Here is a 55,594-nt window from a genome sequence, read left to right on the forward strand (position 1 = left end):
TTACGCGGCCCTCACCGATATCTTGGGTGCGGAAGACGCGTTCGGTGATATGGACTTCAAGGTCGCCGGCACCCGTGACTTTGTGACCGCGATCCAGCTGGATACCAAGCTCGACGGCATTCCGGCTTCGGTTCTGGCCGCTGCGCTCAAGCAGGCCCGCGAGGCCCGGCTGCACATCCTCGATGTGATCGACGCGGCGATCGACGAGCCTGATGAGATGAGCGAGTTCGCGCCGCGCGTTATCGCGGTCAAGATCCCGGTGGACAAGATCGGCGAGGTCATCGGCCCCAAGGGCAAGATGATCAACCAGATCCAGGAAGACACCGGTGCCGACATCTCGATCGAGGACGATGGCACGGTCTACATCGGCGCCGTGGACGGCCCCTCGGCTGATGCTGCGCGTTCGGCGGTCAACGCCATCGCCAACCCGCAGGTTCCTGAGGTCGGGGAGCGCTACCTGGGCACCGTGGTGAAGACCACGACCTTCGGCGCGTTCATCTCCCTGACTCCGGGTAAGGACGGCTTGCTGCATGTCACCGAGCTGCGCAAGATCAACGACGGCAAGCGCGTGGACAACGTCGATGACGTGGTTTCCGTGGGCCAGAAGATCCAGGTGGAGATCACCAAGATCGACGACCGCGGCAAGCTCTCGCTCGCCCCGGTGATCGCCGAGGGTGAAGAAGTCGGTGTCACCGAAGGCTGAGCCTGCAGGTTCGGAGCGGAGCTCTGAGAACGCGAAATGCGGAGGACCCCACGCTACGGCGTGGGGTCCTCCGCATTTTAGTCGAAAGTGGGTGTTCTGTGCACAGGGGAATAGAATCGACATCTATGCCTGCCATCAAGCTTTCGCACCTTTCTCATCAGCCCACCGGATTGGATCTCAGCACCGGGGACCCCACGCTCATCGCGGGGGTGCCCGGAGGGTCCATCGTCCGGCGTTCAGTGCTGCCCGGAGGTGTGCGGGTGCTGACGGAAGCGATGCCCGGTCAGCGTAGCGCGACGATCGGCTTCTGGGTCGGCGTGGGCTCCCGGGATGAAGGCGAGGGGCAGCACGGCGCGACTCACTTCCTGGAGCATCTGCTCTTCAAGGGCACCGCGCAGCGAAGCGCCCTGGACATCGCGGCAGCCTTCGATGAAGTGGGCGGTGAGTCCAATGCGGCTACCGCCAAGGAGAGCACCTGCTACTACGCCCGGGTGCTGGACCGGGATCTCGCCCTGGCGATCGACGTGATCGCGGATATGGTGACCTCGGCATCGCTGAACCCGGCAGAGCTCGAATCCGAGCGCGAAGTGATCCTCGAAGAGATCGCCATGGACGCCGATGACCCCACAGATGTGGCACATGAGAAGTTCGCTCGTGCGGTGCTCGGCGATCACCCACTGGGCCGGCCGATCGGGGGGACGCCAGAAGCTATTCGTGGGGTCTCCCGTGAGGCTGTGTACGATCATTACCAGCGTTATTACCGCCCGGATGAGCTGGTGGTGACGGCTGCCGGAAGCCTCGATCATGATCTGGTCTGCCAGCAGGTCGAGGCTGCTCTACAGCGAAGTGGCTGGGTGCTTGAGCCAGAGGCACATCCTGCTCCGCGCCGTACCGCTCTACCTGTGGAGATCATGGGGGAGACCGGGGTTCAGGTGATTCCGCGTGCGGTCGAGCAGGCGAATATCATCATGGGCTGTCCGGCCCTCGTGGCCACGGATGAACGCCGCTTCGTCATGAGTGTTCTCAACGCCGCTTTGGGCGGGGGCATGTCCTCCCGACTTTTCCAGGAGATCAGGGAGAAGCGCGGGCTAGCTTATGCCACGTATTCGTTCTCCACCAGTTATGCCGACACCGGTTATTTCGGTATGTACGCGGGCTGCGCCCCACAGAAGGTGGCGCAGGTGCTCGGGTTGATGGATGCCGAGCTAGCACGTCTGGCTGCGGAGAAGCTGAGCCCGGTGGAGCTTGAGAAAGCTATCGGGCAGCTCTCCGGTGGTATCGTGCTGGCTCTTGAAGACACCGGTTCACGGATGTCGCGTCTAGGTAGGGCGGAACTGGTGACTGGGGAATTCCTGGATATCGACGAGACCCTGGCCCGTATCCGTGCGGTGACGGCACGGGAGGTCCGCGAGCTCGCGGTGGAGCTGATGGAGGCCCCGCGCACCACGCTGATAGTCGGACCTTTTTCTGAGGGAGAGCTCTTCAACTTTTGAGCAGAACCCTTTTGATCACAGGTTTATGAGCCAGTCGATTTCAGTTCGCGAAATTTTAAATGCTTAACTATTTTTCGCCAGGTGAAAAGTGTTCAAGGCTGCCAGTAAGCAACTCTCGATTTGGTTACCCATGGGTAGCTTTGACAACCTCCGTTAATCCGAGTAACTATTGAGCTTCCCCCCAATTAAATACATCGAGGCGAAAGCGTAGGTCATGTTTAGACCAAAATCTAAAACCAAATTTTGGGCCTGGGGGGGCGATGAAAAAGCTAGGGGAAGACGGAGGCGCTTACTGTTTCCGTTACTAGCAATATTCGCCTTGCTGATAACGGGAGCTGCTATTCCTGCATCAGCTGCTGAGGCCCGGATCACGAATCTGAGTTCTGAGCTGGTAAGTCCGGAGGACGGTTCGACCATTTCCCCGACCAGCACGATTCTTTCCAACTGGTCGTTCGTGATTCCTGAAGGTTCAGGAAACCCCGGTGATACGGTTACCTTTACGGTGCCGGACCACCTCGAAGGCAATGTTCAGGACATTCAGATCACTACTCCGGATGGAACCGTGATCGGTACTGTCAGCGGATCCGGTCAGACTTTTGTGCTGACTTTTTCCTCATCGGTTGAATCTATGGGTGAATTTTCCGCGAGTTTCCGCGTTCCGCTAAGCCCTGTTATCAGGAATTGGCCACGCCTCACCACTCAATCCATTGATGTTTCTTCTTCAAATCAAACGTCCTCCGCTGGGAGGCTGACCATGGATTACTCAGAAAATCCGTGGTTCAGTGAGTTAACAACGATATTCCAGAGAAATGTCTCGCCGAAATATGGGATGGCATATCATTATTCCTCCCCAGCTTTTGACAGTGCAGATATCGGTGTTCTTCAGACCACCACGTTCACGATTGACCCGAGCGTCCGTGAATACGCGAAATTCAACTGCGAAGCCGTGACTTCTGCGGATTCGGGGGCTGGTATGCGATACCGTTACGGGCCCAGTAAACAGCAAACGGTCCCTTATTCCGTGAACGATGCAAACAACCCTCTGGGCATGCGGATCCTCAGCTGTACTGACACAACTGTCACGATGAGCTACACCCCGATCCAAGGCGATGGATACGGGTTCACGCTTTCAGTGGGTGGAGAGACCGCGGGGCTCCGTGACACTGGTGACGGCATCCTACTGAAGCGCAGGGCTGAAGAACGTCAGTTCACCGGCCCCTACCCGGTGCAGACCGTACGCACTCCGGCTGAGGGGAAACCGGCAGTGACCACTGAATCGGATGCCCCCTATGTGTGGCCAGGTGGCGAGGGAGATAGCGTATACGGTCGGGTTTTGGTGACTAAAGAGGTCACCGGCCCGCGGGCAGCTGAAGCAGTAGGACCCTATCGGATCGAACTCAACTGTGTTGCAGACGGTTCATCGTTGCCGACGTTCCCCCGTGAACTGGTCTTCGACGAAGCCACGGAGGCGAATTCGCAGACTCTTGCTTCGATAGTCCGAGCGGGTAGTGTCTGCTCTGCCACGGAGAAGGAAGCGGGAGGGGCGGATCGCAGTACTGTCGGTTCCGCTGTGACCATTACCGCGGGCAGAAGTGCCGGGATCACGGTGGAAAACTACTTCGGCACGGTTACTCCGCCGACTACGGTGCCCCCGACTACGGTGCCCCCGACTACGGTGCCCCCGACTACGGTGCCTCCGACTACGGTGCCTCCGACTGGAGAGCCAGAGACGACGGCTACCGGTGATCCGGTCGTGACTACGGGAACGAACGGTGATGACGATCTAGCCGTAACCGGTGTTGGGATGGCGTCATCGGCCCTTGTGGTTGGAGGCATTGTCCTGCTCGCCGGAGCAGCTCTGCTCCTGACGATGCGCAGGCGTAAGCACTAATCTGTCGCTAGGAAACGCAAGTGGTGGCCCTCAGCACATGAAGAGGGCCACCACTTGCGCTTCCCGGGCGGTGGGGCAGAAGCGCAGGAAAGCCTCTGAACAGATGAGAGTCGCGATAGGGCGAAGTATCGGAAACCGGCTTGGAAATCTAGTCACCATTCATCGAAACCTTGTGTTAGCGTTCTCACTTATATCTAGTAACGACAATCGTCAGTGTTGACGAGAGGCGAGGGCCTGTATGGATCAGTTATTGCCGATACTCACAGCGATCAACGGCATTGTCTGGGGCCCTTTCGTGTTGATACCTCTCCTGCTGGGCACGGGCATCTACCTCACGGTGCGTTTCGGCGGTATTCAGTTGCTGCGTCTAGGGGTCGCGCTGCGACTCGGCCTGCTACGGCGCAAAGACGATGATGCAGAGGGAGACATCTCTCAGTTCCAAGCGCTAACCACGGCTCTCGCCGCCACGGTGGGGGTCGGCAATATCGTCGGTGTGGCCGGGGCGATCAGTATGGGCGGCCCCGGTGCAGTGTTCTGGATGTGGGTCACAGGCCTCGTCGGAATGGCCACTAAATACGCCGAGGCTTTTCTCGGCGTCCGCTTCCGGCGTACGGATGTGGCGGGGGAGAAGACCGGTGGGCCGCAGTACTACTTGCAGCTGGGCATCAGGGGCCCGTTGGGCACCATCCTCGCGGTCAGCTTCGCTTTGATGGCAATGTTGGCTTCCTTCGGGGCGGGAAATATGGCGCAGGCGAATGCCATCTCAACGAATCTGGAAAGCTCAGCTGGAGTCTCGGCATTGCTGACCGGCCTCATCCTCTCCGGTGTGGCTCTCGTCGTCTTGATCGGCGGCGTCCGCTCGATCGGACGGGTGACCGCGTCGCTCGTGCCGATCATGATCGTCGCCTATGTCGTTGCCTCGCTTTACATCCTGACGGTCAATATCGCCGAGATCCCGGCTGCTTTCGCCCAGATCTTCATGGGCGCGTTCACCGGAGCCGGTGTCAACCCTGAAGCAGTCGCCGGTGGTCTGTGGGGCGCTGCGGTCATGTACGCGATCCAGTTCGGAGTCGCCCGGGGCATCTTCTCGAACGAATCAGGCTTGGGCTCGGCGGGAATCGCCGCTGCAGCCGCGCAGACCACGCACCCGGTGCGGCAGGGGCTGGTGTCGATGACCCAGACCTTCATCGACACCATCATCGTCGTCACCCTGACCGCCTTGGTCCTGATCAGCACAGGGGTCTGGACCAGCAGGGAGCCCGGGACCATGACCGGTGAAGCGTTCAGCACCGGCTTGCCCGGGGAGTGGGGTCACTGGGTCGTCACCTTGGCCCTAGTGCTCTTCGCTTTCTCCACAATGCTCGGCTGGGCCTACTACGGGGAGCGGAATGTCGAAAGACTCTTCGGGCGCAAGCTCGTCACCCCGTAGCGCCTGGTCTACGTCGTGGTCATTCTGATCGGTGCCACCATCCAGCTCGAAGTCGTATGGAGTTTCTCGGGTCTCATGAATGGGCTCATGGCCCTGCCCAATCTCATCGGGCTGATCATCCTTGCCGGCCTTGTCGCCAGGGAGACCAGACACTACCTCCGGAACGATCCGAAACTCATGGCGAACAAGGAGCAGATCGAGACCTTCATGGTTGGTGAGCCCGGCGGGACGGACTGGAAGGCCGGTAACCAGAGAGGTTCATCCTGGCAGCGCAGCTCATCCCGGGCTCCGTCCAAGACGCCGTGAGGTTTAGCGCTGAGAGCCGCTCAGCCGCCCGCAAAAGGCGGCAGGACATCAACGGTGTCGCCGAGGCTCATGCTGGTTCCGTCGTCACGCAGCGCCGTGCTGTTATGCAGAAAAGAACAGCGCGGCAGCAGCTCGGACAAGGGCGGAGCGCTGGCTGAAGCGGACTCCGGATATCGGGTTGTGAGCTCGGCGATCAGCTCGCCCAGATTTCCCGCGAAGGATTCCAGTACTTCTTCATCCACCCCGGTGGCAGCGCGCGCCGCAGCGAAGTAACGGACTTTCATCTCAGCCGCCGATCGTACTCATACTGCGCCCCGGGCGGACGTAATCCGGTGAATCGAGCCCGGTGTGCCCCATGCCGTGCGCCCGAGGTTTACCCCACATGGCTTCGCGCCAGCGCTCCGCGATCGCTTCATCGGAAGCATCGGAGCGCAGCAGATCAGCCAGATCGGTTTCCTCACGCGAGAACAGACAACTCATCACCTTGCCCTCCGCGGTGATCCGGGTACGCCGGCAGTCAGCGCAGAAAGGCTCGGTAACAGAGGCGATCACGCCAACGACTCCCAGCACCGCAGACTCCGGGCCGGAGCCGTGTGCGCGGACCTCGAAACGCTCAGCGGGCGCGCCGTCGCGCAGCCGAGGATCCGGATCCAGCCGGAAACTCTTACGGAGCAGCTCCCTCGTCTGCGCTGCGCTGACCATACCCTCTCGGCTCCAGCTCTGATCAGCGTCCAAGGGCATCTGTTCGATGAACCGCAGCTCGATATCCCGCTGCAGCGCCCAGTCCAGGAGTTCCGGAGCCTCGGCGTCATTGATGCCCTGCTGAAGCACGGCGTTGACCTTCAGCGGAGCCAGACCGGCATCAAGTGCGGCATCGATACCGCTGAGCACCCGGTCCAGGAAGGGCCGCCGGGTCAGTTGCTCGAAGGTGCCGTGGTGCAGAGAGTCGAGGGAGATGTTGATCCTGGTCAGGCCAGCGGCCTTGAGCGCCTCCGCTTTGCGGTCGAGCCCCACTCCGTTACTGGTCAGTGAAACCGGCAGCGTCGGGTGGTCTTCGCGGATCGCTGCGATGATATCCGTCAGATCCGCTCGGACGAGAGGTTCACCTCCAGTGAGCCGAAGTTCCCGAACGCCGAGATCATCGACCCCGATGCGCACGAGCCGCCGGATCTCCTCCGGGGTCATCAGCAACTGGCGCGGCAGCCATTCGAGGCCGTCGGCAGGCATGCAATAAGTGCATCGAAGATTGCACTTATCGATGAGCGAGATCCGCAGGTCAGTGGCCTGTCGGCCGAACCGGTCAAGCAGCCCCGTCTTGGAATCACCGGGGTTATGCCAACCCTGCTCTGCCCGCCGCGGGATGATTTCCATGCCCTTAACGCTACATCTTGTCTCGTTCTCCTGCAGATTTCCGAGTTGCGAAAAACTTTTAAGCTGCGCTGATCACAGTGAACGCTTAGGCTCAGGGTATGAAGACCGCTCGCATCGGCCGTGCCGGCATAGGCCTGGCAACCGCACTCATCCTGATCACCGGGCTCTCCGCGTGCAATAGCGACTCCCAGCCCACTGCGCAGAGAACCGGGATCACGGTTCTGGCAGCGGCCTCCCTTACCGACGTGATGCCCCAGCTGGTCGCTGCATACGCCCAGGAACAACCTGATGTCGACGTCACCACGAGTTTCGGCGGAAGCCAGGTTTTTGTCGAACAGCTGAAGTCCGGTGCACCAGGTGATGTGCTAGTAGCGGCCGACGAGCAATCTCTAGTGAACCTGGACGGAAGCGGGCGCGACCTCTCGGAGTACCAGGTAGTGGCAACCAACCAGATCGTCCTGGCGGTGGCGCCCGGCAATCCGGCGAACATCAGCAACCTCGCCGATGCTGCAGCCAACCAGCGCCTTGCTATCTGCGCTCCTGCCGTGCCTTGCGGTCGTGCTACGCAGCGAGTGCTGGACGCAGCCGGACTCCAGGTGCAGGGAGCGAGCCAGGAAAACGATGTTCGCTCAGTGCTGAGCAAGGTCAGCGCGGGGCAGGTCGACGCCGGATTCGTCTACGCCACCGATGCGGTGGCGGCCCAGTCTCAGGGCGTGACCAGCATTCCCCTCGACGACCCGGCTCCGAACCGCTACCCGGCCCTGGTGACGACTAACTCCGACCAGGCAGAGATCCGGCAAGCTGCCACGGCGTTTCAGCAGTGGCTGAGCGGAGCGCAAGCGCAGCAGATCTTCGCGGAAGCCGGTGTCGGGCCCTGCCTGCCGGGTAACACCCCTGCGCCGACGCCATCCGCTAGCGCCGCCGCCCAGGGCGGGCAATGACCTGTCTGCTCCGTCGGACCCTCATTCCGGGGTGGCTCTGGCTACCAGCGGGTATCGGGCTCTTCCTCTGCGCGGGGCCGCTGCTGGCCCTCATCATCAATGTCCCCTGGGCCCAGCTGCCCCGGCTCCTGAGCGCCCCGGAGGTCCTGCAATCGTTAGGCCTCTCCCTGACGACCGCCGGTATCTCCACCGTGATCTGCTTCGTCATTGGCACCCCGCTGGCCGTTCTCTTCGCCCGGTTGCACGGGCCCTGGTTGACTTCCGCCCGTGGCATCCTCCTGCTGCCGCTCGTCCTGTCCCCAGTGGTCTCCGGTATCGCCCTGCTGTATTTCTGGGGGCGCAGAGGCCTGGCCGGGCAGCCGCTCGGGGCGCTAGGCATCGAGACCGGGTTCAGCCCGCTGGCAGTCATCCTGGTGCAGGTATTCGTCTCCTTGCCCTTCTTCGTGGTCGCCGGGCTCTCCGCGATCACCGCGGTGGAACCCGAAATGGAGCTCACCGCGGCGACGAGCGGTGCAGGCCCCACGCAGATCCTGCGGCATATCACCCTGCCGCTGGCGCTGCCCGGCTTGCTGGCAGGAGGGCTGCTGGCCTTCGCCAGGTCTCTGGGCGAGTACGGGGCCACCATCACCTTCGCGGGGTCCGTGGCCGGGCGCACCAGGACCCTGCCGCTGCAGATCGAATTGAGCCTTAACTCGAATCAGCCGGAAGCGGCTCTGGGCCTTTCCCTGATGCTGATCTGCATCTATCTCATCGTGCTGATTCTGGCCCGCAGCGGGGCGCTGCGTCTTGTTCCGACGCGCTGAACCGGATACGCCGTTCCGCACTCGATGCCCCGACAAGCCCCGTGTGCTGAGAAGATGAAGGTGTGCGCAGCATCGCGGATCATCAGCAAGCAGTAGCGGAACTTCTTTCACCTACGCTCCAGGGCCTCGGTGAGGAGACGATTCCTCTCGACCTCGCGCGGGGACGTGTGCTCGCTGAGGACCTGCTAGCCCCGGTGGACCTGCCCGGTTTCGATAACTCGCAGATGGACGGTTACGCGGCCGGCCCACCAGGAGACCTCGCGAACACCTACACCGTACTGTCAGCGATTCCTGCGGGCAGTACGGAAACCAGGCAGCTCGGACCCGGAGAAGCCGCGCCGATTATGACCGGCGCTCCGGTGCCTTCAAACGCGGATGCGGTCGCACCCGTAGAGCAAACCCGCCCGAGCGCTTTCCTGAATCCGGGGGAGTCCGTGGAACTGCCGCCAATGGAGCCCGGAAACTTCATCCGCAGGCGCGGCAGCGATATTCACATCGGTCAGCTCGCACTGCGTCAAGGCACCCAGCTCACGCCGCCGCAGCTGGGACTCATCGCAGCTCTCGGCCTGAACCGGGTGACGGTCCTGCGACAGCTGCGGGTTGGAGTGCTCAGCACGGGGGATGAGCTGCTTCCGGCGAACCGGGAATCGGGGGAGGCCTCGACGAGTCCCGGGGCTATTCACGATGCGAATACTCCTATGCTCTGCGCGGCTCTCGAATCAGCCGGTGCACTCGCGATTGCGTTGCCTGCTGCCTCCGATGACCCTGATGCGCTGCGCGAATCCCTCGCGGAGATACCCGACCTCGACGTACTGATCACCACGGGAGGGGTCAGCCAGGGAGCCTTCGAAGTGGTCCGCCAGGCTTTTCCCGAAGTGGAATTCGGCCCGGTGGCGATGCAGCCCGGCGGCCCTCAGGGGCTGGGGCGGCTGACCGGGCAACGGTCTGGGGAGCAAAATAGCGTCCCGGCCCTGCCGTTATTGGCTTTTCCCGGCAACCCGGTGAGCGCGATGGTGTCCTTCGAAGTCTTCTTGCGACCCCTGCTGGCCGGCGACCGCCCGATACTGCGGTTACCACTGCTCGAGGACGTGCGCAGCCCTGAGACGAAACATCAGATCCGCCGTGCCAGGCTGCGCCCGGAAGGGGTAGAGTTACTCGGCGGCCCGAGTTCGCACCTGCTGCACGCCCTGGCCGAGTCGGATGCTCTAGTGCACCTTCCGGTCGGCCTGACAGATGCTGCTGCCGGCACAGAAGTAGAGGTATGGCCGCTATGACCTGGACTCCACTGAGTTGCAAGGTTTCAGCGGGTCCGGGTCTCGCTAGAATCCCCCTAGATTTTCGCTACATGGTTCGGAAAGCCGGTGAATGAATGATGTCCAACCCTTTGAGTCACGTGGATGAGAACGGCACGGCCACGATGGTCGATGTCTCGGCGAAGCAGACGACCCTGCGCTTGGCAGCTGCTGAGGCAGTGCTGAAGACCACGCAGCAGGTCACCGAACTGATCGCCGAGGGCGGTCTGCCCAAAGGGGATGCGCTCGCCGTGGCCAGGATCGCGGGGATCATGGCGGCCAAGCGCACCTCGGAGCTGATCCCGCTGTGTCACCAGCTTCCGCTGAGCAAAGTTGCGGTCGACTTCGAAATCCTCCCCGGGCGGGTGCAGATCCGCACCGAGGCGAAGACCACCGCCGGCACGGGGGTGGAGATGGAGGCCCTCACCGCGGCGTCAGTCGCCGCGCTCACGCTGTACGACATGATCAAGGCCGTGGATAAGAGCGCCACGATCTCAGATATCCGGCTGTTCTCGAAATCCGGCGGGGCATCAGGGGATTACCAGCTGCCCGATGACCGAACCGAGGCAGCACAATGACGGGGCAGGGAATCGACCCCAAGGCCATGCAGCGTGCCGCCAGGATCCTGGTGATCTCCAGCCGTGCTGCACGAGGTGAAAGGCCGGATCAGAGCGCGCCTCTGCTTGCCGCCTGGTTGCACGAGCAGAGGTTCTGGGTACGCGAGGCGCGGATCGTCGCCGACGGCGATCCAGTGCGCGAGGCACTGGTCGACCTGCTTGCAGAAAGCCCGGCGCTCATCCTGACCACAGGGGGCACTGGCCTCACCCCCGATGACCTCACCCCGGAACAGACCCGGACCGTCCTGGATCGCGAGATCCCCGGAATTCCGGAAGCTATCCGGGCCGCCGGCCGGAAGCATACGCCGATGGCTGATCTGAGTCGCGGCTGCGCCGGTATCGCGGGCAGCACGCTGATTGTGAACCTTCCCGGATCAGCCGGGGGCATCAAGGATGCGCTGAAGATCCTCGAACCGATGCTCGATCATGCTCTGGCCCAGATCGGGGGAAGCCATGAGCACTGAAAGCCCGCTCGTCCACGCGGCCCTGACCGCAACGCCGATCGACTTGCCAGCAGCCCTCAGCGCGGTGGACGGCCCGGAGTTCGGCGGCGTCGTCGGTTTCTCCGGCGTCGTCCGGGATCACGACGGCGACCGGAAGGTGGATTCCCTGTCTTATTCGGCTCATCCCAGTGCGGATCAGGTTCTGCAGCGGATAGCTGCCGAGGTAGCGCAGAAGTACGACGCTGCACCTCAGGGTGTCCGGATCTGGGTGGCGCATCGGACCGGCGCGCTCGCCATCGGTGATCCGGCTTTAGTCTGCGCCGTTGCCTCAGCGCACCGCGCGGCTGCTTTTAGCGCCTGCACCGAGCTGGTCGACCGAATCAAGGCCGAGGTGCCGATCTGGAAAGAGCAGTTCTTCACGGACGGCACTGCAGAGTGGGTCGCTGCGGGCGCCATGCCGGAAGACCCGGGCGCGGATCGTCTCGGAGCGGCCGATAGGCTGGGGGCATGACACCACCGGATGCGCCCGCGAACGCTGCGCTGCCCCGGGTCGCCGTGCTCGGCGCAGGCGGCAGAATGGGCAGAGCCGCTGTTGAAGCCATCCAGGCCGCGCCGGATCTGGAACTCGTCGCGGAACTCGGCCGGCATGATCCGCTGGTGCGCCTGCTCGAGGCCAGGGCGGAGATCATCGTCGATCTCACCGTCCCTGCGGCGAGTGAGCAGAACGTCCGCTTCGCCGTACAGCACGATCTTCATGCTGTGGTGGGCACTACCGGCTGGGATGAAGGGCAGCGCGATCGGCTGCGCGGTCTGCTCGCGGAGCACCCGGGGGTGGGCGTCCTGATCGCACCGAACTTTGCCCTCGGCTCAGTACTGGCCACCCGGTTCGCGGCCCAGGCGGCGAAGTACTTCAGTTCGGTGGAGATCATCGAACTGCATCACCCGCAGAAGATCGATGCGCCCTCAGGAACCGCCATGCGGACCGCGGAACTGATCGCTGAGGCGCGCCAGGGCGTGGCCCCCGCCCTTGACGCCACCGAAAGCGCTCAAGCTGGCGCTCGCGGTGCTGATGTTTCAGGCGTCCCGGTGCATTCCGTGCGGCTGGCCGGCCTCACCGCGCACCAGGAAGTGCTGCTCGGTTCGCCGGGCGAGCAGCTCAGCCTGCGCCACGATTCTTTCGGCCGGGAATCGTTCATGCCCGGCATTCTGCTCGCCCTGCGCGCCGTGACCGACAGGCCCGGTTTGAGTTACGGGCTAGATAGCTACTTGGATCTGGAAGGCTGATCGAGTGCGAACTAAAATCTGGGTCGGTTTGATCTGCGTACTGCTGGTGTTCTATCTGGTGGTGCTCACTCAGCGCGCGGTACTCTTGATCGCTGATCCGCAGTGGCAGGCCAAGCTTCTCGGAGCTGCGCTTCTGGTCTTGCCTCCTATCGGCGCCTGGGCGATGATCCGTGAGCTGACGTTCGGGGCCAGAACGGAGAAACTCGCCGGGATACTGGCCGAAGAAGGCGGCCTGCCGGTGGATGATCTGCCGCGCAGCCCCGGCGGCCGGATCGACCGGGAAGCAGCCGATGCCGAGTTCCGCAAATACCAGCTGGAAGCCGAAGCCGCTCCCGATGACTGGCGCTCCTGGTTCCGGCTTTCCTGCGCTTACGATGCTGCCCAGGATCGCAAACGCGCCAGATCCGCTATGCGCTACGCGATCCACCTCTACCGCTCGGGACCAGCACTATCCGGCCCTCAAAGTGCAGGCGGCTGAACTTCCGGGGCCGATAACTGCCGAAGCAGCACCGGGAGCATAGCTTTTGCGGTGCGCCGGTATCCGGTGCTGGAGGGGTGGAAACGGTCGATGGAGAACATCGCCTCCGGCTCGTCCCGGAACATCGGCCCGACGATCCGCCCCAGCATCACGTACTCAGCTCCGCAGCGGCGAGCAGTCTGCGCCTGCAATGCAGCCATGCGACGCGAGGCCAGGGAAGCAACCGACCGCAGCGGTTGCGGTACCGGGCGCAGCGTGCCCAAGTCGGGGCAGGTGCCGATAACCACCGAGGCGCCGAGCTTCTGCAGGGCCTCAACAGCCGCAGCCAGCCGGCTGCATGCCTGCCCCGGCGGAATCCGGTGCGTCACATCGTTACCGCCCACGACGATCACCGCCAGGTCCGGCCGATAGTCCTCCGGCAGGTTAGAGAGCTGCTGGGCGAGCGCGCTGGATTCGCTGCCGACGACCGCCGCAGTGTGCAACCGAACGGCGCGCTCGGAACGCTTGGCCAGGCCGCGCGCCAGGCGTGCCCCCAGAGTGTCTTTGGGACGCTCCGCCCCGAGGCCGGCCGCGATCGAATCGCCCAGCACCAGAAGCTGGAGCGGATCGCCTAGCTTTTTCTTATATGTTCTATCCGCCTGGGGGGGGCCAGTTCGCCGAGAGGTTTGCCGATCCGCTTCCTGGCTAGCCTGCCTTGAGCCCGGAACAGCATGATGGCGGCGGCACCGAGACCGGCAGCAGTGCCGGCGGTGGTGCACAGGGCGGTCAGGGCACGTCCTCGGCCGGCTAGCCGGCCGAGCCGGAAACAAGCCGGGGAGGCAGGCCGCTGATGCGACCGGGCTGAGGACACGGCGCCATTGTAGCCTTCGCCGGTAACCACCGGGTTAGCCGGATGAGTAGTTCTGCTGAACCTGAAGCATCAGGAGGATATTTCTGTGGCCGCCCGATTCCGGAAACCCCTGAATACCGGTCTTCTCTGTAAACGCTGAGAGATTAGATAAGAAAATCTCTTGTACTTTCGGGTGATAGGAGCAATCCTGAAGTTATCACTGTGTTTTAGATGTGTATCCGGGTTGGCAGTGCGCGGAAGCGACTGTCGAAGATAGCAAGGGATTCTCGATGGAGCTGAAGACCTCGAGCGCACCGAAGAAAATATGGCGAAGCAGAGGCAGAGGATACCGAGGTTTCGGCCCCCCGATACTAGCCCTGGGACTGGCCAGCGCCTTGGCGATCGGTTCTTTCTCCGCGAGCACCGCGCTGTCCCTGACGCCATCGCAGGATCACGTACAGGCCAAGGGACAGCCTCCGGCGGCACAGTCCGAAGGCGCCGTGGTATGGCGTGCCGCTCAGGCCTCCGTGGTCGTTTCCGGAGGCCTGGCAGGAGACGATCTGGCGAAAATCGGGGTCAGCTCCAGCTGGATCAATGTCAGCTCAGCCAGCCAGGGGCTGACCGAACCCGATCCGGCCTGGCTCGCCGAAACCTCCAGAATCACCGGGATTCCCGCTCGTCCTCTGAGAGCTTATTGGGGAGCAGCGGCGACCCTGGCCAGGACTCAGCCTGGTTGTCAGCTGGGCTGGCCGACCCTCGCGGGAATCGGTCTGGTGGAATCGAATCACAGCCGCTTCCAGGGCTCGGCGCTGGATGAGAACGGTGTAGCGCAGCCCGCGATTCTGGGCCCGGTGCTCAATGGAGAAGGATTTGCGGGGATTCGCGATACCGACGGCGGGCGTCTTGACGGCGATCGGGACTGGGATCGGGCTATGGGCCCGATGCAGTTCATCCCTTCTACCTGGGCCCGCTGGGGGACGGATGCCAATGCCGATGGCAAAGCTGATCCGCAGAACATCGACGATGCGGTGATCAGCGCTGCCCGCTATCTCTGCGCGAGCGGGATGTCGATGGCAAGCTCAGAGGGCTGGATGCAAGCAGTGCTCTCCTACAACCACTCGGTCGAGTACACTCGCTCGGTCCGCTCCGCGGCAGACAGGTACGCGAGCCTCACCGGTGAACCGAACGCCCCGGCCGAACCGCCGTTGAGCAGCGAGGACACCAGAGAGGGAGGTCGCGGGGAATCTCCGGATCCTGCTGAAAAAGATCAGCCGCAGCCGGAATCGCCGCAGCCCGATTCACCCAAGCCTGAGTCACCCAAGCCTGAGTCGCCCAAGCCTGCGGAACCAGAGCCGACGGCTCCCGCGCCGGAGCCCTCATCTCCTCCGGCTTCATCAGCACCCCCGAAGCTCTCGGTGTCACCCACGCCTTCGGCATCGATGACGCCCTCGAACGTCCCGGAGCTGTGATCAGGGGCTTGTAATCATGTAACAGAGTCTGCGCTCAGTTGCCGGGCTGCCCAGTCTTCAAGCGGCAGAGGGTAGGCTGAGCTTATGGATACTCCATCACGCGATCAGCCCTTCGGCAGTCTCTCGGTCGCGATGGTCACTCCTTTCGCTTCTGACGGCACGGTTGATCCAGAACGCGCCGCGGCGCTCGCGGTTCATCTGGTCGATTCCGGATGTGACGGACTCGTGGTCACGGGTACTACCGGGGAGACCTCCACACTGACCGATGAAGAGAACGTCACAATGTTCCGCGCCGTGGTGGAGGCCGTCGGTGGCCGGGCCCGGATCGTCGCCGGAACCGGAAGCAATGACACCGCGCACAGCATCTCGCTATCGAAACGCGCGCAGCAGGCCGGGGCGGATGGGCTGCTGCTCGTCACGCCGTATTACAACAAACCAAGCCAAGCAGGTCTGCAGGCGCACTTCACCGCCATCGCGGATGCCACGGAACTGCCGATCATGCTCTATGACATCCCTGGCAGATCCGGCGTGCCGATCGCCACGGAAACGATTCTCCGGCTCGCGGAGCACCCCCGAATTCTGGCGCTCAAGGATGCCAAAGCCGACTACACCGCGACGACGCGGGTGCTTTCCGCGACTGATCTCGCCGTCTATTCCGGTGACGACGGACTGACTCTGCCGCTGATGGCCGCCGGCGCTGTCGGAGTTGTCAGCGTTACCGCGCAGATCGCGCCCCGCCGTTTCCGAGAGCTCGTCGATGCGGCATTCGCCGGGGACTTCAGCACGGCGCGGCAGGCGCATTTCGACCTGGACCCGCTCATCCGCGCGGTCATGACTCATCTGCAGGGTGCGGTTGCAGCGAAGCAGATCCTGCACTGGCAAGGCCTGCTTCCGGAACCGGGAGTCCGTTTACCGCTGGTCACGCCGACCGCTCAGGAGCTCGAGCCCGTGCTTGCGGACCTTGCCGAGGCGGCTCGTTCACTTGACCTTGACTTTGATCTGAAAGATCTGAAACAGGAGGTTCTGCCATGACCCAGACTGCTCAACCCGGATTGCATACGCCACCGTCACTGGAGCCCGGGACTCTGCGCGTAGTCCCACTTGGTGGCCTCGGCGAGGTTGGCCGCAATATGACGGTCTTCGAGATCGACGGCAAGATCCTGATCGTTGACGCCGGTGTGCTCTTCCCGGACGAGACCCAGCCCGGCGTCGACCTGATCCTTCCCGATTTCTCTTATCTGGAGGGGCGGTTCGATGACATCGTGGCCATCGTGCTCACTCACGGTCACGAAGACCATATCGGTGCCGTGCCCTATCTGCTCCGGAGGCGCCAGGATATTCCCCTGATCGGTTCTCAGCTGACTCTGGCACTCATCGAAGCGAAGCTCGCGGAGCACCGGATCAAGCCTTTCAGTATGACCGTCGAAGAAGGCCGGATAGAGCAGCTGGGGCCCTTCGAGTGCGAATTCGTGGCGGTGAACCACTCCATTCCGGACGCCCTGGCGGTTTTCCTCCGCACCGCGGGCGGCACGGTACTGCACACCGGCGACTTCAAGATGGATCAGCTGCCGCTGGACGGTCGGATCACCGATTTGCGGGCTTTCGCCAGACTCGGCGAAGAAGGCATCGACCTTTTCATGGTGGATTCCACCAACGCCGATGTGCCCGGTTTCACCACCGCCGAACGGGAGATCGGCCCCACCCTGGACAGGCTCTTCGGCCAGGCGGAGAAGCGCATCATCGTCGCATCGTTCTCCTCGCATGTGCACCGGGTCCAGCAGGTTCTCGATGCCGCTGCGGCTCACGGGCGCAAAGTCGCCTTCGTCGGCCGCTCCATGGTGCGCAATATGGGCATCGCCGCGGAACTGGGTTACCTACACGTACCGGATAACACCCTGGTGGACCTCAAGAACATCGAAAAGCTCCCCGACTCCGAGGTGGTGCTGATGTCCACCGGATCCCAGGGCGAGCCGATGGCTGCGCTCTCCCGGATGGCCAATGGCGATCACCGGGTCCAGGTGGGCACGGGGGACACCGTGATCCTGGCGTCCTCGCTCATCCCCGGAAACGAGAACGCGGTGTTCCGCGTGATCAACGGGTTGCTCAAGCTCGGCGCCGATGTGATCCACAAGGGCAATGCCAAGGTACACGTCTCCGGCCACGCTGCGGCAGGGGAGCTGCTGTACTGCTACAACATCCTGAAACCGCGCAATGTGATGCCGGTGCACGGGGAGACTCGGCATCTGATCGCCAATGGCAAGCTCGCAGAGCTGGCCGGGGTGCCTCCGCAGCACATCATCCTCGCGGATGACGGCACCGTGGTGGACCTCAAAGACCATGACGCCAAGATCGTCGGCCAAGTGGAATGCGGTCTGGTCTACGTGGACGGCTCGAGCGTGGGCGAAGTGACCGAAACCGATCTCAAGGACCGCAGGATCCTGAGCGAAGAAGGCTTCATCTCCATCGTGACCGTGGTCAACCAGACCACGGGGAAGATCGTCTCCGGCCCGGAGATCCAGGCGCGCGGCGTCGCCGAGGACCCCAGCGTCTTCGAGGAGATCGTGCCGAAGATCGCCGAGACCCTCGAAGAAGCTGTCACCACCTCGAAAGAGCATACGAACTACCAGCTGCAGCAGGTGGTCCGCCGGGTAGTGGGCACCTGGGCGAGTCGGAAGCTGCGCCGCCGCCCGATGATCATCCCCCTGGTGCTAGAGGTCTAGCTCAAACCCATCACTTGGGAGCAGTTGAGCACGGTATTGGCTTGCTGCACTGTGCCTAACTGCTCCCAAGTGCAACATGTTCTTGGCGCTGACGCCTCGGTTCAACTGCCAAATCCCCGGTTTCGCAGCTTTCCGGCGGTACCGTAGGAATATGGCGACTCGAACTTCCCCCGTGCGCCCTTCCTCCGGCCGCGCCCAGAACTCCCCGGGTAAATCACCCTCCGGGAAATCAACGGGCAAAGCCAAGGGCAAGGCAGCAGTTCCTCCGGCAGAGCCCCAACTGGCCTGGCCGTTGCGGGCTATTTCCGGTGCCTGGCAGTCCCTGGCCCATCTGGTTGGCGGTGGTGTCCGCAGAATCGGTCACGATGTCTCCGAGATCGAGCCCGAGGACCGTCGGGATGGCAGCGCGCTGTTCCTCCTTCTCCTGAGTATCGGCATCGCGACCTTCGAGTGGTGGGGTCTGCAGGGCTGGTTCGCCGATACCGTGCACGGCGTGGTCGACGGTACCCTGGGCTGGATGGGCCTGGTGATCCCGGTGATGCTGCTGATCTGCGCGATCCGTCAGTTCCGCGCACCGCAGCGCGTCCGCGACAACAACCGGGTGGCCATCGGATTCTCCGTGATGACGGTCGCCGGCTGCGGTATCGCCCATATCGTCGGCGGCCAGCCGAATCTGGCCAGCGGATTCGAAGGTGTCAGCCAGGCGGGTGGAACCATCGGCTTCCTCGTGGCGACCCCGCTTGCCGTACTCACGCCCTGGCTGGCGGTTCTGGTCTATTCCGTGCTGCTGTTCCTGAGCGTTCTGATCGTCACAGCGACCCCGGTACACGCCATTCCTTCCCGGCTGGGGGGCCTCTACGAGCATCTCACCGGCCAGGATTCCTTCTCGGGGCAGGAATCCGGCTCCGGGCACGACCAGAGCTACCTTTATGACCGCGATGACGCAGCTGCGGCTAAACCCAAGCGCAGAAGCTTCTTCCGAGGTAAGGGCCGCTCCACGGAGCAGTCCCCGGATGCAGAGAGCTTCACCGGCGATGAAGCCTATGAGCATGCCATCATCAGCGGCGAGGAGAACGACCCCGCGCAGACCGCTCCGACGCTAGCGCTTAATCCGAGTGCCGCCGTGCCGCCGGGAGTGCGCCGACCGACTAAAGCGGAGCTCGAAGCAGAGAAGCTCAAGGCAGCCCAAGGCCTCTCCGCAGCCGGGAGCCCGGCTGACCTCGTGACCGAGGCCATTGGCATGGTGACCGCCAACCCGGTGGCCCCGCAGCCCCCGGTGGATTTTGAGCCCCTGCCGCAGCGCTCTGAGCAGCTTTCGCTCGCGGGCGATGTGACCTACACGCTCCCGACCTCGGAACTGCTCACCGCGGGCACGCCGCCCAAGGACCGCTCCGAGGCCAATGACGCGGTTGTCGCAGCGTTGACCGAAGTGCTCAACCAGTTCAAGGTCGATGCCCAGGTCACCGGGTTCTCCCGGGGGCCGACGGTCACCCGGTACGAGATCGAACTCGGCCCCGGAACCAAGGTGGAGCGGGTCACCGCGCTCAGCAAGAACATCGCCTATGCGGTGGCCAGTGCCGATGTGCGGATCCTCTCGCCGATCCCGGGCAAATCGGCGATCGGCATCGAGATCCCGAATGCTGATAAGGAGATCGTCTCCTTGGGCGACGTGCTCCGCTCGCAGAACGCCCGGCGCACCGAGCACCCCATGGTGATGGGCGTGGGCAAAGACGTCGAAGGCGGCTTCGTCGTGGCGAATCTGGCCAAGATGCCGCATATGCTCGTCGCGGGTGCTACCGGTGCCGGTAAGTCCTCCTTTGTGAACTCGATGATCACCTCGATCCTGATGCGGTCCACCCCGGATGAGGTGCGCATGGTCATGGTGGACCCCAAGCGCGTCGAGCTGACCGCTTACGAAGGGGTTCCGCATCTGATCACCCCGATCATCACCAACCCCAAAAAGGCCGCAGAGGCGCTGCAGTGGGTAGTGCGGGAGATGGATACCCGGTACGACGACCTGTCCAATTTCGGGTACAAGCACATCGACGATTTCAACAAGGCCGTGCGCGCCGGGAAAGTCCAGCTTCCGCCCGACTCCAAGCGAGTGCTCAAGCCGTACCCGTATTTGCTGGTGATCGTCGATGAACTCGCGGACCTCATGATGGTCGCTCCGCGGGACGTCGAGGATTCGATCGTCCGGATCACCCAGCTGGCCCGTGCCGCAGGTATCCACCTGGTGCTCGCGACGCAGCGTCCCTCGGTAGATGTTGTCACCGGCCTGATCAAGGCCAACGTCCCTTCCCGGATGGCTTTTGCGACCTCATCGGTTACCGATTCTCGGGTGGTCTTGGATCAGCCCGGCGCGGAGAAGCTGCTCGGTCAGGGCGATGCGCTCTTCCTGCCGATGGGTGCCTCCAAACCGTTGCGCGTTCAGGGTGCTTGGGTCAACGAATCCGAGATCCGTCAGGTCGTCGATCATGTCAAGGGCCAGCTCCAGGCGGTATACCGCGAAGACGTCGCGGTTGAAGCGCCCAAGAAGCAGATCGATGAGGAGATCGGCGATGACATGGACGTGCTGCTGCAGGCGACGGAGCTGGTGATCACCACTCAGTTCGGCTCGACCTCGATGCTGCAGCGTAAGCTCCGGGTGGGGTTCGCCAAGGCGGGCCGGCTCATGGACCTGCTGGAATCCCGCGGTGTCGTCGGGCCCTCCGAGGGTTCCAAAGCCCGGGATGTGTTGGTCAAGCCCGATGACCTCGCCGCGACACTGGCCGCGATCCGCGGGGATGCTCCGCCTGTTGCGCCGGATGCTACTACCGCGGCTCTGGCCGATAACGCGAATGTCAATCAGGGCTTCGCTGAGCAGAGCCAGTACAGTCCGTCAGTTCAGGCTGTAGCTGCTATCACCGCGGATGAGCCAGTGACCCAGGCCATTCCGATCACTGGCTATCCGCAGGACGCGGTAGCAGCTGATCTGGCGTCCCGACAGCAGGCTGTGGATTATGGCGATTCCGACGAAGGAGAGGGAGAGGACGCCTGGCAGCTCACCGGACGCTAGTCGTGCTCGCCCCTTCTTCCTAACGCCTTATCGCTGCGCTTTATCGCGCTGTCCGCTGACCGCTGACCGCTGTCGGCATCTGGGGTTCCTTGCGCCCCACGAAGGAATCCATGGTGTTGTAGATACCGAAGACCCGGTCTGCCAGGAAATCCCATGCGCGTACCGGCAGCACCCCTTTGAGGGCTTTGCCCAGCTGAGTAGTCCACGGCATGATCACATAAGGCTTACCGGCTTTCATGGCCGTCCAGACGGTATTCGTCACCTCTTCCGGGGTCAGCAGCCGGGTGAGCAGGATTTTGCCGACTCCCTTGAACATGCCGGTGGAAATATAGTTGGGGCACACCGTGGTGGTCTTGATGCGACCGTTGCCGGTCTTCTCCAGTTCCAGGCGCAAGGAGTCGCTCCAGCCCACGACGGCCCACTTCGACGAGGAGTAGACGCTCATCCGAGGGTTGGAGACCAGGCCGCCGGCGGAGGCGATGTTCACAATGCGTCGGTCGTCCGGGGACTCCAGCATCGCGGGCAAGAAGGCTCTGGTGATATGCATCGGAGCGAGCGCGTTGATGCGCATGATCAGCTCGATATCGAGGTCGTGGGCGTGCTCCCAGAAGTATTTTCCCCGCGCGATACCCGCGTTGTTGATCAGTAGATGCGGCGGGCCGGCCTCGGCCAGGACTGATGCCGCAGCTTTTTTTGATCTCTTCCATCGAGCTCACATCGACGACCTGCTGGATGACCCGTCGTGCCCCGGCAGCCTTGAGTTCGGTCGCGGCCTGCTCGAGCAGCCCGGCGTTGATATCCCAGAGGACGATGGTTCCGGCCCCCTCACGCGCCGCGAGCTGGGCGTAGATCCGGCCCATTCCCATGGCAGCTCCGGTGATCAGAACGACAGCGTCTTGTATCTTCACGGGTCCTCCTCCTTCGCAGGTGCTTCCAGGTTACTGTTCGGTAGCTTCTAAGGGAACCGTTTTCTTCAGCGGTTCCGAAAAGTCTGCTCGGCCGAAGGAAGCTAGGCTAGAAGATGTGAGCGAACAGCAGACCGGCCCTGCGGGTACCAGCAGCAGTGGCGAGGGTGAGACGGGCGGTGGTCTGGCCTGCGCCAAAGTGCCTGCACTGAATATCGCCAACGCGCTGACCGTACTGCGAGTCGTGTTGGTGCCTGTTTTCATCTTATTCTTCCTGGCGGACGAGGGGGAAGGCGGTGGCTGGCGGTGGGCTGCGGTTCTGGTTTTCGCAGTGGCGATATATACGGACAAACTCGATGGGGACCTGGCTCGTAGCCGGGGGCTCATCACCGATTTCGGTAAAATCGCAGATCCGATAGCGGATAAGCTGCTGATCGGCTCAGCGCTTATCGCGCTGAGCCTGCTGGGTGAAGTCCCCTGGTGGATGACTGTGGTCATTCTGGTGCGCGAAGTGGGAATCACTGCCATGCGCTTCGTGGTGATCCGGAAGCAGGTGATCCCCGCATCCCGCGGAGGCAAGATCAAGACCGTGATCCAGACCGCAGCGATCATGCTCGCCTTACTTCCCCTGACCACCCTCTGGCCTGCGTGGTCAGTGCTGGTCTTCTTCGTGATGCTCGCCGCCACCGTAATCACGGTCATTACGGGGTTCGATTATTTTCTTCAGTTTTTCCGGGCTCGTCCTACTGGACGCGAAGGCCGATGACTCGCAGGACAGAGGCTCAGTCGGATTCCGCCGCTGACCTCATTACCGAACTGATCGCGCAGGAGCTGACCGTCGCCACCGCTGAATCCCTCACCGGTGGGGGGCTCGCCGCGAGATTGGTCGATGTTCCCGGGGCGTCGGTAGCCTATCTGGGGTCGGTGGTGGCTTATCAGAATCGGCTCAAGACCGCTCTGCTCGGCGTGCCGGCAGAACTTCTGGAGCGTCACGGTTCAGTGAGCGCTCAGACCGCGGCTGCCATGGCTCAGGGGGTTCAGCGAAGCACCGGTGCCTGCTCGGCCATCGCCACGACGGGAGCCGCCGGGCCGCAGGCCCATGACGGACGTCCACCGGGGACGGTTTTTATAGCGGTGCTGCTGGACGGCTGGGCCTCGGTTTGCGAGTATCGGTTCTCGGGGGATAGGTCCGAGGTCAGAGCGGCTAGCGTTGAAGCGGCATTGGCCCTCGCCCTGGACTCGATCCGATCCGGCCGGCCCGGGCGATGAAGGTCTCACAGCTTCTTCTCGGAAAGCGTCGGGAACAAAGCTGTATGGCTATGAGTTATTGACTATGTCAACCGCAGTGAGTGTGCCATCTGTAGGATGGGGACAGCACAGACCTCGAATGAGGTTAGGAATAAGGAGTAACGATAGCGATGACTAAGCAGCCCGTATCCATCAACGGCGTGGTCCGCTGGCGGGATGTGGGTTTGGCAGACGAGGCCAAAGTGGCTCCCGGAGCGCAGAAGAAGATGGTGGTGCTTCGCCACGAAATTGGGGACGTTTTGCGAGACCTGCGCCAACGCCAGGGCCGTACGCTGCGTGAAGTTTCACATAATGCTCGGGTGTCTCTCGGCTATCTGAGCGAAGTCGAACGTGGTCAGAAAGAAGCATCCTCAGAGCTGCTCTCCTCGATCTGCTCCGCGTTGGACGTTCCGCTTTCACTGATGCTGCGCGAAGTCAGCGACCGGCTGGCGGTAGCCGAAGGGCTGGCGATCCCAGATACTCTTCCGCAGGATTTCGCCGCACGGTATGGCCGTAGCCTCAGCACTGATCTGGAAGACGGGTTGGGCCAGGGGTTCCCGGCACCCGCGTATAACTGAGTACTTTCTGCACTGAACTAACCAGAAACTAGCCAGAAGGGCCTTGTAATCAGGGCCCTTCTGCTTTGGGCGGGACGAAGCTGTCATTGAAAACGGTCAGAAGTCGGGCGAACTCCTGCACGTCGGCTGCCGGCCACGCTTCGAGCCTGGCGTCCAGGACTTTCTTGCGCGCGGCTTGCACTTTGCGGATCTGACGCCTGCCTTTGGCGCTGAGTATGATCAGCTGGGCCCGACGGTCCGCAGGGTCGATGGTTTTCGTCACCAGCTCGATGCTTTCTAGGACACTGATCTGCCGGCTGAGCGACGGCTTTCCGACGCCGATACTGCCAGCGAGGTCGGTCAAGCGGAGCGGCCCCTCCCGGTCGAGGAGCACCAGCAGGCCGTAGGCCGCCGACTCCAGGTCCGGATGCACCGATTGAGCGAGTTGCTGGGAAACGGCCCTGGCGCGTCGCCAGAGCAGACTGAGCTGGGCTTCTGCGGCTTCCACCGCGGCGTGGTCAACCGGATCGCCGAGTTGGCTCGGTGCGGTTTCGAGGTTTTTTGAGCGCTGACTCTGTCCGCGAGCGGGTCGGGACTTCTGACGGCCTCGAAGCGGATTAGTCATTGGACCATTCTAGTGGCTACCAGCGCTGCGTGCTGCTGCAGGTAAGGATTCTGGGTGGTCTGCGGCAGGGGATTGAGATAATGATAGAAGCAAGCCCGAGCAGGGCTGGATGGGATGGGTGACAGGGATGCGGCATAGCGAATTCTGGCGTTTGATGAACGAGGAGTTCGGCGTCAGCTATGCCCGTTCCGTCGGGTCCGATATCGTACTCTCCGCCCTTGACGGGCATACTGCGGTGCAGGCGCTGGAAGCCGGTTACTCACCGCGTATCGTGTGGAACGCGGTCTGCGATGTGCAGGGGATACCCGCGGGCCGCCGGCTGGGGCGAGACGTCAAACCTGGTCCCAGTCGGGGTTCTGCTGGCTAAAATCCTGAGCTATCTCAAGGCTGTCTAAAGACTGAAGACACGCCGCAGCGTCATTCGAATATTTGTTCGGTTGTCGATACACTCGTAGCAGAGAACATAGCCGGAAGAGCCCTGCCAGACACACTGCCGAAGGCTTTGGAGAAGATCCGAAAATCACGGAGTGCATCCACATCGACAAGGGGTGTCGTGAAAATGTCGGTGGCGGCATCTAGTGTCATGACTCAGCGGCTGATACTAGTGCTAGTACCAGCTGTTCTGAGAATTATCCGATCGAATTCGTCGAGGAGTCAGTAATGCCAGCAGCACCGGACCGGGAGAAAGCGCTCGAAGCAGCTCTTGCCCAGATCGATAAGCAGTTCGGCAAAGGCTCGGTGATGCGCTTGGGGGATGATATCCGGGCGCCTATCGAGACCATTCCCACAGGATCCATCGCGTTGGATGTGGCCCTCGGCATCGGAGGCTTGCCCCGCGGCAGGGTCGTCGAGATCTATGGGCCGGAATCCTCCGGTAAAACCACTGTCGCCCTGCATGCGGTGGCCGGCGCTCAGCGCAATGGCGGCATAGCCGCCTTCATTGACGCCGAGCACGCTCTTGACCCCGATTACGCTGCGAAGCTCGGCGTCGATGTTGACGCCTTGCTGGTGTCTCAGCCGGATACCGGTGAGCAGGCGCTGGAGATCATGGACATGCTCGTGGGCTCGGGATCGCTCGACATCATCGTGATCGACTCGGTGGCCGCACTTGTGCCGCGTGCCGAAATTGAAGGGGAGATGGGCGACAGCCACGTCGGGCTCCAGGCTCGACTCATGAGCCAGGCCCTGCGGAAGATCACGGGCCGGTTGAACCAGACGAAGACCACGGCGATCTTCATCAACCAGCTCCGGGAGAAGATCGGCGTCTTCTTCGGCAGCCCGGAGACGACTACGGGTGGTAAAGCCCTCAAGTTCTATGCCTCCGTCCGTATCGACGTCCGTCGGATCCAGACGCTCAAGGAGGGCGCTGATTCGGTAGGCAACCGGACCAAGGCGAAAATCGTCAAGAACAAGATGGCCCCGCCTTTCAAGCAGGCGGAGTTCGATATCCTTTACGGGCAGGGTATCTCCCGAGAGGGTGGCATCATCGACCTGGGCGTTGAGCAGGGGATCATCAAGAAATCGGGTTCCTGGTTCACTTACGACGGTGATCAGCTGGGCCAGGGCATGGAGAACTCCCGGCGTTTCCTCAAGGATAATCCGGAGCTCGCAGCTGAGCTGGAGCGTCTGATCAAAGAGAAGCTCGGTGTGGGTGTGAAGCCGCTCGCCGAGACCGATGATGAAGCGCCCGAAACAGCTTTGCGAGCGGTCGAAGGCGGCTGAGTCGATGGGCCAGCAGGAAGCCAATTCTGAGCAGGATCCGGAATCCGCTGCCCGGGCGATTCTGCTCCGTCAGCTGACTGACGGGCCTAAAACCAGGGCCCAACTGGAACGAAATCTTGCGGCCAAGAAGATCCCGGAAGCGGTCGCTGAAAAAGTGCTCGACCGTTTCGAAGAAGTTCAGCTTGTCGATGACGCCCAGTTCGCCCGTGACTGGGTTCGTTCGCGGGCTCAGCATCGAGGTTTGGCCCGTCACGCTCTGCGCAGGGAGCTGATGCAGAAGGGTGTACCGGAGCAGGATGCTGAGGCTGCTCTCGCGGAGGTCGATGGTGCAGCCGAACGGGAGCGCGGAGTGCTTTTGGTGCAGCGGAAGCTGCGGCCCGGAATCGATTGGGCTGATACTGCAGAACGTGAGAAGCAGCTTCGCCGGCTGACTTCCATGCTGGTGCGCAAAGGCTATAACCCCGGCTCCGCTTTCGGGATCGTTCAAGAAGTACTGCAGGAACAGCAGAACGCTGACGCATAACTGAAAACCGCACTATTGCAGGGCAGTCTCTCCTATCGTATGGTCTCCTCTGGGCACGTGACCAAATGTGGGTTACTCTATGACGGTCATGTTCAAGTTGTTAACTGGTGTGAAAATTGTGACCCCTGTGGCATTGGTGACAGGGATCCTCGTGGTACCCGGTTTAGTTGGCATCCCTGCCTATGCCGAGGACGTACCCCCTAGCGGATTCCCCAGCTGGGCAGAGGTGCAGGCGGCAAAAGACAATGAGGCGGATACCGCTGCTCAAGTCCAGAAGATCACGGGTCTGCTGGGCGAACTCTCTTCCCGTTCCGAACAGCTAGGTACCGCGGCGGTGAATGCCGGTGAGACGTATGCCGCTAATCAACAGGCCTTGGATCAAGCTGTTTCCCGCAGCGAGGTGCTTGCGGAACAGGAGCAGCGTGCCGCCGAAGAAGCGGTTAAGCTCCGCTCGGAGGCCGGAGCCCTCGCCGCGCAGATGTACAAGAACGGCGGCAGCGGCCTGGGCGTCATGGCCTCACTCGCGGATCTGCAGCAACCCGATGCTTTGCAGCAGGCAGGTCTAATGGGGGTCGTGAGTGATAATGCCGCGAAACTGCTAGGGCGCTCCGAAGTGGCGGAGAAGTACCTCACCTCGCTCAAGGACCAGCAGCAGCAGAGTATGGCAGAGCGAGAACGGCTTACCGCTGAAACCAAGGACTCCCTCGACAGCGTCTCCGCAGCACAGCGTGCTGCCGAAGCAGAGGTCTCCCAGCAGCAGCAGAACAGCGATACGCTCAAAGCGCAGCTCGCCTCTCTCACCAACACCACTGTCGATACTGAGAACAAGTACCAGCAAGGCGTTGAAGCGCAGCGCGCCTATCAGGCAGTGCAGCAGGCCAAAGAGGCTGCCGCGGCCCAGGCCAGGGCTACTGCCGCCGAGAACGCGCGGCAGGCAGCGCAGCGAGAGGCGCAGAACAACCGCGGCAGCGGAAACGTCGTCGCGCCGCTCGCACCCCAGCCGCCGGGGCCGCAACCACCGCCCGTAGTGGTTCCTCCCGTGACTCCGCCATCGGGTGGTGCTGTCAATGACCCTGCGGGAGCGCAAGCTTACGCCTCGGCCAGCCTGGGTTCCTTTGGCTGGGGCCAGGATCAGTTCTCTTGTCTCGTCTCTCTCTGGACTCGGGAGTCCAATTGGCTGACGACCGCGACCAATCCTTCAAGCGGCGCTTACGGGATTCCGCAGTCGCTTCCCGCCGGAAAAATGGCTGATGCCGGTGCGGACTGGCTGACCAATTACCGGACGCAGGTCAACTGGGGTCTGAACTACATCAAAGGCCGTTACGGCTCCCCTTGTGCGGCTTGGGGGCATTCCCAGTCTGTCGGTTGGTACTGACGGTATCGATTCAAGCCCCTTCCCGGTTGATGGCTTCCGTGCGGCAAGTGCATCCGTCCGGCTGGCCCCGCGGTGACTTAAGCCAGGCTTTCGCCTAAAATTATCCGGTGATAGATCGCACTGCCTCCGCCGAAACCCTGACCGCGGCCCCTGTTTCCGCAAGCGACGCCGAGCAGCCGCGCACTTACCAGGTGCGCACCTTCGGTTGCCAGATGAATGTGCACGATTCGGAGCGCATGGCAGGTCTGCTCGAATCAGCGGGCTTGACCCGTTCCGATGAGGAACTCGCGGATGTGGTCGTTTTCAACACCTGCGCGGTGCGCGAGAACGCGGATAACAAGCTCTACGGAACTCTTGGCCATCTGGCGCCGATCAAGAAGAAGCGACCCGGGATGCAGATCGCCGTCGGCGGCTGCCTGGCCCAGAAAGATCGGGAAACGATTCTGGAGCGCGCTCCATGGGTCGATGTCGTCTTCGGCACCCATAACGTCGGCTCGCTGCCGGTCCTTCTGGAACGCGCCCGCCATAATCGCAAGGCCCAGGCGGAGATCCTGGAGTCCTTGGAGGTCTTCCCCTCGACCCTGCCGAGCAAACGCGATTCCGTGTACGCCGGCTGGGTGTCCATCTCGGTCGGCTGCAATAACACCTGCACGTTCTGCATCGTCCCTTCCCTGCGCGGCAAGGAGCGCGACCGCCGCCCGGGGGACATCCTGGCGGAGATCCAGGCGCTCGTGGACGATGGCGTGATCGAAGTGACGCTGTTGGGGCAGAACGTCAACTCCTACGGAGTCGAGTTCGGCGATCGGCAGGCCTTTTCCAAGCTGCTGCGCGCGTGCGGGCAGATCCGAGGCCTGGAGCGGGTGCGTTTCACCAGCCCGCACCCCGCGGCTTTCACCGATGATGTGATCGAAGCCATGGCAGAGACCAGCAATGCGATGCCGCAGCTGCATATGCCCTTGCAGTCCGGATCTGACGCCATTCTCAAGGCGATGCGGCGCTCCTACCGTTCCAGCCGCTTCCTGGGGATCCTCGATCGGGTCCGGGAGAGGATCCCGCACGCCGCTATTTCCACGGATATTATTGTCGGTTTCCCGGGTGAGACCGAAGCCGATTTCCAGGCGACGCTGGACGTCGTTGAGCGCTCCCGCTTCGCGAACGCCTTCACCTTCCAGTACTCTCAACGTCCCGGCACCCCGGCGGCGGAGCTGCCCGATCAGCTCCCCAAGGAGGTGGTGCAGGAGCGCTTCGAACGGCTCACCGCTCTTCAGGACCGGATCAGCAAAGAGCAGAACACGGATCAGATTGGTCGTGACGTCAACGTGCTCGTCTCCGCGGAACCCGGTAAGAAATCGAGTCAGACGCAACGGCTCTCCGGCAGAGCCGAGGATTACCGACTGGTGCACTTCTCGATCCCGGACGGTGCAGAGCGCCCCAGGCCGGGAGACGTCGTGACGGTGCCGATCACGGGGGCCGCAGGGTTCCATCTGACCGCCGACCCGGCTGCCGAACAGTACTCTCTGCGACGGACCCGGGCTGGGGATGCCTGGGATAGGGCCCAGGCGGATTCCTGCGGAGCTCCCAGCACTGGAACCGCCGAGGCCGGCGGTTCCGCGCCCGGACGCCGGCCGGTCTCCCTCGGGATGCCCCGCATTTCGGTGCGCTGAACGTATGAACTACGCCCCGGGATGCGATGCGCAGACGCTTCCGGTGATCGCCGTCGTGGGGGCTACCGGAACCGGTAAGTCCGAGCTCGGTCTCCGGCTCGCCGAAGAGCTGGGCGGGGAGATCATCAATGCGGACTCGATGCAGTTCTACCGCGGCATGGATATCGGCACCGCCAAGCTCAGTCTCGTGGAACGCCGGGGCATCAGCCATCATCTGCTGGATATCCTCGAGGTTCGTGAAGAAGCCAGCGTCGCGGCATTCCAGGAGCAGGCCCGGCAGGCGATAGAAACTATTCGCGCCCGGGGGAGGCTGCCGATTCTCGTCGGCGGATCCGGGCTTTACCTCAGGGCGGTGCTCGACGTGCTGGAGCTACCGCCGACAGACCCTCTGATCCGGGCCAGATGGGAAGCCGAGTTAAGCGTCCAAGGGCTTCCGGCGCTCCGGGAACGCCTCCGTGCTGTCGACCCGAAATCGGCGCAGCGTCTGGGGGATGCCCGCCGGGTAGTCCGCGCGCTAGAAGTCCACGAGCTCACCGGCAGGCCCTTCTCCGCATACCTGCCGCGCCGGGAGTACTACCAGCCGGCTGTGCAGATCGGTCTCGACGGCTCCCGTGAGCACCTGCACAGGCGACTGGCGGAGCGCGTGCACCGGATGGCCGCCGCCGGACTACTGCAGGAAGTCTCAGCGTTGGCGGATCACGGCCTTCGGGAGGGCAAAACCGCCCCCCACGCGCTCGGCTACCGGCAGTTCCTCAGGGTGCTCGACGAGGGGCCTGAACAGTATTCTGAGGAGACCGCGATCGCCGATACTGTCATCGCGACACGGCAGTTCGCCCGAAGGCAGATCACCTGGTTCACGGCGGACTCCCGGGTGCGCTGGCTGGACTTCGATGACCCCGAGCACAGCGCACAGGCACTGCATGAGGTACGGCAGTTCCTGTCCGCGAGACCATAGCGATAGCCTGAAGAGATGACGAATAGCGCACAGTACGGCGAGCAGCACACTTCCCCGGCAGATCAGGAGGCTGATGCCCTGAGCAGGCTGAGCGGAGTGAAATTCGCCAAAGGGCACGGCATCGGCAACGACTTCGTGCTCTTCGAAGATGCCGAGGAGAAGCGCCCGGTTGACGCTGCGCTCGCCGCCGCCGTCTGCGACCGCCATCGGGGGCTGGGTGCCGATGGGCTGATCCGGGCGGTGCGCTCCCAGGAACTGCCCGAAGGGCGGGAACTCCTGGCGCAGGAGCCACGAGCGGAGTGGTTCATGGATTACCGCAATGCCGATGGTTCCCTGGCTCAGATGTGCGGTAACGGGGTGCGCGTCTTCGTCGACTTCCTCGTGCACCGCGGTCTGGTCTGGTTGGAGCCGGGGGAAGTGCTCCCGGTAGCGACCAGATCCGGGATCAAGAACGTCGAGCGCCTAGCTGATGGCTACGCAGCAGATCTGGGCCCCTGGCGACTGAGCAGCCCGGAGGAAGCCGAGCTCCGCGGGGTCGACTCGCTGGTCACCGCATATGCGCTCGATGTTGCCCGGCCGGGGCTATCCATCAGTACCGGCAATCCGCACACCGTGGTGGCCTTGGCGACTCAGGAAGAACTCGTCGAACTGGATCTCAGCCGGCCGCCGAAAGTCAATCCCGAGCCGGCGGAAGGGGCCAATGTGGAATTCGCGCTGCCCCGTGACCCCCTGGTGGTCGACGGGGTCGCCGCGATCGCGATCCGGGTCCACGAGCGGGGCTCGGGCGAGACGCTCTCCTGCGGCACCGGGGCGTGCGCGGCAGCCGCCGCTACCAGGTTCTGGGCCGGTGCGAACGCACCGGATCTCTGGGACGTCACCGTTCCCGGTGGCACGCTTCGGGTCCGCTTCATCACGGCGCCCAGCGGCGCGGAGCATATCGAATTATCGGGCCCGGCGAAGATCATCGCGGAAGGCGTCGTGCTGTAATCCCTCTGCGCTCTAGCTCAGCCACGCTCTAGCTCAGCCAACTCCGCAACGGAAGAATCCGGGTCAGGGTTGGCGGATCAGGTCCAAAGGTCTGAAGAGGAGTACCCTGCGCAAGGGGGAAACGGTGATGAGGACGATAACGCATCAGAGCCCGCAGACACCCTGACCGCATGATCGCTCTTCCACGCTCAGTCCGGTGTGCCAGGATGTGCCGGGCACAGTGCACGACGGAGAAAAGCGCATGCCGGACAGAACTGGAACCACAGAACCCCTGCCGCACGATCTCTCGGTGGAACACCCTGAAGACAGCGGCTACCAGAAAGGCCTCAAGAGCCGCCAGATCCAGATGATCGCGATCGGCGGCGCGATAGGAACCGGTCTTTTCATGGGCGCGGGAGGCCGTTTGGCGCAGGCCGGCCCTGCCCTGGTGATCAGCTACGCGGTATGCGGTTTCTTCGCGTTCATCATCCTGCGGGCCTTGGGGGAGCTGGTGCTGCACCGGCCTTCATCCGGGTCTTTCGTCTCTTATGCGCGGGAGTTCTTCGGGGAGAAAGCGGCTTTCGCGACCGGTTGGATGTACTGGTTGAACTGGGCGATGACCTCGGTTGTGGACGTCACGGCCGTCGCGCTGTATATGAACTTCTTCGGAAAGTACTGGGCGCCTTTCGGGCAGGTGCCGCAGTGGAGCTATGCACTGGCTGCCCTGGTCATCGTGCTGGTGCTCAACCTGGTCTCGGTGAAAGTCTTCGGCGAACTCGAATTCTGGTTCGCGCTCATCAAAGTAGTGGCCCTGAGCGCCTTCTTGATCATCGGCATCATCATCGTGATCTTCGGCTCCCCGGTGGCCGGGCAAGAGGTCGGCTGGAGCCTTATCACCGATCACGGCGGGGTTTTCCCGATGGGCATCCTCCCGGCCGTGGTGCTCATGCAGGGCGTGGTCTTCGCCTATGCCTCCATCGAGCTCGTCGGCACGGCGGCGGGGGAGACTCAGAACCCGGAGAAAGTCATGCCCAAGGCGATCAACACCGTGGTCATCCGGATCGCGGTGTTCTACGTAGGCTCCCTGGTGCTGCTCTCCCTGCTGCTGCCCTTCACCGCCTACCAGGCGGGGGAGAGCCCCTTCGTCACGTTCTTCGGATCCATTGGAGTTCAGGGGGTCGATGTGATCATGAACCTCGTGGTTCTCACCGCAGCGCTTTCCTCGCTCAACGCCGGTCTCTATTCGACCGGACGGATCCTGCGTTCGATGGCCCTGGCCGGCTCCGCCCCGGCCTTTGCGGCCAGGATGAACCGTTCTGGGGTCCCCTATGGCGGCATCGCCCTGCCCGCCGTTATCGGTGTACTGGGCGTGGCGCTCAACGCGGTCGTGCCCCGGAACGCTTTCGAGATCGTTCTGAACATCGCCGCGTTGGGTATCATCTCCGCGTGGGCGATGATCGTGCTCTGCCAGCTGCGCTTGTTCTCCTGGGCGCGTCAAGGCCGGATCTCCCGCCCGGCGTTCCGGCTCTTCGGAGCTCCGTACACCGAGTACCTGACCATGCTGTTCCTGATTCTCGTCGTGGTCATGATGGCCTTCGACTATCCTGTGGGCAGTTATACGGTGGCTTCGCTGACGCTTATCGTTCCGCTGCTGATCATCGGTTGGTTCCTGTGCCGGAAGCGGATCCGGCAGATCGCCGCGGAGCGGGCCGGGTTCACCGGGGCGATGCCGGTGCTGGCGAATCGTCCGAGGTCTCGGCCGGAGCAGAGCTGAACCTGGTCTGGAACTGGCGCAGAGGTCAGTGCTGCGGAGCGTGCACTTCCAGGACCCGGAACGCTTTCACACTGCCGAAACGGCGGATCCGGTAGTGCGGGAATTCCTCGGCCAGCCAGCGCTGCAACGAGTCCGAGCCGAGATTCTTCTGCACTACCAGATAGGCGGTTCCGCCGGGTGCGAGCCGGGGCAGCCAGAGCCTCATGATCTCGTGCAGCGCGGACTTGCCCACGCGGATCGGCGGATTCGACCAGAAAGTCTGGAAGGTGATGGCCGGGTCGAGGTCTTCCGGGACGCTGACGCTGATATTGCCGAGGCCTAAGAGCTCGGCGTTCTTCCGGGTGAGATCCAGCGAGCGCTGATTGACGTCCACCGCATACACCTGAGCCTGGGGCGAGCGCAGCGCAAGACTGAGCGCGATGGGCCCCCAGCCGCAGCCGATATCGAGGAGAGCACCGTGTTCCGGCGGGGCGGGAACCAGATCCAGAAGTACCGCTGTGCCTTTATCGAGCCCATCAGGAGAGAAGATCCCGGAATCGGTCCGCAGCCGCCGCTCTGCTCCGGCGAGGGTGGTCCGGAGCTCGCGTTCGCGGCCGGGAGCAGTCGGCTGGGTGCTGAAATAGTGCTCGGACATCGCTCTCAGCATAGCTGGCCGGGGCATAGATAAGAACATCGAGAACCCGGCTCTGGTAAACTTAATGCATGTTCCTTTTTATCTGAGGGTTTCTTTCCGCCCGCTCCCGGCTGCGCCATGACTCAGCGCCTGCCGCAGCCATCTGACGAATCATTAGACGCAGAGCACTCTCGGGGAACATTCATCCGCACCAGCTGGTTACTTGGCTTAGCAGTAGCCACAGTCTGTTCTCGTGCCGGCGAATGCCGAGCGAGGCAGATTCCGCCTGTTTCTCTCCGAGGCCGCCGCGTCGTCTCATCATCCGAGGCATCAGTGAAAGACGAGGCCGCATCATCATGCGAGAACATCCGCAATCAACTAGGCAAGACCAACCCCGGGGAACGCAAAGCGTCATCGCCGGGGCATACGATAAACATCTGAGTACTTCGAAGGAGACCATGACCACACAAGACGGCAGCCCGGATCAGGGTTTGAGCCAGGATGAGATCCAGGCCGTAATCGACAGGGTCCTCGCCAGGGATACAGCTGGCCCGGCAAGCAGCTCGACGAGTCGGGACAGCGTGTTCACCGAGCGTGCGCTCGCCCTGAGCGAACTGGACCGGGAGCACGGCGATTACGACGGCGATCAGGAAGACCTCGAAGAACGCCGGGCGCTGCGCCGTGTCGTGGGGCTCTCCACTGAACTTGATGACGTCACTGAAGTCGAATACCGGCAACTCCGGCTGGAGCGAGTGGTTCTCGCCGGGCTGTGGACCGACGGTTCCGCGGCAGACGCGGAGAACTCCCTGCGGGAGCTCGCCGCACTCGCTGAGACCGCTGGTTCGGAAGTACTCGATGGCTTAGTCCAGCGCCGCACCAAGCCGGATCCTGGAACCTACCTCGGTTCCGGGAAGGCGCTCGAACTCAAGGACATCGTCTCGGCGACGGGTGCTGACACCGTTATCGTGGACAGCGAACTGGCACCATCTCAGCGTCGCGCGCTCGAAGACATCGTCAAGGTCAAGGTGATCGATCGGACGGCGCTGATTCTGGATATCTTCGCGCAGCACGCCAAATCCCGGGAGGGCAAGGCGCAGGTGGAGCTGGCTCAGCTGGAGTATCTGCTCCCGCGGCTCCGCGGCTGGGGCGAGTCGATGTCCCGCCAGGCCGGTGGCCGGGTAGGCGCGGCCGGTGGCGGTATCGGCTCCCGCGGCCCCGGTGAGACGAAGATCGAGCTGGACCGGCGGCGGATCCGCACCAGGATGGCCAAGCTGCGGCACCAGATCGCGGCGATGAAACCGGCGCGTGAAGCCAAACGGGCCAACCGACTGCGTGGTGAAGTGCCGTCAGTGGCCATCGCCGGTTATACCAATGCCGGTAAATCCTCCATCTTGAACCGGCTGACCCAGGCCGGGGTGCTCGTGGAGAACGCCCTGTTCGCCACGTTGGATCCCACGGTCCGGCGGGCGACAACCCCGGATGGCATCGGCTACACCCTGGCCGACACGGTGGGCTTCGTCCGGTCTTTGCCGACCCAGCTCGTGGAGGCCTTCCGCTCCACGCTGGAGGAGGTGGCCGATGCGGATCTGATCCTGCACGTGGTGGATGTCTCCCATCCGGACCCGGAAGGGCAGATCGCAGCGGTGCGCCAGGTGCTTTCCGAAGTAGAGGCACGGGACGTCCGCGAGATCCTGGTACTCAACAAAGCTGATGCGGCCCAGCCGTTCGCGATCGAACGGCTGCGGCAGCGCGAGCCGGAGACCGTGGTGGTCTCCGCCAGGACCGGGGCCGGTTTCGCTGAGCTCGCAGCTGCAATCTCAGCGTCGATTCCCCGGCCTTCGGTGGAGTGCCGAGTGCTGATCCCCTACGATCGCGGGGACCTGGTCAGCAGACTGCATGACAGCGATGCCGAGATCCTGGAGCAGGAGCACCGGGAGACCGGTACGTGGTTGCGGGTTCTGGTGCGTCCGGGCTTAGCCGCAGAACTGGAGCCCTTCGCTGACCATGGCTGATCCGGCGGCAGATCTCCAGCAGAAAGCCGACGCCGAGCCTTCCGGCCCGGCTGAAGACGGCGAGGTCCAGGAGGCATTGCGCCTTCTGGATCTCGCCGTGTCCGCTATGGGCGGCCAGCATCGTGCGGGCCAGCACGAAATGGCCCGGCACGTGGTGCGCTCGTTCAGCACCGGGGAGCATCTGCTGGTCCAGGCGGGCACCGGCACGGGGAAGTCACTGGCGTATCTCATCCCCCTGCTCCTGCACGCGCTGCGCAGTGAGCGCCCATCCTTGGTGGCGACCGCGACCCTGGCCCTCCAGGCTCAGATCATGGGCCGGGATATCCCCAGGCTGCTGGAGATCATTCAGCCGGAACTCGAACGCCCGGTATCAGTGGCGTTGGTCAAGGGCCGGAGCAACTACCTCTGCAAGCACAAGACCGCCGGCGGATTCCCGGAGGAAGAGCCCGAAGCAGGGCAGCTCTTCGCGCTCGGCGAGGACGGCAGTGCTCGCCTGCCCGGCACCGGCGCGGCATCGGTCCTGGGGAGGGAAGTGACGCGCCTACGCGAATGGGCCGAGGAGACTGAGACGGGGGACCGGGATGAGCTCAACCCTGGAGTGAGCGAACGCGCCTGGCGCCAGGTCTCCGTCTCCTCACGGGAATGCCTTGGCGCGCAGCGCTGCCCGGTGGCCGATGAGTGCTTCAGCGAGCTGGCCAAGCTCCGGGCCGCAGAAGCGGATCTCGTCGTGACCAACCATGCGATGCTGGCGATCAGCGCCTTCGACGGATTGGCGGTGCTGCCGGAGTACGACGCCGTGGTGATCGATGAGGCCCATGAGCTGGTGGACCGTGTGACCGGAGCGGTTTCCGGGCAGCTTTCCGCTGCGATGGTCGAGGCCGCTGCGGCTGCGGCCCGGAAGCACACCGCTATTGAGGTCGAGGCGCTCCAGCACTCAGCGCAAGCGCTCGACAAGGCATTACACGGCCAGCCCGCGGGCTGGCTGCCAGAGGCTCTGAACCAAGAGCAGTACGCCGCAATAGACCAAGTCCGCGATGCGGCCCGGATCGCACTCTCCGACTCCAAAGGCGAGTCATCTCAGGTCACCGATGGCGGACGGCAACTGGCGAGGTCCCGGTTGCAGCTGATCTTTGAGCAGACCGAGCGGCTCCTCGCCGCCGTGCCGCTCAGGGAATCAGGGCAACCCGATGCCGGCGAAGTCATCTGGATCACTCGGGCCGGAAGCTTCGATCCGCAGCAGGGCTACCGGGCGGCGGAAGACACCGAACCCGCGACGCTCAATATCGCACCGCTCTCCGTGGCCATGCGGCTGCGCGACAAGCTTTTCGGCGAGCACACCGCGGTACTGACTTCTGCGACCCTGGCCGTGGGCGCGGCCTTCGAACCGGTCGCCGGGAACCTTGGCCTGCTGGGCGATAGCGCACCGAGCTGGACCGGGGCGGACGTCGGCAGTCCCTTCGACTACCCTCGGCAAGGAGTGCTCTACGTCGCGGCGGATCTGGAGCGGCCTGGGCGCGGCACCTCACCGGCCCAGCTGGACGAACTCGAGCAGTTGCTGCGCGCTTCGCGCGGTGGTGCGCTGTGTCTGTTCTCTTCACGCCGCGCAGCGGAAGATGCGGCGGATGAGATGCGTTCCAGGCTGAGCGACTTCGAGATCCTGTGCCAGGGAGAATCCTCTATGGCATCGCTGATCCGAGAGTTCCAGGCGGACCCCGACGCCTGCCTCTTCGGCACGATGTCGCTATGGCAGGGCGTGGATGTGCCCGGGGATTCCTGCCGGCTGGTCACTATTGACCGGATTCCTTTTCCCCGCCCCGATGATCCGCTGACTAACGCGCGCACCCGGGCGGTGGCCATGGCCGGAGGGAACGGCTTCATGTCGATCTCGGCTGCGCACGCCGCGGTGCGGCTGGCCCAGGGCGCCGGCCGGCTGATCCGTTCCATGGAAGACCGTGGAGTCGTCGCAGTGCTCGATTCCAGGCTGGCCACGGCCCGATACGGCGGCTTCCTCAGAGCTGCGTTGCCGCCGTTCTGGCCCACTACTGATCGTGAAGTCACCCTGGCGGCGCTGCAGCGGTTGCGCAGTCAGTCTGAAAGCAGTCAGTCTGAAAAAGGAACAGAAACCGCAGAAAACAGCGTCGAGGAGTAGCCCGCAGGCGCACCAGCCGGTTCAGAGGGGGTCAGATGGAGCGTAGGACGGTGACCACTTTGCCCATGATGGTTGCGTGGTCGCCCAGGATCGGCTCGTACTGCGTGTTCTGCGGAAGCAGCCAGGTGTGTCCGTCGCGCTGCCGGAAGGTCTTGACCGTCGCTTCATCGTCGAGGAGCGCCGCTACGATATCGCCGTTCACAGCGTCGTTCTGCCGGCGCACCACAACCCAGTCGCCATCGCAGATGGCAGCGTCGATCATCGAGTCCCCGACGATCTTGAGCATGAACAGCTCTCCGTGCCCTACTAGCTGGCGGGGCAGGGGCATGACATCCTCGACCGCCTGATCTGCGAGGATCGGCCCGCCCGCAGCAATGCGTCCCACGAGGGGGACCATCGCCGTGTCCTGGGCACTGCCGAGCTGCGCTACGTCGATTCCACTGCTGCTGCGCAGATTCGCGGCGTCGGGCACTCCTTCGATATCAACGGTGCTCTCTTCGCCAAGGGTCAGCGGGATGAGCACTTCCATGGCCCGGGGGCGTTTGGGGTCTCTGCGCAGATAGCCGAGCTTCTCCAGCTGGGTGAGCTGATGCGTGACGCTGGAAAGGCTCGCGAGTCCCACGAGATCTCCGATCTCACGCATCGAGGGCGGGTATCCGCGCGTGTTGATCGTGCGCTGGATGCCTTCGAGGATTTTCTTCTGCCGGACGGTCAGTCCCTTGAATCCGCCCTCAGCTGTTCGAGGTGCCTGGCGCCGTGAGCTCTCCTGGATTGCCATCGATCTAGCCCTTTCGCCTAGTCCTGTCCCCGCCTTGACGTCGCCCGCACTCAAATTGTCGGTCCTCGATGATCGAGTGTTCCTTGCAGACGTTGAAGCCTTGTTCTGTCATCTCAGAATAAGAAGGAATGTCTGAGATATCAAACATATGTTCTAGCGATTCTTGTCAAGATTCGATCATTCGTGCTAAAAAGTAGTGGGAGAGATTCGAAAATAGTTTCGAACACCTGGGGTTCTTGTTCGATTACTGGGTTTCTAGATTCGAATCACGTGGAAAGGTAAAGCAATGAACGTGTTGGTTTCTGATGCTGCAGTATCGGCAGCCCCGATGGAAGATGTTCACGTGTCGCAGGGCGGAGGGCTCAAGCTGACCCGTCGCGGGCGCTTCGTGCTGATCGCCCTGCCCATGCTTCTCGTGGCCACTGCACTACTCGTGGCGATAGGTTTCTTGACCTCACCGCTGAAAGCCGGCACGGAGCCCCTCCTCGGAACCGGGGCGGTCGCCGTCACGGTCCAGCCGGGGGACTCCCTCTGGTCGCTCGCGGGTCAGGCTGCCCTGCCTCGGGACGCCGGTGATGTCGTTGCTGAAATCGTCGAGCTCAATAGCCTGAGCAGTGCGGTACTGCAGCCCGGGCAGTCGATCCTCCTGCCGAGCCGCTGAGGCTGTAGCCAGTTGCCGTCATTGCACAGAGCTGGCTCGACTACAATGGATCGGTGAGTAATCGATCGTTCCAGGAGGCTCCAGTGGCCTCGCGCGCTGAGCGACTGAAACGGCTTCCCCTGAGGGATAACCTGCGCGGACTGGAGCCGTATGGCGCGCCGCAGCTGCAGGCTCCGGTGCTGCTCAACGTCAATGAGAACACCTACGGTATTCCCGAGAGCGTACGGCATGCCATGATCCGCCGGGTCGAGCAGGAACTCAAGACGCTCAATAGATACCCGGACCGTGAATTCACTGAGCTGCGAACAGCACTTGCGCGGTACCTCGGTCACGAGCTGACCGCAGAGAATATCTGGGCGGCCAATGGATCCAACGAAGTGCTCCAGCAGATGATGCAGGCCTTCGGCGGCCCTGGTCGTTCATTGCTCAGCTTCCCTCCCACCTATTCCATGTACCCTCTGCTCGCGAGTGCCACGGATACTGAGTACCTGAGCGGATTCCGGGATGAGGACTTCCAGATCTCCGCAGAGTCGGCGGCTGCGCAAGTGAAAACTCAGGCCCCTGAGCTCATCGTCCTGTGCTCTCCGAATAATCCCACCGGCACAGCCCTGAGCCTCGAGGTGATCGAGGCCGTCTACACGGCCAGCGAGCCGTACCGCAGTATCGTCATCGTGGATGAAGCCTATGCCGAATTCGCCCGCCCGGGGACGCCGAGCGCGCTCACCTTGCTGCCTGGCAGGGAACGGCTCGTCGTTTCCCGTACGATGAGCAAAGCCTTCGCGCTGGCCGGGGCCCGGCTCGGCTATCTGGCGGCGGCTCCGGAAGTCACCGATGCTCTGCGCCTGGTTCGTCTGCCGTATCATCTTTCGGCGCTGACACAGGCTGCCGCACTGGCGGCCTTAGACCACTCCGAAGCGCTGCAGGCGGAGGTGGAGCAGATCAAAGCCCAGCGCGACAGGATCGCCGAGCGTCTGGCTCAGCTCGGCCTGAAGCCCGCAGAATCCGACGCCAACTTCGTCTTCTTCCGGGGGGTCACCGACCCACAGCAGCTCTGGCGCGAGCTTCTAGACGCCGGTGTGCTCATCCGGGACGTCGGGTTCGCCGGCGCCCTGCGGGTCACGGCCGGAACCCCGCAGGAGACCACTGCCTTTCTTGACGCGATGGAACGCATCCTGCAGGCTGAGCCGACCCTTGTGCACCATGACTGACGCCGTCATCTCTGTGCTGCATCATCCGGAGAGCCCCGAAGCCAAGAAGATCTGCGAACCGAGCCCAGAAAAGGATCACCATGAGTAACCGCACCGCGCGACTGGACCGAGGCACCTCCGAGTCTTCGGTATCGCTGGAACTCGACCTGGACGGTAGCGGTCAATCTGATATCGACACCACGGTGCCGTTCTACGACCACATGCTGACAGCCTTCTCGAAGCACTCTCTGATCGACCTGCGCATCCGAGCCAGCGGGGACACCGATATCGATGTGCATCACACGGTAGAGGACGTTGCGATCACCCTGGGCGAAGCGCTGCGCCTAGCGCTGGGGGACAAAGCCGGTATCCGGCGATTCGGTGAAGCCACGGTGCCTCTCGACGAAGCGCTGAGCCAAGCAGTGGTCGATCTCTCCGGCCGGCCGTACCTGGTCCATGACGGTGAGCCGGCGGGGCAGGAATACCACTTGATTGGCGGCCACTTCACCGGCTCGCTCACCCGACACGTCTTCGAAGCCATCACCCTGCATGCGCAGATCTGCCTGCACATGCTGGTTCTCGCCGGACGGGACCCGCACCACATCGTGGAGTCCCAGTTCAAAGCCTTCGCCAGGGCGCTGCGCGCTGCCGTAGAGCCAGATCCGAGGGTCACGGGAATCCCCTCCACCAAAGGGCTTTTATGAAGCCCTCCGTCACGGTTCTTGATTACGGCTCAGGCAATGTGCGCTCTGCGGTGCGGGCCCTTGAGCAGGCCGGTGCGCACGTCACGTTGAGCGCAGATGCGGAGCTGGCCTTCGCTGCAGATGGCTTGGTCGTACCCGGCGTCGGGGCCTTCGCCACGGTGATGGAAGAACTCCGAGAGGTGGGCGGATTGCCTCTGATCGGACGCCGGGTGGCAGGCGGCAGGCCGGTTCTCGGCATCTGCGTCGGCTTGCAGGTGCTCTTCGAGGCGGGAGTCGAACACGGGCAGCGAACCGAAGGCATGGGGGAGTGGCCCGGAGTGGTCGAGCCGCTTCCGGCGGAGAGCGTAGCCGTTCCGCATATGGGGTGGAACACCGTGGACGCTTCGGCGGACAGCGTTCTCTTCCGAGGGCTGCATGACGAACGTTTCTATTTCGTCCACTCCTACGCCGTCCAGAGTTGGGATTTCGATGTCGCCCAGCCCAAGATGAGACCGCCCCAGGTGACCTGGAGCGAACACGGAGCCCGGTTCATCGCAGCCGTGGAGAACGGCCCGCTCAGCGCCACTCAGTTCCACCCGGAGAAGTCCGGTGCAGCAGGAGCCAGGCTATTGCGCAACTGGGTGGATTCGATCAATAAGAAAAAGACCGGAGCAGCCGCTCAGATGGGAGACCACCGATGAACTCACTTCTCTTGATGGGACTCGCCGGCCTGCTGGTCGGCGGTGCGATCTCCTTCTGGCAGCAGAAGACCAAGCGCTGGATCCCGGTGAGTTTCGGCGTGCTCGCGATCATGTCCTTTGCCGCCGCGTACCTGGTGAACCTGTCTTGAGAAAATCTGTTCTGAGACACGAGAAGTGAAGTCCGAAGCACTGATGCGAACTGGAGAAAGAACATGAGCGAAGCCATCCTCGAACTGCTACCCGCTGTCGACGTTGCCGACGGCCAGGCTGTGCGCTTAGTCCAGGGCGAGGCCGGCAGCGAGAGCCATTACGGGGCGCCTCTGGCGGCGGCCTTGGCCTGGCAGGATGCAGGCGCTGAATGGATTCACCTGGTGGATCTCGATGCGGCTTTCGGCAGGGGCACCAATCTGCCGCTCCTGGCCGAAGTGATCGCTGAACTCGAGGTCAAAGTCGAGCTTTCCGGCGGTATCCGCGATGACGCCTCTCTCATCGCTGCTCTGGAACTAGGGGCTACCCGGGTGAATCTGGGTACCGCGGCGCTGGAAGACCCGGAATGGACCGCAACGGTGATCGAACGCTTCGGGGACCGGATTGCAGTGGGGCTCGATGTGCGCGGTACGACTCTCGCGGCGCGGGGCTGGACCAAGGAGGGCGGCGATCTCTGGGAAGTCTTGGCCCGTCTGGAAGACGCCGGATGCACCCGCTACGTGGTAACCGATGTGACTAAGGACGGAACATTGCGCGGGCCCAACCTCGAGCTACTGCGGGAAGTCCTGGAACGCACCGGGAAGCCCGTCGTCGCATCCGGAGGGATCGCCACGCTGGATGACCTGCGGGCTCTGCGCGACCTCGTCCCGCTGGGACTGGAGGGGGCGATTGTCGGCAAGGCACTGTATTCCGGTGCCTTCACGCTGCCCGAAGCCCTCGATGTCGCGGGCTGCCGGTGACCGGGAAGAGCCAGTCACCGGGCAGTAGGCCTTTACCGGCGCACATCGTGGCCGCGCTGACAGCTCAAGGCACCGAGAACCTTGCAGACTCCGCAGGGCAGCCGTGGGCGGGCCGTGACCTGAGTGAAGCAACTGCGCCTTATCACCGTTACAAAGGAGACGATGGCACTGCCGCAGCCGATTATCACGATGCTCTTGATGCGCTTGTCGCGGGGACCGGCTCGGAAGCTGAAGTCGTCGCGGCGCTGGCGGCTTGTCGAGTATTCGTTCCCATCGTGGCGGAATTGGCCGAGCACAGCGAGCACCCTGGAGGCACAGGGGAGGCCGGGCGCAACGGGCTCAGCGGGGACAAAGAGTCGGATATGGTCTTGGTGATGCTCAGCGCCCCGGACGGCCGCCAGGCACTGCCCGTTTTCAGCGACCCGGAAAAGCTCAGGCACTGGCATCCGCAGGCCAGGCCCGTTCCGGTCTCCGCGCCGCGCGCTGCGCTTTCCGCAGTTTCGGAGAAGGCCCAGTTGATGGTGGTCGATCCAGCGGCGGAGCAGACCTTCGTGGTTCGCAGGCCGGCTCTCTGGGCGATAGCGCAGCAGCGTCTTTGGGCGCCCAGCTATCAGGATGCCGAGGTGCACGCCCGTATTCGGTCGCTTCTGATCGAGGGCTTGACGGCGGGGGCTAAGCTGGGCGAGGGGAACCTGAGAGGGATCGATATCATGGCTGCCCCGGGTATCCGGAGCGTTGGAGCCGGCGGTCAGCTGATACCGGGTGGCGGTGCCGGGCCGGAGCTGCGCATCGTTCTCCTCCTCCGCCCAGGGCTGAACCAGGCTGAGCTGGACCAGAGCATCGCCCGGGCCGAGGCGCTACTCGGAGCTGACGAGCTTTTCGCTCAACGCGTGGACTCGGTGCAGATCAGTGTGCAGGGAGCCGGCTCGGCAAGGCACTGATCCGGTAAGCCTGGTGAGCGGCCTGGGCGAAAACAGCAGCAAGAGAGTAAGAATGCCTGCGTGAATCAGGCCGCGTCAGGAAAGGCGGACATGCAATGAACTTCGGGCACTATCAGCAGCTGCTCAGCCAGAAATCTGTGCGTCGTCTTCTCCTGGTAGCGATACTGGCCCGAGTGCCGCATGCTGCTGCCGGCCTGATCCTGACCCTTCACGTGGTCAACTCGCTGGGCCTCGACTACACCGCTGCGGGCGGGGTCACCGCCGCGGTGACCCTGGGTATCAGCATGGGGGCGCCGTGGCGCGGACGGATTCTGGACCGCAAGGGACTGCGACGCACTCTGATCCCGTCGATCATCGCCGAAGTCGTGATCTGGTCGACCGCTGGCTTCCTGCCCTACTTTCTGCTGCTCGTAGCTGCTTTCATCGGCGGCGCACTGGCCGTCCCGGTATTCACCGTGGTCCGGAAGGCCCTGGCGGTGATGGTCTCGCAGCAGCAGCGCCGCACCGCGTACACCCTGGATTCGATCAGCTCGGAACTGACCTTCATCATCGGCCCCGCCCTCGGCGTCATCCTGGCCACGGTCAACAGCCATTTGGCTCTGATCGTCGTCGGTGTCGCCTCATCGGCCGCGGGTGCCTTCCTCTACTGGTTCAACCCGCCGACCCACTCTGGTGCGCCGGGCACGTACCAGCCTGAAAAAGAAGAGATCATCGCCACGGAGGAAACTCTGCCGGTCGTCGTCACACCCGGAAGCTCGCTTTCCGCGCAGAGTCGACTGCGCGGCTGGGGCCGCCGATTGCGCGGGAATCTCAGCTGGTTCACCATGGATGTAGCCGTGGTTCTCGCAACGGCTACGGGTGCCGGACTCATGCTCATTGGTACCGATATCGCGATGGTCGCGACGGTACGGAGTTATGACCGGCAAGGCGATATCGGCATCGTCTTCGCCGCATGGGGTCTTGCCTCTATTATCGGCGGCCTGATCTACGGTGCCATGCAGCGGCGGATCAACCCTCTTTCGCTACTCTTGGGCATGGCTCTGCTCACTTTTCCGCTGGCGCTCGCTACGGACACGTTGAGCCTAGTTCTTTTGGCGATGCCAGCGGGTCTGCTCGTGGCCCCGGTACTCGCGGCGTCATCGGAGCGGCTGGCAGATTTGGTACCGGAGCATCGCCGGGGTGAGGCGATGGGCTGGTACGGCTCAGCACTGACCTTAGGTGCTGCTCTGGGCGCTCCACTGACCGGCGCCGTAATGGACGCGACAGCATCCTGGGTCGGTTTCCTCGCGATCGCCGGAATCGGCCTGATGATCGCCCTCATAGGAGTCCTGGTCACGCTACTGCGGCATCGAAAGTCTGCTCAGCGTAGCGACGCGGTGCGGAACCTCAGCCGACCGCTCCGGTGAATTTCTCGCCGGGGCCCTGACCCGGAGCATCGGGCAGTACCGAGGCTTCCCGGAAGGCGAGTTGCAGGGAACGCAGCCCGTCGCGTAACGGTGCGGCGTGCTGACTGCCGATCTCCGGCGCGGCTGCGGTGACGAACCCGGCCAGGGCGGTGATCAGCTTGCGGGCTTCATCGAGATCTTTCAAACTCTCAGCATCCGGCCCCTCGGACAAACCGACTTTCACTGCGGCCGCGCTCATCAAGTGAACGGCCGCGGTGGTGATCACCTCGACCGCAGGCACCTCGGCGATATCCCGTAATGCCCCGGAGTTGGTGCCGGTGTCATCCAGTGAATCAGAAGAAGTAGGGGCTGAATCGCTCATGCTCACAGTGTATACAAGCTAGCTGCGGGTAGCGGCCCTGCGCCAGTGCCCGCGGCAGACGCTCTTTCTGTTAGACTTATACGTGACCGGCTGGAATATCCTGGCAGCCTTTCATGTTGAGAACAGCATGACGGCTGGGATATCCAGCTTGCAAGCGGAGTTCTCTCCCACCTGTCGACCCGTTCAATCGATCAGCTCAGACTCATCGGAACGGAGTTGCCTGGTTACAGGTCGGTGGAATCGAGTCCAACTCAGTTCCCCGAATCTTGAGGCCTTCGATTGCACCGGTAATCGGGGGCCTTCTCTTTTTGCCGGTGTCCTTGAACAGTAAGAACCTACAGGAGTCACACATTAGCGAGCCACGAATCAATGACCGTATTCGCGTCCCTGAAGTGCGCTTAGTCGGTCCCGCCGGCGAGCAGGTCGGCATTGTCCGCATCGAGGATGCACTGCGCTTGGCCGCGGAATCGGATCTGGACTTGGTTGAGGTTGCACCGACGACTAAGCCGCCGGTGGCCAAGCTTATGGATTTCGGCAAGTACAAATACGAGGCGGCGGTCAAAGCCCGTGAAGCCCGGAAGAACCAGACGAACACCGTTCTGAAGGAAATCCGGTTCCGCCTGAAAATCGACACGCATGATTACGAGACGAAGACCGGGCACGCACTGCGCTTCCTGGGGGCTGGAGACAAGGTCAAGGCCATGATCCAGTTCCGTGGGCGTGAGCAGCAGCGCCCTGAAATGGGCATCCGGTTGCTCCAGCGTTTCGCTGAGGACGTCGCTTCGGTGGGTGCTGTGGAATCGGCCCCGAGGATCGACGGCCGAAATATGGTGATGGTGGTCGGCCCGTTGAAAAACAAGGCCGAAGCCAAAGCCGAGGCTCGGCGCGCCGCGCAGAAAGCTAAGGCCAAGGAAAAAGTTGATGTCGACAAGGGTGCAGCCCCGATGACTCAGAGCCTGGCCGACGCTATGCCGGAGGCGTTGAAAGAAGCTCAAGAACCTCAAGAAAAGCAGCAGGAAGAAGCCGCACAGGCTATTGCGACCGCTGAAACGGCTGAAGCAGTAACCGAGGCTGAGACTGCCACCGCTGTGATCGAAGAAGCTGAAAAAGCTGAAGAGACAACGGAGAGCGAGCCGATGAAAGCGGCGTCGGCGAAACCGGCCGCAGCCAAGCCCGCGGCGGCTAAACCCGCCGCGAAACCGGCGGCGAAGCCAGCCGCCAAACCAGCAGCTGCTAAGGCGGCGGCGAAGCCAGCAGCTGCTAAGGCGGCGGCGAAGCCAGCAGCTGCTAAGGCGGCGGCGAAACCCGCCGCGAAACCGGCTGCGGCTAAACCCGCTACCAAGCCCGCCCCTAAACCGGGTGGGAGCAAAAGCTCACAGAAATAAGGCTGACGAGAATCTCTGATTCCAGTCGCCAGGATGACCCCGGCTGTTCGTCAGGACAGCTCCCCGAGTACCGTCAGGTGTTGGCGGACAGAGTAAGGAGATCGGCTCATGCCGAAGATGAAGACCCATAGCGGCGCTAAGAAGCGCTTCAAAGTAACCGGTACCGGCAAGCTGAAGCGTCAGCAGGCTAACCGCCGCCACTACTTAGAGCACAAGCCGTCGACCTTGACCCGTCGCCTTGCAGCGGACAAGATCGTGGCCCCCGCAGACACCAAGACCCTGAAGCGGATGCTCGGCCTCTGAGGCTCTGCCCTTCAGCAGTCGACTGAATTCGAATCTTTTCCTCCAGCCGGTGTTTAGCCGGCTCTGAATAAAGCTTTCCGGTCCTGGTCTGGTACCAGCGGAAGATTGAGAACTAAGGAGTACGCACGTGGCACGTGTGAAGCGGGCGGTCAACGCCCATAAGAAGCGCCGGGTTATCCTCGAGCGGGCCAGCGGATACCGCGGCCAGCGCTCAAGGCTGTACCGCAAGGCCAAAGAGCAGCTGCTGCACTCGTTCGTGTACAGCTACAACGACCGGCGCAAGCGCAAAGGCGATTTCCGCCGGCTCTGGATCCAGCGGATCAACGCTGCTTCCCGCGCTAACGGCCTGACCTACAACCGGCTGATTCAGGGGCTGAAGGCAGCTTCGATCGAAGTCGATCGCCGTATGCTCGCAGAGCTCGCAGTGAATGATGCCGCAGCTTTCGCCGGTCTGGTGAAGCTGGCTAAAGAAGCGCTTCCTGCTGACGTCAAGGCGGCTAGCTGAATTAGTCCCGCATGAATGGCAGCACTGAGCTGACCCATTCATCGGAAGACTACGATTGCCGACAGATTTCAGGCCCGGCCCAAGCTTTTCGGAGCTTGGGCCGGGCCTGAAGCCTATCTTGATGCAGATGATGCATCCAGCACACCAATATGCTTGAGGGAGAAGAGCCCGGATCAGAAAGGGGGCAGCGCACCTATGACAGCATACAGTTCCCCGGGGCAGTCTGAGCGCGTGATGAGCAACCCCCGTTCAGACCGGGTGCGGGATCTCGCCAAGCTGGCGAAGCGCAGCGTCAGGAGCCGCAGGGAAGAGTTCCTGGTGGAAGGCCCGCAAGCGGTTCGGGAGGTGCTCAAAGCGCACCATGATGCTCGCAGTGCTGGGAAACCTGCTCTGCTGCGCGAGGTCTATGCCAGCGCCGACTGCCTCGAACGGTTCCCGGAGATCGCCGAGCTTTCGGCTGCTTCTGGCGCCCTGGTCCACCTGGCCGACGACGCCGTGCTCGCAGCTCTGGCCGATACCGTCACACCGCAGGGCGTGGTTGCTGTCTGCCGTTTCCTGGACGTGCCCCTTGAAGCTGTGTTCGCCGATAGTCCTCGTCTGCTCGCCGTGCTGTGCCGGGTGCAGGACCCGGGGAATGCCGGGACCATCCTCCGGGCCGCCGACGCCGCAGGCGCGGACGCGGTGGTCTTCACTTCTGGCAGCGTCGATGCGTACAATCCGAAAACCGTCCGGAGCACCGCAGGCTCCTTGTTCCACGTTCCAGTGGTGCTGAATGCTGACCTGGACGAGCTGGCCGGGCTATGCCAGAGCCGCGGAATCACCGTGCTGGCCGCCGACGGCTACGGTGCGGAGAATCTCGATGAACTCCAAGACCAGGCAGCGATCCGCCGGCTGGCCGCCGCAGGCGAACCGTGGAGCGCCTTAGATGCCTCGCCGGCTCGGCTCGAGCTGGCTACCACCTGGCTTTTCGGCAATGAAGCCCAAGGCCTCTGCACTGCCGAACTCGACCTGGCCGATTCCCGGGTTGCCGTACCGATCTACGGTGCCGCGGAAAGCCTCAACGTCGGCACTGCGGCGACCGTCTGCCTCTATGCGAGCGCCCGGGCGCAGCAACCAGTCGACCGAACAGGCGAAGAGCCACTCACCAGCTGAGCTGATAAGTGGCGCTTCGAAGATTCTGAACTCGGTTCGCCCTTAGGCGCTGGCCTTATTCCGGCCTTTGGTGGCTCCCCAGATACCCGCTACGACGAGGCCTCCGACAATGGCCAGGATCCAGGATCCGATATTGAAGAACTCCATCCGGCCGGAGCCGAAGATCAGGTTCCCGATCCATCCGCCGACGATGGCTCCGACGACACCGAGGACCAAGCTGGTGATCCAGCCGCCCTGAACTTTACCCGGCATGATGGCTTTGACGATGACCCCGACGATGAGGCCGAGGATAATCCAACCGATGAAACCCATGTTTCCTCCTTGTGGTTCTCGACCGATTCGGAAATCAGCCGATCCTGTACTCGGTACATTACGCCGCATGGCCCCTTATGTGGGGGAAATCGATGATTTAGCTGTGACTTTATCTAACTGTGATCTATAGAGGAACTGGCCGAGCGAGCAGGTGATGTCGAACGGCGCTCCTGCCGTCCGCTGAACAAGGCGATGCCCAGGCCAAGCAGGGCGAGGCAGGCGCCGACCAGGGCCGGTGCGACGAAGCCCCAGCCCCAGGCGATCACTAGACCGCCGAGGAAGGCTCCGAGTGCATTGGCGATGTTGAGCGCGGAATGATTCATCGAAGATGCCAGAGAACCCGCGGGGGCTACGTCGAGCAATCTGGTCTGCAATGCGGGGACGAGCATCGATCCGGAGGCTCCGACGGCCAGCACCAGTGGCAGCGCCGTCCAGATCTGCCCCACGCCGAGAGCGAAAAGCAGCAAGACCACGACGATGAGCGCCATCACCCAGTAGATGCTGCCGAGCACTGACCGATCAGCCAACTTGCCGCCGAGGATGTTTCCCAGCACCATGCCGACGCCGTAGAGGCCGACCACCAGCGGAAGCCAGGACTCGGCGAGACCGGTGACCTGCGTCATCGTGGGAGAGATGTAGGTGTAGACCGCGAAGAATCCGCCGAAGCCGACGATTCCGATGAGCAGGGTGAGCCAGACCTGCAGGCGGCGCAGAGCCGAGAGCTCGCCGCGGATAGTCGCCCCCTCCGGGGCCGGCTGGGCCGGTACGAAAGCCCAGATGGCCAGCACCGTGGCGAAGTTGATCGCCCCCACCAGGATGAAGAGGGTCCGCCAGCCGAACTGCTGGCCGAGGAAGGTGGCCAGGGGCACCCCGATCACATTAGCCACGGAGAGGCCCAGCATGACCATCGCAATGGCACGGCCGCGTTTGGTCGGCGGCACGATCGAGGCGGCGAGAACCGCGGCAACGCCGAAGTAGGCCCCGTGCGGCAGCCCGGAGAAGAATCGGGTGATCAGCAGGGAGAAATAGTCCGGGGCCAGGAATGAGGAGAGATTCGCGAGGCCGAAGAACAGCATCAGGGCCAGAACAACACGTTTACGCGGCAGCTTCGCGGCCAAGGCGGTGAGGATCGGTGCTCCGACGACGACGCCGAGGGCGTAGGCCGAAATCAGGTGCCCGGCTTCGGGGATGGTGACGTCAACTCCAGCAGCGACATCTGGCAGGAGCCCCATCATCGCGAACTCCACGGTGCCGATGCCGAATCCGCCGAGAGCCAGGGCGACGATGGCTGCAGCGAGTCGCCGGGAAGAGAGGGTCTGGGACATGACTCCTATTCCACCACCTGCACCCGGATCAAGCACAGTCGGTACGGTAGGAGGATGGCTCTTATCGTCGGTGCGGCCTTGGTCGACTCTCTGATTCACCCCACCCGGCTGCTCGCCGCGCGGCGCAGCGCTCCCGAGTCCCTGGCCGGGCTCTGGGAGTTCCCTGGAGGGAAGGTGGAGCCCGCTGAAGCTCCTGAGGCAGCATTGCTGCGGGAACTCAGGGAGGAGCTGGGCGTGGAGGCCGTGCTCGGCCCTGAGCTTCTTGCGCCGGAGGCTGTCGGCTGGCCGCTTGCCGGTGAGGCCAGGATGCGGGTCTGGTTCGCCCAGATTCTGAAAGGGGCGCCGGAACCGCTTCAGGATCACGATGAACTGCGCTGGATGCGTCTCGGCTCCGCGGGGCCTCGGAGGGCGTTCTGGAGCTGCCGTGGATCCCCGCGGATCTGCCGATCGTCACGGAGCTACTGCGCGTCTCCCACCCCCGCTGAGCGATCGGCTACGGCGGCTTTGAGCGGTTCTAAATCGCCGTCTCCGACCGCTCAGCGGAGAGACGGAACGTTGTTCAGCGGAGCTTATGTGCGAAACGCAGCAGATTGCCGTCCGGGTCCACGTGGGCGCCTTCGCGGAGCCCGTAATCGGTGTCGATCGGCGTGCTCGTGGGGCAGTGCGACTCTGCAGCGCCAGAAACCCGATGCCACTGCTCGGCGAGCAAGTCCGCGTTATCGACTTCGATGAATGCCGAGGAGAAGTTGTGCTCCGGATCGACGACCGGTACATGCCAGAGGTGCAGACGGATCTCACCCAGCTTGGCGAAGGCGTTTTCTTCATCGCCTTGATAGCGTTTCACCTCGAAACCGAGCGCAGAGTAGTGCCGGATCGACCTGTTCAAGTCGTTCACGGGAAATACCGGGGCGATTTGTTCGAAGAGCACATGGCTCATATGAACGAGCCTAGCTCGTGCGGGCGGACTAGCCACTACATTCTGACGTTTTCTTGAAGTCTCAGAACAGGGTCGACGCTGCTGCGGGTCGGGGGAGGGGCTGCTTCTCCGCTAGCAGCGGCAGGCTGCCCTGAGGGTAGTTGGCTTCTTCCTGGCGCGCGTCGGGATGGAAGTCATCAGGAGCGTTCTGCTCGAGTCTGTGCATGGCCGCTCCTGCTGCGCCGAAGCCGTGTGCGGCTTTAGCCGCTGCTACTCGACGAGCCAGCCACTTCCGGTATTCCGCGGGTGCGTAGGAGCCGCTGCCGTATAGCCGCCGGTACTTGCCCACGAGTGCGGGATGGTGCTGCGCCAACCAGGACATGAACCAGTCCCGCGTGCCGGACCGGAGGTGGAGTGCGCCCGCCGTGACTCCGGTGGCGCCGGCCGCAGCCAGAGCCGCGAAAAGCGAGTCCAGTGCTTCATCGGTATCGGTCAGCCAGGGCAGGATCGGCATCGCCATCACCCCGCAGGGGAGCCCTGCTTCGCGTAACCGCGAGATAAGCGCTAAGCGGGCTTTGGGCGCAGGCGTGCCGGGCTCGATGACCTGTGCCAGCGCTTCATCCGTGAGTGCCAGCGAGATCGCCATACCGATGGGTACGCTGCGGGCTGCGGACGCCAGCTCCGGAATGTCACGGCCTAACAGAGTCCCTTTGGTCAGAATCGACAGCGGGGTCCCGGAGTCGGCCAGTGCGCCGATGATGCCAGGCATCAACTGATAGCGGCCCTCTGCTCGCTGATAAGGATCAGTATTGGTGCCCAGGGCCACCGGTTCCCGCTGCCAGCGGGGGCGGGCCAGTTCTGCTCTGAGGACTTCGATGGTATTGACTTTGACCACGACTTGCGAGTCGAAATCCAGGCCGGGGTCGAAATCCAGGTAGGTGTGCGTTTTCCGGGCAAAGCAGTAGACGCAGGCGTGGGAGCAGCCGCGATAAGGATTGATGGTCCAGCGGAACGGCATGTTCGAAGAGCCCTGCACCGGGTTGAGTACACTTTTCGCCGCGACCTCGTGGAACGTTATGCCGGCGAATTCGGGCCTGCGCACGGTGCGCAGGAAGCCTTGTAGGGGTAATAGAACACCCTGTTGAGCCTTCGCGGATTCTGCCGCTGAGGTCTTTTCATCAGCGGGCTCCTGTTCGAGAAGAGCCTCTTGTTGTGCTGCCCATCGCATATTTCGTATTCGAACATATATTCGAATCAAGGTCAAGGGCGAGGGCCGCGTCCGGCGGGCCTGGGGTCGAGCTCCTGGCTGGTATTGTGATGTGAGTCACGCGAAAGGCGGTCTTGATGACCTCTGCATCAGTCAGCGAACCCGGCGAGGCGCCATCGGTGAACCTTGCAGCCATCCTCACCGAGAGCGCCGCACACTCGCCAGAAGCTCTTGCCCTGAAGCTCGATGAGACTGAGCTCAGCTATGCCGCACTAGATCAGCTCAGCGCACGCTTTGCTGGGTTGCTCCGGGATCGGGGCATCGCCGCGGGCGAGCGGATTCTGCTGATCAGCCCCAATCTGCCGCAGATGCCGGTGGCCTACTACGGGGCGCTTCGCCACGGCTCGGTGGTCGTACCGCTCAACCCGCTGCTGAAATCCCGCGAGATCGAGTACCACCTGAAGGATTCCGAAGCCAGCCTGGTCGTGGTGTGGGAGGGCGTGCTCGCAGAGGCAGCTCCCGCCGCGGCGGAGGTCGATGTCCCGGTGCTGTCCATCGATGCGGACTTCCTGGGCCTGCTTCAGGCCACGGAGCCCGAGGTCGATATCGCATTCGTCACGGCGCAGCAGACCGCCGTGATCCTCTACACCTCGGGCACCACGGGCCGCCCCAAAGGCGCCGAGCTGACCCACGCCAACCTCTTGCATCAACGCGCAGATCACCCAGGGCCTCTTCGACCTCGGCGAAGGCGACGTCATCTTCGGCGGCCTGCCGTTCTTCCATATCTTCGGCCAGACCTGCGCGCTCAATGCCGCGATCCTCTCCGGCGCCACGGTCACCCTGCTGCCGCGGTTCGATCCGGAGCAGGCCCTGCGAATCATTCAGCGGGACCAAGCCACGATCTTCCAGGGCGTGCCCACGATGTACATCGGGCTACTACGAGCTTTCGACCCTGAGCAGCACGATGTTTCTACACTGCGAGTCGCGGTTTCCGGCGGGGCATCACTGCCGCTGGAGGTGCTGCGCGGCGTCGAATCCACCTTTGATCTGACGCTCCTCGAAGGCTACGGCCTCTCCGAAACCTCTCCCGTCGTCACCTTCAATCAGCAGGACGGTATTCGGAAACCGGGGTCGATCGGCACGCCCGTGCGCGACGCCGAGCTGCGGGTCACGGACCTGGATGGCGCTGAACTGCCTCGCGGCGAGGTGGGGGAGCTGCTGGTCCGCGGCCCCCAGGTGATGAAGGGGTATTGGCGGAACCCTGAGGCCACGGCCGCGGCGATCCAGGATGGCTGGTTCGCGACAGGAGACCTGGCACGGCAGGACGAGGACGGCGTTTTCTTCATCGTGGATCGGAAGAAGGACATGATTCTGCGGGGCGGGTACAACGTCTACCCGCGCGAAGTCGAGGAAGTGCTCTACGAGCACCCGGCTGTTGTCGAGGTCGCGGTCCTGGGCAAACCGGACACGGAATACGGCGAGGAAGTCGTCGCGGTCATCGCGCTCGCCGAAGGCGCAGAATCGCAGGACGGGCTGTTGGAGCAGATCCAGGAGTTCGCCAAAGAACGGCTGGCAGCCTATAAATATCCGCGCGAACTACGCATCGTGCCCGCGTTGCCGAAGGGCCCCACCGGGAAGATCCTCAAGCGCGAGATCGAACTCTGAGTAGGACGCTGCCGGACGGGGGCGCCTTCAGCGCAGTTGCCAGGTGACCGTGACACTCGCGGAGACAATGTTCTCCCCGGCCTCTAGCGGCATCACCGACTCTGGCGCATAAGCGACCTGACGCAGTGCCGGGGCCGGCGGGAGCGCATCCTGGCCTTCGGCGATCCGCAGCACCGAACCCAGTTGGAGGCCCGCGAGCTCTGCGAAATGCCCGGCCTGCCGCGCTGCATCATCCCAAGCAGCCTTGCGCGCCCGCTCTGCGACTTCGCTCCGGTCCGCAATATCCGGGGTGAGTCCGTGCACCCGGACATCGTCCCCGCCCGCCGCGACGATCGCCGCGATGGCCTGCTGGGCGTCGTCCTGGAAAGGCATGCGCACGGTGAGCGTGCTGCTGCAGGAATACCCGGTCACCGTGGATCCTCGGCCTTCTTGCCATACCGTCTCGGAGCGTAGGCTCAGCCCGCTCGTACTGCTGTTGGCCGCAGGAGCGGTGTCCCTTAAGGCCTGCTGCACCGAATGCATGGACCGGGACGCATCCTGATAGGCGGTGGTCAAGGCAGGGCGGTTGACCTCGATGCTGATATTGACGGTCAGCTCGTCCGGCGCTGCGGCGGCCGAGCCGCGCCCGGTGACCGTGACGGTTTGTGCTCCCTGCTGATCCTGCGCTGTCATCCTGGTTCCTTCCGCCGCTGCGGTTCTGAAGGGTTCGCTGCTTTTCACGATACCCCCGTCACGATCCTGCGTCCGGTTACGGTTCCGCTGCCGCTATTGAATAGACTGGCAGAACATCACGGCCTGTCCGGGACCGTGATGTTCTGCCAGAACTGTTCTGCAATGACTAAGGTGCTTCATGACCGAAGAATCCGCTATCAGCGCGCCGCCGGCTCCAGACGACGAAACCGCCC

55 protein-coding genes and 5 pseudogenes (2 of these 60 only partly in view) are annotated in these 55,594 nt (G+C 63.0%); 46 read left to right on the forward strand and 14 right to left on the reverse strand.

All coding sequences use genetic code 11. From position 1 onward, the window contains the following. The 5 genes and pseudogenes from C501_RS0110265 to C501_RS13240 all read left to right on the forward strand — a co-directional run. A protein-coding gene (locus C501_RS0110265; protein ID WP_018135535.1) for a polyribonucleotide nucleotidyltransferase crosses the window boundary here: on the forward strand, positions 1–703 show its end. Its footprint begins 1,517 nt before the window's first position; 703 of the gene's 2,220 nt are visible here — the last part of the coding sequence; its start codon lies off the left edge, out of view; it ends in the stop codon at positions 701–703. A 125-nt stretch (positions 704–828) separates the two neighbouring features. Next, positions 829–2,196: a M16 family metallopeptidase gene (locus C501_RS0110270; RefSeq protein ID WP_018135536.1), complete on the forward strand. Its 1,368-nt coding sequence runs from the start codon at positions 829–831 to the stop codon at positions 2,194–2,196. A 214-nt stretch (positions 2,197–2,410) separates the two neighbouring features. Then, positions 2,411–2,851: pseudogene (locus C501_RS14955) on the forward strand (Ig-like domain-containing protein); the annotation flags it as partial. Positions 2,852–3,025: 174 nt separating this feature from the next. Beyond that, positions 3,026–4,087 carry an LPXTG cell wall anchor domain-containing protein gene (locus tag C501_RS0110275; protein WP_018135537.1) on the forward strand — a complete coding sequence of 354 codons (1,062 nt, stop codon included), beginning with the start codon at positions 3,026–3,028 and terminating at the stop codon, positions 4,085–4,087. A gap of 238 nt (positions 4,088–4,325) precedes the next feature. Then, positions 4,326–5,822, forward strand: a pseudogene (locus C501_RS13240) (alanine/glycine:cation symporter family protein). A gap of 20 nt (positions 5,823–5,842) precedes the next feature. On the opposite strand, the gene C501_RS0110285 reads toward C501_RS13240, so the two are convergent. Both C501_RS0110285 and moaA read right to left on the reverse strand, forming a co-directional pair. Continuing rightward, a complete protein-coding gene (locus C501_RS0110285; protein WP_018135540.1) occupies positions 5,843–6,106 on the reverse strand; it encodes a MoaD/ThiS family protein in 264 nt (87 codons plus the stop codon). A gap of 1 nt (position 6,107) precedes the next feature. Next, positions 6,108–7,193, reverse strand: coding sequence for a GTP 3',8-cyclase MoaA (moaA, locus tag C501_RS0110290; RefSeq protein ID WP_018135541.1), 1,086 nt, complete (start codon positions 7,191–7,193; stop codon positions 6,108–6,110). Positions 7,194–7,291: 98 nt separating this feature from the next. Between moaA and modA the strand changes: the two genes are divergently transcribed. The 8 genes from modA (at position 7,292) to C501_RS0110330 (ending at position 13,051) form a co-directional block, all read left to right on the forward strand. After that, positions 7,292–8,134 (forward strand): molybdate ABC transporter substrate-binding protein, encoded by an 843-nt coding sequence (gene modA / locus C501_RS13245; protein ID WP_018135542.1) that lies wholly within the window; start codon positions 7,292–7,294, stop codon positions 8,132–8,134. Beyond that, positions 8,131–8,937 carry an ABC transporter permease gene (locus C501_RS0110300; protein WP_018135543.1) on the forward strand — a complete coding sequence of 269 codons (807 nt, stop codon included), beginning with the start codon at positions 8,131–8,133 and terminating at the stop codon, positions 8,935–8,937. The genes modA and C501_RS0110300 overlap by 4 nt, the downstream gene beginning before the upstream one ends. Before the next feature lie 62 nt (positions 8,938–8,999). Further along, the gene (locus tag C501_RS0110305; RefSeq protein ID WP_018135544.1) at positions 9,000–10,211 is read left to right on the forward strand and encodes a molybdopterin molybdotransferase MoeA; all 1,212 of its coding nucleotides are present in this window, start codon (positions 9,000–9,002) and stop codon (positions 10,209–10,211) included. A gap of 95 nt (positions 10,212–10,306) precedes the next feature. Further along, positions 10,307–10,807, forward strand: coding sequence for a cyclic pyranopterin monophosphate synthase MoaC (gene moaC / locus C501_RS0110310; protein WP_026174822.1), 501 nt, complete (start codon positions 10,307–10,309; stop codon positions 10,805–10,807). Continuing rightward, entirely contained in the window at positions 10,804–11,310 is a 507-nt protein-coding gene (locus C501_RS0110315) for a MogA/MoaB family molybdenum cofactor biosynthesis protein (RefSeq protein WP_018135546.1), read from the forward strand. Before moaC ends, C501_RS0110315 begins: the two co-directional genes overlap by 4 nt. Beyond that, positions 11,300–11,800: a molybdenum cofactor biosynthesis protein MoaE gene (locus C501_RS0110320; protein ID WP_018135547.1), complete on the forward strand. Its 501-nt coding sequence runs from the start codon at positions 11,300–11,302 to the stop codon at positions 11,798–11,800. Before C501_RS0110315 ends, C501_RS0110320 begins: the two co-directional genes overlap by 11 nt. After that, positions 11,797–12,573 (forward strand): 4-hydroxy-tetrahydrodipicolinate reductase, encoded by a 777-nt coding sequence (gene dapB, locus C501_RS0110325; protein WP_018135548.1) that lies wholly within the window; start codon positions 11,797–11,799, stop codon positions 12,571–12,573. Before C501_RS0110320 ends, dapB begins: the two co-directional genes overlap by 4 nt. Before the next feature lie 4 nt (positions 12,574–12,577). Further along, positions 12,578–13,051 carry a hypothetical protein gene (locus C501_RS0110330; protein ID WP_018135549.1) on the forward strand — a complete coding sequence of 158 codons (474 nt, stop codon included), beginning with the start codon at positions 12,578–12,580 and terminating at the stop codon, positions 13,049–13,051. Here the strand turns inward: C501_RS0110330 and C501_RS13250 are convergent. Beyond that, positions 13,033–13,641 carry a GDSL-type esterase/lipase family protein gene (locus C501_RS13250; RefSeq protein ID WP_018135550.1) on the reverse strand — a complete coding sequence of 203 codons (609 nt, stop codon included), beginning with the start codon at positions 13,639–13,641 and terminating at the stop codon, positions 13,033–13,035. The two genes, C501_RS0110330 and C501_RS13250, sit on opposite strands and share 19 nt — an antisense overlap. A 634-nt stretch (positions 13,642–14,275) precedes the next feature. Here C501_RS13250 and C501_RS13255 point away from each other — a divergent pair. The 4 genes from C501_RS13255 to C501_RS0110355 all read left to right on the forward strand — a co-directional run bounded on the left by C501_RS13255 (position 14,276) and on the right by C501_RS0110355 (position 21,127). Then, the gene (locus tag C501_RS13255) at positions 14,276–15,349 is read left to right on the forward strand and encodes a lytic transglycosylase domain-containing protein (protein ID WP_169332134.1); all 1,074 of its coding nucleotides are present in this window, start codon (positions 14,276–14,278) and stop codon (positions 15,347–15,349) included. Between the two features lie 84 nt (positions 15,350–15,433). Then, complete coding sequence (gene dapA / locus C501_RS0110345) at positions 15,434–16,381, forward strand: 4-hydroxy-tetrahydrodipicolinate synthase (RefSeq protein WP_018135553.1); 948 nt, start codon at positions 15,434–15,436, stop codon at positions 16,379–16,381. Next, positions 16,378–18,069, forward strand: a complete 1,692-nt coding sequence (locus C501_RS0110350) for a ribonuclease J (protein ID WP_026174824.1) — start codon at positions 16,378–16,380, stop codon at positions 18,067–18,069. Before dapA ends, C501_RS0110350 begins: the two co-directional genes overlap by 4 nt. Before the next feature lie 151 nt (positions 18,070–18,220). Continuing rightward, positions 18,221–21,127 (forward strand): FtsK/SpoIIIE family DNA translocase, encoded by a 2,907-nt coding sequence (locus tag C501_RS0110355; RefSeq protein WP_026174825.1) that lies wholly within the window; start codon positions 18,221–18,223, stop codon positions 21,125–21,127. 40 nt (positions 21,128–21,167) lie between these two features. Here the strand turns inward: C501_RS0110355 and C501_RS13260 are convergent, their stop codons facing one another. Together C501_RS13260 and C501_RS14775 are read right to left on the reverse strand one after the other, a co-directional pair. Continuing rightward, positions 21,168–21,800: an SDR family NAD(P)-dependent oxidoreductase gene (locus C501_RS13260; protein ID WP_342662538.1), complete on the reverse strand. Its 633-nt coding sequence runs from the start codon at positions 21,798–21,800 to the stop codon at positions 21,168–21,170. A 76-nt stretch (positions 21,801–21,876) separates the two neighbouring features. After that, positions 21,877–21,993: pseudogene (locus C501_RS14775) on the reverse strand (3-oxoacyl-ACP reductase); the annotation flags it as partial. Between the two features lie 223 nt (positions 21,994–22,216). On the opposite strand from C501_RS14775, the gene pgsA reads away from it, so the two are divergent. The 3 genes from pgsA (at position 22,217) to C501_RS0110375 (ending at position 23,897) form a co-directional block, all read left to right on the forward strand. After that, positions 22,217–22,798: a CDP-diacylglycerol--glycerol-3-phosphate 3-phosphatidyltransferase gene (gene pgsA / locus C501_RS0110365; RefSeq protein WP_026174826.1), complete on the forward strand. Its 582-nt coding sequence runs from the start codon at positions 22,217–22,219 to the stop codon at positions 22,796–22,798. After that, entirely contained in the window at positions 22,795–23,301 is a 507-nt protein-coding gene (locus tag C501_RS0110370; protein ID WP_018135559.1) for a CinA family protein, read from the forward strand. The genes pgsA and C501_RS0110370 overlap by 4 nt, the downstream gene beginning before the upstream one ends. 149 nt (positions 23,302–23,450) lie before the next feature. Further along, positions 23,451–23,897: a helix-turn-helix domain-containing protein gene (locus C501_RS0110375; protein WP_018135560.1), complete on the forward strand. Its 447-nt coding sequence runs from the start codon at positions 23,451–23,453 to the stop codon at positions 23,895–23,897. Positions 23,898–23,946: 49 nt separating this feature from the next. Here the strand turns inward: C501_RS0110375 and C501_RS0110380 are convergent, their stop codons facing one another. After that, entirely contained in the window at positions 23,947–24,501 is a 555-nt protein-coding gene (locus C501_RS0110380; RefSeq protein ID WP_018135561.1) for a MarR family winged helix-turn-helix transcriptional regulator, read from the reverse strand. Positions 24,502–24,628: 127 nt separating this feature from the next. Here C501_RS0110380 and C501_RS0110385 point away from each other — a divergent pair, with 127 nt between their 5' ends. The 8 genes from C501_RS0110385 to C501_RS0110420 all read left to right on the forward strand — a co-directional run bounded on the left by C501_RS0110385 (position 24,629) and on the right by C501_RS0110420 (position 33,480). Then, a complete protein-coding gene (locus C501_RS0110385) occupies positions 24,629–24,868 on the forward strand; it encodes a DUF3046 domain-containing protein (RefSeq protein ID WP_018135562.1) in 240 nt (79 codons plus the stop codon). Between the two features lie 293 nt (positions 24,869–25,161). Next, the gene (gene recA, locus C501_RS0110390) at positions 25,162–26,223 is read left to right on the forward strand and encodes a recombinase RecA (RefSeq protein ID WP_018135563.1); all 1,062 of its coding nucleotides are present in this window, start codon (positions 25,162–25,164) and stop codon (positions 26,221–26,223) included. 4 nt (positions 26,224–26,227) lie between these two features. Beyond that, on the forward strand, positions 26,228–26,746 hold the full coding sequence (locus C501_RS0110395; protein WP_018135564.1) for a regulatory protein RecX: 519 nt from the start codon (positions 26,228–26,230) through the stop codon (positions 26,744–26,746). Positions 26,747–26,873: 127 nt separating this feature from the next. After that, a complete protein-coding gene (locus C501_RS0110400) occupies positions 26,874–28,121 on the forward strand; it encodes a coiled-coil domain-containing protein (protein WP_245532465.1) in 1,248 nt (415 codons plus the stop codon). A gap of 137 nt (positions 28,122–28,258) precedes the next feature. After that, entirely contained in the window at positions 28,259–29,785 is a 1,527-nt protein-coding gene (miaB, locus tag C501_RS0110405) for a tRNA (N6-isopentenyl adenosine(37)-C2)-methylthiotransferase MiaB (protein WP_026174828.1), read from the forward strand. Between the two features lie 4 nt (positions 29,786–29,789). Further along, positions 29,790–30,740 carry a tRNA (adenosine(37)-N6)-dimethylallyltransferase MiaA gene (gene miaA / locus C501_RS0110410; protein WP_018135567.1) on the forward strand — a complete coding sequence of 317 codons (951 nt, stop codon included), beginning with the start codon at positions 29,790–29,792 and terminating at the stop codon, positions 30,738–30,740. Positions 30,741–30,755: 15 nt separating this feature from the next. Beyond that, the gene (dapF, locus tag C501_RS0110415; protein WP_018135568.1) at positions 30,756–31,727 is read left to right on the forward strand and encodes a diaminopimelate epimerase; all 972 of its coding nucleotides are present in this window, start codon (positions 30,756–30,758) and stop codon (positions 31,725–31,727) included. Positions 31,728–31,968: 241 nt separating this feature from the next. Then, positions 31,969–33,480, forward strand: coding sequence for an amino acid permease (locus C501_RS0110420; RefSeq protein WP_018135569.1), 1,512 nt, complete (start codon positions 31,969–31,971; stop codon positions 33,478–33,480). 25 nt (positions 33,481–33,505) lie between these two features. On the opposite strand, the gene C501_RS0110425 is transcribed toward C501_RS0110420, so the two are convergent. Then, the gene (locus C501_RS0110425) at positions 33,506–34,114 is read right to left on the reverse strand and encodes a class I SAM-dependent methyltransferase (protein ID WP_018135570.1); all 609 of its coding nucleotides are present in this window, start codon (positions 34,112–34,114) and stop codon (positions 33,506–33,508) included. 437 nt (positions 34,115–34,551) lie between these two features. On the opposite strand from C501_RS0110425, the gene hflX reads away from it, so the two are divergent. Both hflX and C501_RS0110435 read left to right on the forward strand, forming a co-directional pair. Then, positions 34,552–36,105 (forward strand): GTPase HflX, encoded by a 1,554-nt coding sequence (gene hflX, locus C501_RS0110430; protein ID WP_018135571.1) that lies wholly within the window; start codon positions 34,552–34,554, stop codon positions 36,103–36,105. After that, entirely contained in the window at positions 36,098–38,254 is a 2,157-nt protein-coding gene (locus tag C501_RS0110435) for an ATP-dependent DNA helicase (RefSeq protein ID WP_018135572.1), read from the forward strand. The genes hflX and C501_RS0110435 overlap by 8 nt, the downstream gene beginning before the upstream one ends. A gap of 31 nt (positions 38,255–38,285) precedes the next feature. On the opposite strand, the gene lexA is transcribed toward C501_RS0110435, so the two are convergent. Beyond that, positions 38,286–39,032, reverse strand: coding sequence for a transcriptional repressor LexA (lexA, locus tag C501_RS0110440; protein WP_018135573.1), 747 nt, complete (start codon positions 39,030–39,032; stop codon positions 38,286–38,288). A gap of 286 nt (positions 39,033–39,318) precedes the next feature. Here lexA and C501_RS0110445 point away from each other — a divergent pair, with 286 nt between their 5' ends. From C501_RS0110445 to C501_RS0110485, 8 genes are all read left to right on the forward strand, one after another. Beyond that, positions 39,319–39,693: a LysM peptidoglycan-binding domain-containing protein gene (locus C501_RS0110445; RefSeq protein ID WP_245532466.1), complete on the forward strand. Its 375-nt coding sequence runs from the start codon at positions 39,319–39,321 to the stop codon at positions 39,691–39,693. Between the two features lie 83 nt (positions 39,694–39,776). After that, a complete protein-coding gene (locus C501_RS0110450; protein WP_018135575.1) occupies positions 39,777–40,901 on the forward strand; it encodes a histidinol-phosphate transaminase in 1,125 nt (374 codons plus the stop codon). An 80-nt stretch (positions 40,902–40,981) separates the two neighbouring features. Further along, positions 40,982–41,584: an imidazoleglycerol-phosphate dehydratase HisB gene (gene hisB / locus C501_RS0110460; protein ID WP_018135577.1), complete on the forward strand. Its 603-nt coding sequence runs from the start codon at positions 40,982–40,984 to the stop codon at positions 41,582–41,584. Continuing rightward, positions 41,581–42,264, forward strand: a complete 684-nt coding sequence (gene hisH / locus C501_RS0110465; protein WP_018135578.1) for an imidazole glycerol phosphate synthase subunit HisH — start codon at positions 41,581–41,583, stop codon at positions 42,262–42,264. Before hisB ends, hisH begins: the two co-directional genes overlap by 4 nt. Then, complete coding sequence (locus C501_RS14440; RefSeq protein ID WP_018135579.1) at positions 42,261–42,413, forward strand: hypothetical protein; 153 nt, start codon at positions 42,261–42,263, stop codon at positions 42,411–42,413. Before hisH ends, C501_RS14440 begins: the two co-directional genes overlap by 4 nt. Positions 42,414–42,476: 63 nt before the next feature. Then, positions 42,477–43,211 carry a bifunctional 1-(5-phosphoribosyl)-5-((5-phosphoribosylamino)methylideneamino)imidazole-4-carboxamide isomerase/phosphoribosylanthranilate isomerase PriA gene (gene priA, locus C501_RS0110475; RefSeq protein ID WP_018135580.1) on the forward strand — a complete coding sequence of 245 codons (735 nt, stop codon included), beginning with the start codon at positions 42,477–42,479 and terminating at the stop codon, positions 43,209–43,211. Further along, a complete protein-coding gene (locus C501_RS0110480) occupies positions 43,208–44,152 on the forward strand; it encodes an SseB family protein (protein WP_026174829.1) in 945 nt (314 codons plus the stop codon). Before priA ends, C501_RS0110480 begins: the two co-directional genes overlap by 4 nt. A gap of 95 nt (positions 44,153–44,247) precedes the next feature. Continuing rightward, positions 44,248–45,558: an MFS transporter gene (locus tag C501_RS0110485; RefSeq protein ID WP_018135582.1), complete on the forward strand. Its 1,311-nt coding sequence runs from the start codon at positions 44,248–44,250 to the stop codon at positions 45,556–45,558. Here the strand turns inward: C501_RS0110485 and C501_RS0110490 are convergent. Next, the gene (locus C501_RS0110490) at positions 45,539–45,919 is read right to left on the reverse strand and encodes a DUF1844 domain-containing protein (RefSeq protein WP_018135583.1); all 381 of its coding nucleotides are present in this window, start codon (positions 45,917–45,919) and stop codon (positions 45,539–45,541) included. The two genes, C501_RS0110485 and C501_RS0110490, sit on opposite strands and share 20 nt — an antisense overlap. Positions 45,920–46,311: 392 nt before the next feature. Here C501_RS0110490 and infC point away from each other — a divergent pair, with 392 nt between their 5' ends. From infC to C501_RS0110510, 4 genes are all read left to right on the forward strand, one after another. After that, positions 46,312–47,304: a translation initiation factor IF-3 gene (gene infC / locus C501_RS0110495; protein ID WP_018135584.1), complete on the forward strand. Its 993-nt coding sequence runs from the start codon at positions 46,312–46,314 to the stop codon at positions 47,302–47,304. Between the two features lie 108 nt (positions 47,305–47,412). Then, a complete protein-coding gene (gene rpmI, locus C501_RS0110500; RefSeq protein WP_018135585.1) occupies positions 47,413–47,607 on the forward strand; it encodes a 50S ribosomal protein L35 in 195 nt (64 codons plus the stop codon). A gap of 127 nt (positions 47,608–47,734) precedes the next feature. After that, positions 47,735–48,112: a 50S ribosomal protein L20 gene (gene rplT / locus C501_RS0110505; protein WP_026174831.1), complete on the forward strand. Its 378-nt coding sequence runs from the start codon at positions 47,735–47,737 to the stop codon at positions 48,110–48,112. A 234-nt stretch (positions 48,113–48,346) separates the two neighbouring features. After that, complete coding sequence (locus C501_RS0110510) at positions 48,347–49,264, forward strand: TrmH family RNA methyltransferase (protein ID WP_156807745.1); 918 nt, start codon at positions 48,347–48,349, stop codon at positions 49,262–49,264. 42 nt (positions 49,265–49,306) lie between these two features. Here the strand turns inward: C501_RS0110510 and C501_RS0110515 are convergent, their stop codons facing one another. Then, positions 49,307–49,576 carry a GlsB/YeaQ/YmgE family stress response membrane protein gene (locus C501_RS0110515; RefSeq protein WP_018135588.1) on the reverse strand — a complete coding sequence of 90 codons (270 nt, stop codon included), beginning with the start codon at positions 49,574–49,576 and terminating at the stop codon, positions 49,307–49,309. A gap of 113 nt (positions 49,577–49,689) precedes the next feature. Further along, positions 49,690–50,901, reverse strand: coding sequence for an MFS transporter (locus C501_RS13265; RefSeq protein WP_043568932.1), 1,212 nt, complete (start codon positions 50,899–50,901; stop codon positions 49,690–49,692). Between the two features lie 54 nt (positions 50,902–50,955). On the opposite strand from C501_RS13265, the pseudogene C501_RS14330 reads away from it, so the two are divergent. Further along, positions 50,956–51,386: pseudogene (locus C501_RS14330) on the forward strand ((deoxy)nucleoside triphosphate pyrophosphohydrolase). A 74-nt stretch (positions 51,387–51,460) separates the two neighbouring features. Here C501_RS14330 and C501_RS0110525 read toward each other — a convergent pair. Both C501_RS0110525 and C501_RS13270 read right to left on the reverse strand, forming a co-directional pair. Beyond that, the gene (locus C501_RS0110525) at positions 51,461–51,838 is read right to left on the reverse strand and encodes a VOC family protein (RefSeq protein ID WP_043568871.1); all 378 of its coding nucleotides are present in this window, start codon (positions 51,836–51,838) and stop codon (positions 51,461–51,463) included. A 61-nt stretch (positions 51,839–51,899) separates the two neighbouring features. Beyond that, entirely contained in the window at positions 51,900–53,045 is a 1,146-nt protein-coding gene (locus tag C501_RS13270; protein WP_051064528.1) for an Rv2578c family radical SAM protein, read from the reverse strand. A 116-nt stretch (positions 53,046–53,161) separates the two neighbouring features. Here C501_RS13270 and C501_RS13275 point away from each other — a divergent pair. Both C501_RS13275 and C501_RS14885 read left to right on the forward strand, forming a co-directional pair. Beyond that, a pseudogene (locus C501_RS13275) lies at positions 53,162–54,218 on the forward strand (AMP-binding protein); the annotation flags it as partial. 171 nt (positions 54,219–54,389) lie between these two features. Next, a complete protein-coding gene (locus C501_RS14885) occupies positions 54,390–54,689 on the forward strand; it encodes an AMP-binding enzyme (protein WP_342662539.1) in 300 nt (99 codons plus the stop codon). A 27-nt stretch (positions 54,690–54,716) separates the two neighbouring features. Here C501_RS14885 and C501_RS0110540 read toward each other — a convergent pair whose 3' ends face one another. Then, entirely contained in the window at positions 54,717–55,361 is a 645-nt protein-coding gene (locus tag C501_RS0110540) for an SIMPL domain-containing protein (RefSeq protein ID WP_026174832.1), read from the reverse strand. A 178-nt stretch (positions 55,362–55,539) separates the two neighbouring features. Between C501_RS0110540 and pheS the strand changes: the two genes are divergently transcribed. Next, positions 55,540–55,594, forward strand: partial view of a phenylalanine--tRNA ligase subunit alpha gene (pheS, locus tag C501_RS0110545; RefSeq protein WP_018135593.1) — the 5' end (the start) only. 1,007 nt of this gene lie beyond the right edge of the window; the window shows 55 of its 1,062 coding nt (coding positions 1–55); its start codon is at positions 55,540–55,542; the stop codon falls past the right edge of the window.

Source organism: Acaricomes phytoseiuli DSM 14247 (assembly GCF_000376245.1).
Taxonomy (GTDB): Bacteria; Actinomycetota; Actinomycetes; order Actinomycetales; family Micrococcaceae; genus Renibacterium; species Renibacterium phytoseiuli.

What these genes read in the sequence shown, in the direction of transcription:
- recA (WP_018135563.1), top strand. Translation starts at nt 25,162, where the DNA reads ATGCCAGCAGCACCGGACCGGGAGAAAGCGCTCGAAGCAGCTCTTGCC.
- C501_RS0110375 (WP_018135560.1), top strand. Translation starts at nt 23,451, where the DNA reads ATGACTAAGCAGCCCGTATCCATCAACGGCGTGGTCCGCTGGCGGGAT.
- C501_RS0110425 (WP_018135570.1), bottom strand. Translation starts at nt 34,114, where the DNA reads ATGTCCGAGCACTATTTCAGCACCCAGCCGACTGCTCCCGGCCGCGAA.
- hisH (WP_018135578.1), top strand. Translation starts at nt 41,581, where the DNA reads ATGAAGCCCTCCGTCACGGTTCTTGATTACGGCTCAGGCAATGTGCGC.
- miaA (WP_018135567.1), top strand. Translation starts at nt 29,790, where the DNA reads ATGAACTACGCCCCGGGATGCGATGCGCAGACGCTTCCGGTGATCGCC.
- C501_RS0110395 (WP_018135564.1), top strand. Translation starts at nt 26,228, where the DNA reads ATGGGCCAGCAGGAAGCCAATTCTGAGCAGGATCCGGAATCCGCTGCC.
- C501_RS0110540 (WP_026174832.1), bottom strand. Translation starts at nt 55,361, where the DNA reads ATGACAGCGCAGGATCAGCAGGGAGCACAAACCGTCACGGTCACCGGG.
- priA (WP_018135580.1), top strand. Translation starts at nt 42,477, where the DNA reads ATGAGCGAAGCCATCCTCGAACTGCTACCCGCTGTCGACGTTGCCGAC.
- hisB (WP_018135577.1), top strand. Translation starts at nt 40,982, where the DNA reads ATGAGTAACCGCACCGCGCGACTGGACCGAGGCACCTCCGAGTCTTCG.
- C501_RS13270 (WP_051064528.1), bottom strand. Translation starts at nt 53,045, where the DNA reads ATGCGATGGGCAGCACAACAAGAGGCTCTTCTCGAACAGGAGCCCGCT.
- modA (WP_018135542.1), top strand. Translation starts at nt 7,292, where the DNA reads ATGAAGACCGCTCGCATCGGCCGTGCCGGCATAGGCCTGGCAACCGCA.
- C501_RS0110510 (WP_156807745.1), top strand. Translation starts at nt 48,347, where the DNA reads ATGAGCAACCCCCGTTCAGACCGGGTGCGGGATCTCGCCAAGCTGGCG.
- hflX (WP_018135571.1), top strand. Translation starts at nt 34,552, where the DNA reads ATGACCACACAAGACGGCAGCCCGGATCAGGGTTTGAGCCAGGATGAG.
- C501_RS14885 (WP_342662539.1), top strand. Translation starts at nt 54,390, where the DNA reads ATGATTCTGCGGGGCGGGTACAACGTCTACCCGCGCGAAGTCGAGGAA.
- C501_RS0110525 (WP_043568871.1), bottom strand. Translation starts at nt 51,838, where the DNA reads ATGAGCCATGTGCTCTTCGAACAAATCGCCCCGGTATTTCCCGTGAAC.
- C501_RS0110370 (WP_018135559.1), top strand. Translation starts at nt 22,795, where the DNA reads ATGACTCGCAGGACAGAGGCTCAGTCGGATTCCGCCGCTGACCTCATT.
- C501_RS14440 (WP_018135579.1), top strand. Translation starts at nt 42,261, where the DNA reads ATGAACTCACTTCTCTTGATGGGACTCGCCGGCCTGCTGGTCGGCGGT.
- C501_RS13265 (WP_043568932.1), bottom strand. Translation starts at nt 50,901, where the DNA reads ATGTCCCAGACCCTCTCTTCCCGGCGACTCGCTGCAGCCATCGTCGCC.
- dapB (WP_018135548.1), top strand. Translation starts at nt 11,797, where the DNA reads ATGACACCACCGGATGCGCCCGCGAACGCTGCGCTGCCCCGGGTCGCC.
- rpmI (WP_018135585.1), top strand. Translation starts at nt 47,413, where the DNA reads ATGCCGAAGATGAAGACCCATAGCGGCGCTAAGAAGCGCTTCAAAGTA.
- dapF (WP_018135568.1), top strand. Translation starts at nt 30,756, where the DNA reads ATGACGAATAGCGCACAGTACGGCGAGCAGCACACTTCCCCGGCAGAT.
- dapA (WP_018135553.1), top strand. Translation starts at nt 15,434, where the DNA reads ATGGATACTCCATCACGCGATCAGCCCTTCGGCAGTCTCTCGGTCGCG.
- C501_RS0110355 (WP_026174825.1), top strand. Translation starts at nt 18,221, where the DNA reads ATGGCGACTCGAACTTCCCCCGTGCGCCCTTCCTCCGGCCGCGCCCAG.
- C501_RS0110270 (WP_018135536.1), top strand. Translation starts at nt 829, where the DNA reads ATGCCTGCCATCAAGCTTTCGCACCTTTCTCATCAGCCCACCGGATTG.
- C501_RS0110515 (WP_018135588.1), bottom strand. Translation starts at nt 49,576, where the DNA reads ATGGGTTTCATCGGTTGGATTATCCTCGGCCTCATCGTCGGGGTCATC.
- C501_RS0110380 (WP_018135561.1), bottom strand. Translation starts at nt 24,501, where the DNA reads ATGACTAATCCGCTTCGAGGCCGTCAGAAGTCCCGACCCGCTCGCGGA.
- lexA (WP_018135573.1), bottom strand. Translation starts at nt 39,032, where the DNA reads ATGGCAATCCAGGAGAGCTCACGGCGCCAGGCACCTCGAACAGCTGAG.
- C501_RS0110275 (WP_018135537.1), top strand. Translation starts at nt 3,026, where the DNA reads ATGGCATATCATTATTCCTCCCCAGCTTTTGACAGTGCAGATATCGGT.
- C501_RS0110315 (WP_018135546.1), top strand. Translation starts at nt 10,804, where the DNA reads ATGACGGGGCAGGGAATCGACCCCAAGGCCATGCAGCGTGCCGCCAGG.
- C501_RS0110435 (WP_018135572.1), top strand. Translation starts at nt 36,098, where the DNA reads ATGGCTGATCCGGCGGCAGATCTCCAGCAGAAAGCCGACGCCGAGCCT.
- C501_RS0110385 (WP_018135562.1), top strand. Translation starts at nt 24,629, where the DNA reads ATGCGGCATAGCGAATTCTGGCGTTTGATGAACGAGGAGTTCGGCGTC.
- C501_RS0110445 (WP_245532466.1), top strand. Translation starts at nt 39,319, where the DNA reads ATGAACGTGTTGGTTTCTGATGCTGCAGTATCGGCAGCCCCGATGGAA.
- C501_RS0110285 (WP_018135540.1), bottom strand. Translation starts at nt 6,106, where the DNA reads ATGAAAGTCCGTTACTTCGCTGCGGCGCGCGCTGCCACCGGGGTGGAT.
- C501_RS0110300 (WP_018135543.1), top strand. Translation starts at nt 8,131, where the DNA reads ATGACCTGTCTGCTCCGTCGGACCCTCATTCCGGGGTGGCTCTGGCTA.
- C501_RS0110320 (WP_018135547.1), top strand. Translation starts at nt 11,300, where the DNA reads ATGAGCACTGAAAGCCCGCTCGTCCACGCGGCCCTGACCGCAACGCCG.
- C501_RS0110485 (WP_018135582.1), top strand. Translation starts at nt 44,248, where the DNA reads ATGAACTTCGGGCACTATCAGCAGCTGCTCAGCCAGAAATCTGTGCGT.
- C501_RS0110350 (WP_026174824.1), top strand. Translation starts at nt 16,378, where the DNA reads ATGACCCAGACTGCTCAACCCGGATTGCATACGCCACCGTCACTGGAG.
- moaC (WP_026174822.1), top strand. Translation starts at nt 10,307, where the DNA reads ATGATGTCCAACCCTTTGAGTCACGTGGATGAGAACGGCACGGCCACG.
- C501_RS0110490 (WP_018135583.1), bottom strand. Translation starts at nt 45,919, where the DNA reads ATGAGCGATTCAGCCCCTACTTCTTCTGATTCACTGGATGACACCGGC.
- moaA (WP_018135541.1), bottom strand. Translation starts at nt 7,193, where the DNA reads ATGGAAATCATCCCGCGGCGGGCAGAGCAGGGTTGGCATAACCCCGGT.
- C501_RS0110420 (WP_018135569.1), top strand. Translation starts at nt 31,969, where the DNA reads ATGCCGGACAGAACTGGAACCACAGAACCCCTGCCGCACGATCTCTCG.